A 57,671-nucleotide genomic window follows, 5' to 3' on the forward strand; every position below is an offset into this window, starting at 1 on the left:
GGCCGTATCACTGGTGACGACGCCAAAGCCGCCGACGATACCGATCCGGATGCTAAATACCGCTTCAACCGCAACATGAACTTCCGCAATGATATTGTGGAGCTGTCGGGTGTAGGTATTTTCGACCTAATTGAGAACCGCAACAACTACCTCAAGCGCCCTGACTTCGTACCCTACGTATTTGCAGGTGTATCGCTGTTCCACCACAACCCCAAGGCTCAAGATGCCAACGGCAACTTTGTAGCCCTTCAGCCCCTAGGCACCGAAGGCCAACGCGCAAATGGCGAAGGCACCTACGGCCTGTGGCAGGTATCTATCCCGTTTGGTGGCGGTGTGCGTTACAAGCTGAACAAGAGTTTTGACCTTGGCTTCGAAATCGGCTGGCGCAAAACCTTCACCGACTACCTCGATGACGTAAGCGGCAACTTTGCTCCCGACGAGCAACTGCTAACCGACCAGGCCCGTTATTTTGGCCGTGGCATCACTCGTAGCCAATCGGGCGAGTTTGCGAGCTTCACGACTCCTGGCCAGATGCGTGGCAAGAGCAATGAAGATGACTGGTACATCGTTACTGGTTTTTCGCTAAACTACATCCTCGCTCCTCGCGTTAAGAGCCCCAAATTCCGTTAATCAGTCGTTGGCTGCTCTGCCAACGCAGCCTTCACCTGATGACAAAGCAAATCCTCTTCAAAACGCTCCTTGTTTGCTCCGTGCAAGCAGGGAGTGTTTTTTTTGTTCATGACGCAGCAGCGCAAAACACCAGCGAGATAGGCCTTGGCCTAGGTGCGCTCAATTACAAAGGAGAACTGGCACCCGAGTACCGTTTCCTGAATAACAGGCCCGCTGTTTCGGCCTTTTATCGGAAAGATGTATCGGCTCCGGTAACGCTACGCGGCACCGTGACCTATGGCTTAATACGCGCCAACGATGCCGATTTAACCGGCGAAAGTGGTAACCCCCTGCCGCTGCCTACTTACCGGCAAGCAAACCTGAAAGGCTCGCTGCTTGATGTAGCAGCTACACTCGAGTACAACTTTTTCGACTTCCACAACCGCCGCGACAAGGTGCATTTCACACCTTACGTGTACACTGGTATTGCTGGCTTCCTTGGGTTCACTCGCTTATCTGGGCCGTTGCCGGGCTTCAGCGAGAATAGCAACACCCTAGGGTTAGCTATTCCAGCAGGGGTGGGCGTCAAGTTGGCTTTATCCCGGCGTTGGAACCTCGGTCTTGAAACGGGTGCCCGGCGGGCCCTCACCGATTTGCTCGATCATGTGAAAGACCAAAGCCCTACGGTAGCTAACCGATTTGATAAGGATTGGTATTACTATTCAGGGGTAAGCGTGTCGTTCACATTCTACAAAATCAACTGTCCCGATTCGTATAAGGACAATCCGGCGTTGCTTCGCTAACCCACTCAAATCCGGGCGTGTGCAACCATTTGCGTAACTTGCGGCCTCTTTTACGCAAACACTACGCATGTCGGTCCCATCAGCCATAGACCCCACTCGCATCCCCGCACACGTTGCCGTTATCATGGACGGCAACGGCCGTTGGGCCAAGAAGCGCGGAGGACTACGCATCTTCGGGCACCAAAGTGCCATTACCGCTGTTCGCGAAACAGTGGAGGCTGCTGCCGAGCTTGGTGTATCGTTTCTGACGCTCTATGCTTTCTCAACAGAAAACTGGGGGCGTCCGAAGCACGAGGTAATGGCGCTGATGCAACTGCTGGTGCACACCATCCGGCAGGAAACACCAACGTTGCTGAAAAACAACATCAAGTTGCATGCAATAGGTGATACGTCGCAGTTGCCAGCAGCATGTCAGCGCGAGTTGGCGGAGGCAATTGAGATGACCGCAGCTGGTTCGCGTACGACGCTGGTGTTAGCGCTTAGCTACAGCGGGCGTTGGGATCTGGCCCAGGCTGCCCGTAAGCTCGCCGTTGATGTGGCAGCCGGGAACGTTGTACCCGAAGCCGTGACGGAGGACCTGTTGGCAGGTTATCTTTCTACGGCTGGTATGCCCGATCCGGGGCTGCTGATCCGTACTAGTGGCGAGCAACGCATTAGCAATTTTCTGCTGTGGCAGCTGGCCTACACCGAGCTGTATATTACCGAACTGCTGTGGCCGGATTTCCGCCGCGAGCATTTCTACGAAGCTGTTCTGGCCTACCAAAGCCGCGAACGGCGCTTCGGCAAAACCAGTGAGCAACTGACCGTTTCGTAAGTTTTCCTTCGATGAATCCTTTCTTTTTGCGGCTAAGCAGCGTTATGCTAGCCGGGCTGTTGCTAGGGGTGGCCGAGCCGCTTAGCGCGCAAACGCAGCCGGGCGGCAGAGCCAATAGCCAAGAGCCGCAGCGCTACGAAATTGGTGGTATTACCGTCACGGGAGCCCGCTTCCTTGATGCCAATACCTTGGTGGGCCTTACCGGCCTTAAGGTAGGCGACCCGGTTACCATACCGGGCGAAGAGCTGGGGCGTGCTATTCGTAAGCTGTGGGACCAGGGTATCCTAGGTGACGTGCAGGTAGTTGTCGACCGTGTAGAAGGCAATCGGGTGTTCCTCAACTTTCAGTTGAAGGAACGGCCGCGCTTGTCCAAAATCTTCTTCACGGGTATCAGCAAAACCCAAGCCGATGACCTGCGCAACAAGGTTAAGATTGTGCGCGGCAAGGTGGTTACCGATGCCTTGCTCAGCAATACGCGCCAAGCCGTTCGGAAGTTTTACACCGATAAGGGCTTCATGAACGTGAAGGTCAACATCACGCAGGAGGCCGATTCTTCCTTGCCCAACAGCGTGGAGTTGGTAATCGATGTAAACAAAGGTGACAAGGTTCGCATCACTGACATTGCCTTCGTCGGAAACGAAGCTATTGCCGACGGCAAGCTGAAAGGCAAGATGAAGAAGACCAAAGAGAAGAAACCCTACAAGTTTCTTAACTCTGGTAAATTTCAAAAAGCCGAGTTTGAAGCCGATAAGGAAAAGGTTATCGAGTTCTACAACTCGCAAGGCTACCGCGATGCAATCATCACGGCCGACTCGCTGGTTACCGTTAAGGACAAGAAAGGCGAAGCCGAAAAGCTGCAGCTGCGCATCTACGTAGAGGAAGGACCGAAGTATTATTTCCGCAATATCTCCTGGAACGGAAATTACCTCTACGACGACAAAACCCTGGCCTCGGTATTAGGCATTAAAAGGGGGGATACGTACAGCAAAGAGTCGCTGGATAAGCGTCTGAACTACAACCCCACGGGGCAGGACGTGACGTCGCTTTACATGAACGACGGCTACCTGTTCTTCCAGATCGATCCGGTGGAGACCCGCGTGGAAGGTGACTCAATTGATATTGAGATGCGCCTTACGGAAGGGGTGCAGGCTCGTATCAAAGACATCAACATTGCCGGCAACACCAAAACGTCGGACCACGTAATCCGGCGCGAGCTGCGTACCCTGCCCGGCGATAAATTCAACCGCGAACTACTCATTCGTTCGCAGCGTGAACTAGCTTCCCTAGGTTATTTCGACCCTGAGAAGGTGGGCATGAACCCCGTGCCAAACCCGGCCGATGGTACTGTAGACATTAACTACACCGTGGCGGAGAAACCTTCCGATCAGATTACGCTATCTGGTGGCTGGGGCGGTTACGCTGGCTTCATTGGCACCGTTGGCTTGGTGTTCAACAACTTCTCGCTGCGCAAGGCATCTGAGCTGCGTAACTGGCGCCCGGTGCCTGGTGGCGATGGTCAGCGCTTGGCCCTGAACGTGCAGGCCAACGGCTTGCAGTACCAATCGTACTCGTTCTCGTTTACGGAGCCGTGGTTGGGTGGCCGTAAACCGAATGCGCTTTCTTTTACCCTAAACAAGAGCATTCAGCGTTTCGCCAATGGCAGCAATTTTGATGTACGTGCGGGTAGCTACATTAAAGTAAACAGCGCTTCGGTGAGCCTAGGTCGCCGTCTGCGTTGGCCCGACGACTACTTCACGCTGAGCAACAGTTTGTCGTTTAGCCAATACAAGCTGAAGGACTACCCGTACTTCCAAGGCTTTAGCACGGGCAACGCAAACAACTTCACCTTCAATACCACGCTGGCGCGCAACAGCACCGATAACCCCACCTTCACGCGTCGGGGCTCGGCATTGTCTTTGTCTCTGAACCTGACGCCGCCTTATTCGATATTTCCAGGGGCACACCCGAACGTGAACGAATGGGTGGAGTTCCACAAGTGGATGTTTGATGCCTCGTGGTTTACGCCCCTAGGTGGCAAGTTCGTACTGAACACCCGGGCACACTTCGGCTTTATCGGACGCTACAACCAGAACCGCGCAATTGGTCCGTTCGAGCGGTTCAAGCTAGGCGGCGCCGGTTTGGGCTTCGGCGGAGCAGCCAACTTCTTGGTTGGTACCGAGTTTGTGGGCTTGCGTGGCTACGACGACCCGAACGAGCAGTTTGCAATTCAGGCACCTAACTCGTCGGGTGGTGTAGCTTACAACAAATACGTGATGGAGTTGCGTTATCCGGTGTCGCTGAATCCGGCGGCCACGGTGTACGTGCTGGGCTTTGCCGAAGCAGGCAATGCCTTCGAAAATTATTCCACTTACAACCCCTATAAGCTGTACCGTTCGGCGGGCATTGGGGCGCGTATTTTCATGTCGGCATTTGGTTTGCTAGGTTTCGACTACGGCTACGGCTTCGACACCGTAACGCCGTACTCGCCTACCACCGGTAAGCAAGACCGGGGCAAATTCCACTTCATCATTGGTCAGCAAATTCGCTAAGGCACCAAACAGCCAGGGGCCGGCGTTCTGTAGTATATGAGACGACTATTGTTTGCACTGCCCCTGTTGTGGTTGGCGCTGATGCCTAGCCTTGTGCGCGCCCAAAAGTTCGGCTACATCGATTCGGAGTTCATAATGAGCAAGATGCCCGCTTATGCGCAGGCACAGCAAGAGCTGAACACCATGTCGCAGAACTGGCAAAAAGACTTGGAGGCTCAGAAGAAAGACCTCGACCGGCTGTACCGCACGTACCAAGCCGAAGAGGTGCTGCTGACCGAGCCCATGAAGAAGAAACGCCAAGATGAAATCCTGAAGAAGGAGCAAGACATCAAGGCGTACCAAAACAAGGTCTTCGGCTACGAGGGCCAGCTGTTTAAAAAACGGCAGGAGCTCACCAAGCCGGTACAAGACCAAGTATTTGAGGCGGTGGAGAAAGTGGCCAAGAAGAAGCAATTGGCCATTATCTTCGATAAGTCGGGCGACCTGACTATGCTTTATACCAATCCTGCACACGACTACACGGAATTTGTGCTCGAAGAATTGGGTTTAGCATCTGAGGAGCGCAACCAGCCCGCCGCAAAAGGCCCGGTGCGCACCGTAGAAACGCCTGCCACGCCCGGCGGAGCAGCCGACGATGCTGAGTTTGAAGACCAGCGCCCGGCCGCAAAGCCTGCGCAGCCGGCTAAGGGCAAACAGCCCGCCCGCTCGGGTGCCCGGAATAATTAACTTTGTGAATCTAACCCTCCTGACTTTTTCCTCTCAATGACCCTGACCCGCAAGTTTCGCCTCGTGTTGGCCGCCGCAGCCCTTACGCTGGCTGCCGCTCCTGCCACCCTGGCTCAGACTGCTCCGGCCACTGCGTCGGCTTCGCTGAAGATCGGCTACACCAACGTTGACTACGTGTTGAGCCAGATGCCCGAAAGCCGTCAGATCGAATCGCAGCTGAAGGATTACAGCACGCAGCTGGAAAACCAGCTCAAGACGAAGTACCAAGACTATCAGACTAAAGCCGAAGCCTACCAGAAAGGCGCGGCTACGATGTCGGACCCGGTGCGTGCTGATAAAGAAAAAGAACTCACCAACCTGCAGCAATCCATTCAGGAGTTTCAGCGCAATGCTGAGTCGTCGGTACAGCAAAAGCAGCAGCAACTGCTGAAGCCCGTGTACGACAAGCTGCAGAAAACCATCGACGTAGTAGCCGACAAGAATGGCTACACCTACGTGTTCAACTCCGATGCTGGCTTTGGCACAACTCCGATTCTGCTGCACGGCCCGAAAGATGGCGACATCTCGGATTTGGTATTGAAAGAAATGGGTGTAACGCCTGGCCAGAACAACCAAGCTGCTGCTTCGGCTAAGCCGGCCGGTACCACGCCTGCTGCACCGGCCGCTCAGCCTGCCAGCAGCAAAACCAAGGTTAAGAAGAAGTAATACTTCTGTTGCTTTGCCCGAAAGCCGGGGCCTGCTGCTAGGCCCCGGCTTTTTTATGTTGGCACTCCTTTGCGCTTACTGCCCTATGCACGAGCTAGACCCCGACCTGCTGCCCGATGACCCCTTCTTAGGTGCCGCAGCTGAAGAAGACGAGCTTTACGAACACCACCGCATTCAGGCTGATGGTCGGCAGGAGGCCATGCGGCTCGACAAGTTTCTGCTAAACCGGCTTCCCAACGTGTCGCGTACCAAGGTGCAGGCGGGCATCGAGGCGGAAGCCGTGCAGGTAAACGGTAAGCCGGCAAAATCAAGTTATAAGGTGAAGCCCGGCGACGTAATTACCGTTACGCTGCCCGAGCCACCTAGGGAAGATAAAGTCATTCCGGAGCCGATGGAACTGGACATTCGCTACGAGGATGACCAGCTGCTTATCGTGAATAAGCCCGCGGGGATGGTAGTGCACCCGGCGTACGGGAACTGGAACGGCACGCTGGTGAATGGCTTGGCTTGGCACCTACAAAACCTGCCCACTGGCCGTAACGGCGCCATTCGGCCAGGCCTCATTCACCGCATCGATAAGGATACCTCGGGGCTGCTGGTGATTGGCAAAACCGAGCTGGCCATGACGCACCTGTCGAATCAGTTCTTCTATCATACCATCGAGCGCACCTACTTGGCATTGGTGTGGGGAGTGCCCAAGGAGGCGCAAGGCACCATCAGGGGCAACATTGGGCGGCACCCCAAGGACCGGAAGTTAATGTCGGTGTTTCCGGAGGGCAGCGAGGTTGGCAAGCATGCCGTAACGCACTACCGACTGCTGCAAAGCTTTGGGCACGTCAGCTTGTTGCAGTGTAACCTCGAAACCGGGCGTACGCACCAAATTAGAGCGCACATGAAGCACATTGGGCACCCACTATTCGCCGATGCCGCCTACGGTGGCGACCGTATCCTATACGGACAGCGTACGGGTACTTACAAAACTTTTGTCGAGAACACTTTCGATGTGATGCCGCGGCAGGCGCTGCATGCTAAGTCCCTAGGTTTTGTACACCCCACCACTGGCAAACAGATGCAATTTGAAGTCGAAATGCCAACCGATTTTCAGGCAGCTTTGGAACGGTGGGATAAGTACGCCGGCCAGCCTGCATAACGAACATCCAAAAAGGCCATAAAAAAGCCCGCTACAACAACGTAGCGGGCTTTTGCTTACTCAGGGTATACCCAAGATTATTTCTTCTTTACAGGAGCTTTAGCGCCCGTCGACTTGGCAGTGGTTTTGCCTTTTCCGTTGATGTCGTTGATAGCAGCTGTTGCTTGCGCATCACCGGGGTTCAAGGCCAAAGCTTGCTGCCAGTAGGGGAGCGAGGCTTGCTTGTCGCCTTTCTGGTAGTAGTAGTAGCCGAGGTAACGATAAGCTTCGGTCAAGCCCGACTTGTTTTTCTCAGGGTCAGCTTTGGCCAGCTCGATGTACTTCTCGTAGTGCGGCTTGGCAAGGCCTTGCTTTGAGTCCGGGTCGAGGTTGGCATTGGCCTGGGCGCGCAGCATGTAGCCAGGGGCGTAAGTGGGGCGTGCCGTCACTACAATGTTCAGCAGGCTGTCGGCTTGGGTGTACTGCTTGTTCAGCGAGTACACATTGGCCAGGCGCACTTGGTCGGTAAGCTGAGCACCACCAGCCATTTTGGCTTTGTACACGCCAATGGCTTTGGCGTAGTCTTTCTTCAGCAGGTAAGCCGAAGCCAGGTCGTTTTGCAGTTCGGCAGCTTTGCTGGGGTCAGCCTTAATAGCGCGTTCGATGATGGCAATACCTTCGTCCGAACGGCCTGCCTTGGTCAGGATCTTGCCTTGGTACACGTAGTCTTCCGTCAGGATTTTATCCTGCGGAACCATCTTCATGTACTTATCCATGGCCGCCAGAGCTTGGTCGTTCTGGTTGGTGTCAAACAGCGTGTAAGCCAGCAGACGGTTCATGGTGACGTTGGTTGGGTCTTTGGCCAACACTTCCTGAATCTGCGCCAGAGCTTCGGGGTACTTCTTGTTGAGGTACAGGAAGGCGGCGTAAGTCGCTTGCGTGTTGGGCGACTTTTCCGACATGTCCGTGTACTTCTTCATCATTTCCGATGCTTGATCGTACTGGCCAGCGTAGTAATACATGTTGGCCATTTCGCGGTAAGCCGGCGCAAAGTTCGGATCGATGCTGATTACCTTCTGAAAGCTAGCCAAGGCATCTTTACCGTTGCGGGCGCGCACGTTTAGGCGGCCTTTGCGGTAATGGGCGGGCAGGTAGTTCGGATCAACGGTCAGAGCGCGGTCATAAGCAGTCATAGCTTCACCGCCGCCGTTCTCGCGCTTTTCATGCATGTCACCTAGGGCAACCAGCATCGCTGCATCATCCTTCTTGTTGACCTTCAGGGCTTGGTTGATGTACTCTATGCCCTTTTGGTTGTCCTTGATGTCCGATTCAGCGTACGCCTGACCAATGGCCGCCAAAACCTTAGCGTCCTTGTTCTTGGTCATTTTAGCAGCGGCCTCAAATTGAGCTTCAGCGTCACCTTTCTTGCCTTGTGCAAGGAAAGCCCGACCCGCAGATACTTTCGCCATCGGCGACTTGGGGTTGTTCGAGGCCAGGTTGAAGAAATAGGCAGCTGAGTCGGCTTTCTCCTGCATTTCGTACAGGCGGCCTAGCTCAAAAGCAGCTTCGAAGTTCGTGTTGGCTTGCGGCAACAGCGTACGCTTAGCTTCGCTGTAGCGCTCAAGCTGAATAGCCTTCTGGGCGCTTTGCACGTTCTGGGCAAATGCCGCAGTGCCGGCCAGCGAGAAAGCAGCGAGGAGCGTGAGCTTCCAGGGCTTATTGTTCATGAGGTGAGGGTGAGTGAAAAAGAAGGTGAGACAGTTTCGGAAGGTAAAGAGCAGGTTATTCGCGGTTGGCTTGTACAAGCCGTACCTGGCCAGTGGCAGGCATTAAACCTGATTTCAGAAAGATGAGTTGCCCTTTGTTACCGGCAACAAACGAAGCAAACCCAGTGCCAAGACCCGCCCGGGCCTCGCGGCTGATAATATAGAGCTTACGCCGTAGCGGATATTCGCCGGTTGCTAGGTAGGCTTGGTAAGGCTTTACGTAGTCGCTGGTGCGAGTAGGTTGCGAAGCTTTGCTGATAGCTGCTACGCGCACCTTTTGCAAAAAGCCCTGAGCTTGCGAGTCATCTTGGTCGCTGATCCAGTTAACACCGATTACGCCAATAGCGTTCGGATGGGTAGCAACGTAATCGATGAGCTTGGGGTTCGATTCACTGGCAAACACCTGCTTGGACAGGGCGGCTCCGCGGGTAATGGAATCTTGTACGTAGCGAGCAGTGCTGGAGCGGTTTTGGTCGAACACAACGTTGATATCGCCCAGCTTGCTGCTTTTGCTGCCCACTTGGCCCCACTTGGTAGTCGTGCCGGTAAAAATGTCGCGCAGCTGCACCATCGTCAGCAGCGAATCGGGGTTGGAGGGGTGTACGATAATGGCTACACCATCGGTAGCAATAGGCGTGGTGCGGGGCACAATCTTTAGCCGGTCGAATACCGCTTGTTCATCGGTATTAAGCGGCCGGGCCACCACAACGGCGCGCACTTTGTCGTCGAGCAAATCGCGCATTGCTTCTTGCTCGGGCTTATAGCTGGCGTCGATGCGCGCGTACTGATAAAGCTTCTGAAAGGTATCGACGTGCGACTTCAGAATAGGCTCAAAGGTATTATCAATGCTCACGCGGACATTGCCGGTGGTAGGCGTGTCGTCGACGGCTACGGAACCATCGGATTTGGTGCGGTTGCAGCTGCTGAGCAGGGTGGCACCTAGGGCCAATACCGCCCAAGCCGTACGGCTATTAGCGCTGAAGAGAATCATGGCGGTTGCGGAAGTGCTGACGAAAGGTGCGGAAGAAGCGAATCAGGCCGTAAAGAACAAACAAGCCGCCCACAATGCGGCGTGTAGTAGGAGGCAATGCAAACATGTGGGCCGGTGCTACCAACAAGAAAGTGCCCAAGCCCACATATACCGCGGCCATGAGGAGCACGAAATAGCGCATTGCCACGCGTTGGCTCTGGCCTCGGTTTACGCGGTCATCGGCATTGGTATCTAGCATATGCAAAATGTTGTCGGGAGAGGTATTTGCCTATCCTAACGCGTAAAAGTAGAACGTTTGTTCTCGCAAAGAAGATATAGTATTCCGAATGTTACCAATACAAAGCCAAAAGCCTGCCCGATATTGTTGCTCGGGCAGGCTTTTGCGACGTAAAAAGACAACTTCTTGTGCAAGCAGTACAGCGCTGCGTTAGTGAGCAATTTTGAACGTAATCGGGAGTGTGTAGCGCACCGAAACCGCACGGCCGTTTTGCTTGCCAGCTTGCCAGCGCGGCATAGTCCTGATAACGCGGGCCGCTTCTTCATCGGTGCCGTAACCCAGGCCTTTGATTACTTCAACATCCGTGATATCGCCAGCGGTATTCACCGTAAAGGCCACGAATACCTTGCCTTCTACTTGCGAACCTAAGGCTTGCGAAGGATAGCGCAGATTGCGTTGCAAGTATTTAACTAAGGCAGCTTGCCCACCTTCAAACTCGGGCATCACCTCAGCATGAAGGAAAATTTCTTCTTTGCGTGGCGTTGTGGTATTAGTGGTCGGAAGGCTGATTTCGCCCGTAGCTCCGTCGGTCGATACGCTAGCTGTGGCGCCAGTATCTCCTTTGGGGGCATCAACCGTTGTCAACAGTAGGTCATCCGAAACATCAATCTGTTGAGGGCGGGGCGGTACCAGGGCATCCTGCACTACCCGGGTAGCTACTTCCTTGAACTGGGGCGCTTTTGCGGCTGCAGGCGGAGGCGTAACCACCGGCTCCGCTGCCTTTGGCGGCAAAACTACGTCTGTTAGCGTCAGTACAGGCTCTTTATCGAGTGCAGGCGCTGTCAACTCTGCTTCGGGCCGCAGGTAGTTTACCACTAACGGAATTACGACCAGCAAGGCAAACAATGCTATGGCAATTGCCAAAGCACGACGGAGGTGTTGTGGATACACCTGACGCAGTTCAAAGGCGCCGTAGGCCTTGTTGCGTCCCTCAAACACAATCTCGTCTAGAGTGGGCGGGCGTAGCTGAAGCGGAGTCATACGGTTATTGTATTAGGTGAATGGTGGTACAGCTCTCTGGCCTGCCCAACTCCTTTTCTACTGCACAATCCCTAGGTAGCGCCTTCACTTTCCAAAACGCATGACTGTTTCGCCGCAGTATGCAGTTAGCCCAAAAAAATACAGTATGGCCAAAAGCAAAAGCCCGGTACAAGCCAATGCTTGTACCGGGCTTTTTTCTGTGTCCTTTTCAGGTCAGCAGGGTTACTTGATGGTGAAGGTAACCGGAACGGTGTACGACACGCTTACGGCGCGGCCGTTCTGCTTACCAGGGGTCCATGCAGGCATCCCTTTGATAACTCGTACTGCTTCTTCGTCGCAGCCAGCGCCGATGCCTTTCGTCACCGTTACGTTGGAAATCTCGCCGTTTTGGCCTACTACGAAATTCACGAATACTTTGCCTTCAACCTGATTGCGAAGTGCCAGGGGCGGGTACTTGATGTTCTTACCGAGGTATTGCATCAGGCCTTCCATGCCGCCAGGAGGGGTGGGCATCTGCTCTACGTAGGTGTAGACCTTCTGCTCCACTACTTCTTCTACAACCTTGTTGCCTTCGTCGCCGAGGCCGCTTAGGTCAAGGGGGTTATCGGTGTTGCCTTTTACGGTTGCCGTAGCCACCACTTTGTCTTCCAGTTCTTCCTGATCCGGAATCTCTTCTACCTTTTTCACTTCCTCGTCGCGCTTAACAACGGGCGGAGTGAATTTGATGGTCGAGAGCTTAGGCGGGGGGGGCGGCGGAGCCGTAGGTGGTGGGGGCGGAGGGGGCGGTGGCTGGTTCTCCAAGGGCGGAGCCTCCAGCACGATTTCCGTTTCCTTCTTGGGCTTCTCAATCACTTCTTCTTTCGGAGTCAGCAGGCGCGCAATCAGCGGAGCGCACACAAACAACGCGAAGAGGATTGTGGCCACTAGGAAAGCCCGCGTTACGTGCTTGTTGTACAGCCGTCGCAGTACGTACGCTCCGTAGGCTTTATTACGGCCTTCAAAGACGATGTCTTCGAAGGAAGCCCGGGCAATTTGGGCGTTATCCATCATAGGCCAGAAGATTTAATCAGATCTGTATCGTCCTTCGAAATGTCAACCAGCGCATACTTCTTCTGCTGGGTGATGTTCATTTCGTCGAGGATATCGACCATGTTTTTGTAGTTCGAGTTGTCGGCTGGCTTGATGAGTACCGTGGTGTTCGGCACGCGGCCCCGACGCTCTAGCAAGGTTTTACGAATGCCATTGCTCGAGAAGTCGGTAACCTTCAACTCGGGTTTGCTGGTAGCGTCAACAAGGCCTTCGTAGTAGTAAACCTTATTCTGCTCGCCAAGCAGTACCGTGAAAGCTTCAGACGCCTTCAGAGCGAGCGGCTCGGGGTCATTCGGCTCCGGCGGTACCGGCATCGTAATCTGCATCACGTTTGGTTTAGCAAACGTGGTGGTCAGCATGAAGAAGGTCAGCAGCAGGAAGGCCAAGTCCACCATCGGGGTCATGTCGATTTTGGTCGACATTTTCTTGGCCCGCTTCTTCCCGCCTTTTCCGCCGGAGTCGGCTTGTTGTTGTATTTCTGCCATTGAGCTTATTTGCTAGCCACCGGCTGCATTTCCAGGTCGGTGATGAGGTAGAAACGGTTCAACTTCTTTTCCTGCAGCGATTCGATAACGTCCTTCACCGTCGGCACATCCGCCTGTCCGTCGCCTTTGATGGCGATGTAAGGCGCTTGCTGGAATTGACCCACGCTAACCGAGCGAGCTGCCATCACCCATTCAATCATTTGATTGTTGAGCGAGTCGTACGGGATGCCGGGCTGCTTGTAGGCTTTGCGGTCTTCCGTACTCAAGCTTAGGTAAGCGGGCAGTTGCTGTACAGGAACACCAAAGTCAGGCAGAGCAGCAAAGCGCTGCTTTTGAGCTGGCGTGAAGGTAAGGTTGTACTTACCAGCAATCTGATCCAGCGTCTTGATCTTGATGGGCTGACCCGACATAGAAAAGAACACGCGCTTATCCTTGTCGATGGTAAGCTGGACAACGTTCTTCTCGGGCAACTGTTTTTCCGATGTGGACGAAGGGGTGTCTACCACCACGGCTACGTCTTCCGACGGCGTTGCGGTAAGCATGAAGAAGGTTACCAGCAAGAAGGCCAAGTCCACCATCGGGGTCATGTCCAGCGACGGCGACGTTCTGTGTGGTTTTACTTTAGGCATTTCTAGCTAGTTAAGAGGGTTTCAGAAACCGTAACGTACAATGCTATGCGTTTAGTTTACGCAGCACCGTGTACGCGCTCCTCACCATGCTGAGCAGCAAAGGTTTGAATAATGCTGAAACCAGCTTCGTCGATGCTGTAGGTCAGTTCGTCAATCTTGCTCGTGAAGAAGTTGTAAGCCACGATAGCAATAGCCGACGTCAAGATACCCAGAGCGGTGTTGATAAGAGCTTCCGAAATACCGTTAGCCAGACCTACTGCATCCGGAGCACCAGCGTTAGCCAGAGCGGCGAATGCGTTGATCATACCGAATACGGTACCGAGCAGACCAACTAGGGTAGCAACCGAAGCAAGGGTCGAGATGATAACCAAGTTTTTCTCGAGCATGGGCAGCTCCAGAGCAGTGGTTTCTTCGATTTCCTTCTGGATAGCCAGGATCTTCTGGTCTTTGTCCATGCCACGCTCGCGCGACATCTCTTGGTACTTCAGCAGGCCAGCCTTAACAACGTTGGCTACCGAGCCTTTTTGCTGGTCGCAAACGGCAATGGCGCCAGTGATGTCGTTCACGTTCAGCTTTTGGCGTACCGAGCGTACGAAGCCCTCAACACCTTTGGTGCCTTTGGCTTTGCTGATGGTGAGGAAACGCTCGATCGAGAAGGTAACCACGATGATCAACATCGACATCAGCACCGGCACGATGAAACCACCTTTGTACACAATGCCCAGGTAGTTGCCGGGTAGTGGGTGGTTGGCCGGGTTGTTGCCCTGGAAGTTGCCGGGGTTACCTAGAACGAACTTATAGATTGCAATAGCCACTGCCAGTGCCAGCGGAATTACGATGGCAGCGAATACAGAGCCGCCTTTCGCTTCGCCTGTCTTCGGCGCAGGTGCAGCAGGACGAGCCGGAGCCGCAGGCTTGTTCATGGCATTCTTTTGTTCCATTGTTCCGGAGAATTAGGGAAAGTTGGTTGGTGAAAAAGGTTGAACTGTGTTTGGAATGTAGATGAAACTACTGAAAGACCTAAGACAGCGGAGCCCCGCTCACCCGCACGATTTGCCTCTTGGGAAAAGAAGCCAAAAACGTGGGTCTGCTCGTGCGCGGGGCCTTCGTCCGTACTAGGTCTATCCTTGGCAAACCTAAACAAAAGGCTTTGCGTCGCCAAATTAAAAATGGGTCTAACGCGTTTAAACCGGTGTTTAACTCAAAAAAAGGCTATTTCTCGGTTTGTGTGTGAGCGTCATCCGAAGGCAAGTGCTTGGCTTCCTCCCAGTAACGGTCCATCTCAGCCAAAGTTAGCTCGGAGAGCGAACGACCAGTACGCGTTACTGCGCTTTCGAGGTATTGAAATCGATGTATGAATTTTCGATTTGTCTGTTCCAGAGCCTCTTCGGGATTAATGCCAGCAAACCGAGCGAAGTTTACGAGAGAAAACAACAAGTCGCCGAACTCTGCGGTAGCCCGGGCTTGGTCTTGCACCTCGCCGTTCTGAAACTCTGCGCCAAATTCAGCCAGCTCTTCCTGCACCTTGGCCCATACTTGCTCCTTGTGCTCCCAGTCGAAGCCAGCGCCACAGGCCTTTTCTTGTATGCGCATGGCCTTTACCAATGCCGGCAGTGATACAGGTACGCCGCCGAGTACAGATTTGTTCCCTTTCTCCCTGAGTTTCAGCTGTTCCCAGTTTCGCTTGACGTCTTCTTCGGTTTCGACTTGTACCTCGCCGTAGATGTGCGGGTGGCGGTGAATGAGCTTGTCGCACTGGGCATTGAGCACATCGGCTATGTCGAAGCGACCTTGTTCGCTGGCAATTTTGGCGTAGAAGACCAAGTGCAACATTACATCGCCAAGCTCCTTCTGAACTTCGGGTAGGTCTTCGCGCAAAATGGCATCAGCCAACTCGTATGTTTCCTCGATGGTGAGGTGGCGAAGCGTTTGCATGGTTTGCTTCCGGTCCCAGGGGCATTCGGCCCGCAGGCGGTCAAGCACATCCAGCAAACGTCCAAAAGCCGCCAGCTGTTCGGGCCGGCGAGCAGGGGTATTATAATCCATGATTGTCAAATATACGGTACCAAGGCAGAACGGGTCGAGTAGGTTAGCCGTTGTAGGCAGGCCGGGTGGTATTCCTTACTTTTGCTCGCTGAAAAAATCACATTGCTTGTGGCACTAATCAAATCCATCTCGGGCATTCGGGGCACCATTGGCGGCGCGGCGGGAGAGGCTCTCACCCCCATCGACGTGGTAAAATTCACGGCCGCTTTCGGCACGTGGGTGCTCAACCAAACCCAGAACCGCACCATCGTAGTAGGGCGCGACGCGCGCATCTCCGGCGACATGGTCAATAAACTGGTCATCGGAACCCTCCAAGGCCTTGGCATCAATGTCATCGACCTGGGGCTTTCGACCACACCTACCGTTGAAATGGCCGTGCCCGCACGCCAGGCTGGCGGCGGTATCATCCTGACGGCTTCGCACAATCCCAAGCAGTGGAACGCGCTAAAGCTGCTGAACAACAAAGGCGAATTTATTTCGGATGCCGATGGTAAGTTGGTGTTGGAACTGGCTGAGCAAGAAGCTTTCGACTTTGCGCAGGTAAACAACCTAGGACAGGTAACCACCGACGCCGAAGCGCTGCAGAAGCACATCGAAGCCATTCTGGCGCTGCCGTTGGTGGATGTAGATGCCATCCGGGCTAAGCACTTCCGAGTAGCAGTTGATGCCGTAAACTCGTCGGGCGGGTTTGCCGTGCCGATGCTGCTCGAGGCCCTAGGTGTCGCGAAAGTTGAGAAGCTTTTCTGCGAACCCACCGGCGACTTTGCCCACAATCCCGAGCCACTCCCCGAAAACCTGCGCGACATTTCGCGGGTGATTGAGAAAGGCAACTTCGACCTAGGCATTGTAGTTGACCCCGACGTTGACCGCCTCGCGCTGGTAAGCGAAGACGGCTCGATGTTCGGCGAGGAGTATACCCTGGTAGCTGTGGCCGACTACGTGCTGCAGCAGCAAGGCGGCGGCAACACCGTAAGCAACCTGAGCAGCACCCGCGCCCTGCGCGACGTAACCGAGAAACACGGCGGCTCTTACGCCGCTGCCGCCGTAGGCGAGGTGAACGTGGTAACCATGATGAAGCAAACCAACGCCGTGATTGGCGGCGAAGGCAACGGCGGCATCATTTACCCCGAGCTGCACTACGGCCGCGACGCGTTGGTAGGCATTGCGTTGTTCCTGACGCACCTCGCCAAAACGGGCAAAACCATGACTGCCCTGCGCGCTTCGTACCCGAACTACTTCATCTCGAAGAACAAGATCGAGTTGACGCCCGAAATCAACACCGACCAGGTGCTGGTGCAAATGCAGGAGCGTTACGCCAAGCAGCCCATCAACACCATCGATGGCGTGAAGATCGAGTTCGACAAGGAGTGGGTGCACCTGCGCAAATCCAACACCGAGCCGATCATCCGCATTTATGCCGAGTCGGAGTCGAACGCCACGGCCGACCACCTAGCCAACAAAATCATCGGCGACATCAAAGAGATTATCTCGGCGAAAGGCTAAGGGCGATTAACAACACACGCGGCTCCCGTTTTGCGTATTCGACACCTAGAAGACCTAGGAGCGAACGGCGCGAAACGGGAGCCGCTGCGTTCGACCATTCGCAAACCGTTATTTTTGCAGTCCACCCCTCCAACGCGCTAGCGCATGACGCCGATCCACACCCAGCCTTCGGTTTATTTCGACAACGCCGCTACCACCCCGCTCGACCCAGAGGTGCTCGATGCCATGCTGCCCTTTATGCGGGAGCATTTCGGCAATCCCAGCTCCATTCATGGGCACGGCCGCAAGGTGCGCGCCGCCTTGGAGAATGCCCGCAAAACCATTGCGCACCTGATTAACGCCGCGCCGGCCGAAATCAGCTTTACTTCGGGCGGAACCGAAGCCGACAACTGCGCCGCGTTCGGCTCTATTCGTACGTTTGGGCTGAAGCACGCCATTACCTCCAGGCTGGAGCACCACGCCGTGCTGCACACGCTGCAGGCGCTGGAAAAAGGCGGCGAAATCGAGCTTAGCTATGTGCGCTTCGACGAGCGCGGCCGCCTCGACCTAGGGCACCTCGATGAGTTGCTCGGCTCGCACACCCGCTCGTTTGTGAGCCTGATGCACGGCAACAACGAAATCGGCAACCTCAACGACATTCAGGCCATCGGCGAGCTGTGCAAGCAGCACGGTGCCGTCTTTCATACCGATACGGTGCAGACGATGGGCCACTACCGCCACGATGTCCGCCAGTTGGGTACTCACTTTCTGGTAGGTTCGGCGCACAAGTTTCATGGGCCGAAGGGTGCGGGCTTCCTGTACACCAACTCCGAGGTGCAAGTGCAGCCGCTCATCCACGGCGGTTCGCAGGAGCGCAACCAGCGCGCCGGCACCGAAAACGTGTACGGGGTAGTTGGCCTGGCCAAGGCGCTGGAAATTGCCTACCGCCACATGGAGCAGCATCACCAGCACATTCAGGGGCTGAAGGACCGCTTTATTGCCAAGCTGCGCGCCGAAATTGAAGATGTACAGTTCAACGGCATGTCGGCCGAGGCTGACCAAAGCCTCTACACCGTGCTTAGCGTCAGCCTGCCGCCCTCCGACCTCAACGAGATGTTGCTCTTCAACCTCGATATCAACCACGTATCGGCGTCGGGCGGCTCGGCTTGTACCAGCGGCTCCAACATCGGTTCGCACGTGCTCACGGCGCTCGGCTGCGACCCGGCCCGCGGCGCCGTGCGCTTCTCAATGAGCAAGTACAACACCGCTGATGAGGTAGATTACGCCGTAGAGCAACTCGCCAAAATGTACCGCCGAGTACCGGCGTAACGCGGTAAGCACGCCCATAAGAAAAGCGGCGCCCTAGGTCTTGGTAGCATAGCGCACTGCCAAGACCTAGGGCGCCGCTCGTTTGCACTAGGACTTACCTGGCTATTGCGGGCACCGATTGCACGGGTAGCGGCATGAGCTGTTGCCAGAGGGCATAGTAAGCCCCTCCCGAACTCAGTAACTCGTCGTGGGTGCCTTGTTCCAGCAGTTCGCCGGCGCCAAGCACCACAATTTTGTCGGCGTGCATCACGGTGCTGAGGCGGTGAGCAATCAGCAGTACTGTTTTGCCCGCGTCGCGGAACTGCTGTAAGGTGCGCTGTACGTACTGCTCCGAAATGGTGTCGAGGGCCGAGGTGGCTTCGTCCAGAATCAGGATTTCGGGGTTGCGGTACAAGGCACGGGCAATAGCCAACCGCTGCTTCTGGCCACCCGACAAGCCGGCACCCCGTTCGCCCAGCATGGTGCCAAAGCCGTAGGGCAGCTTTTCGATAAATTCCAAAATGCCCAGTTGCTGGCAAATCGCAATAATGCGGTGCAAATCGGGCTCGGTTTCGCCCACGGCAATGTTTTCGACGATGCTGCCGCTGAACAAATCAATTTGCTGCGGCACCACGCTTACCACGCGGCGCAGGCTTTCGGGCTGCAAATGCCGGATATCGAGCCCGCCTATGATGATACTGCCGCCGTTGAGCGGATACAAGCCCTGTAGCAACGACAGCAGCGTGGTTTTGCCCGAGCCGCTTTCGCCCACAATGCCCGTAATGGCACCCTTTGGAATGTGCAACGACAAGCTGCGGAACACGGTTCCGCGCGTGTTGTAAGCAAAGGCTACCTCGCGCAGCTGAATGTCGCCGGTGAGTTTGGGCGTGAGTTCGGCCTTGTTCTCGTGCGATTCGCGCTCTAGGTCGATAATTTCGAAAAGACGGTCGGCAGCAATCAGAGCATCCTGCACGGTGCGGTTGGCGCCGATGAGGCTGGTAGCTGGTCCCGTGAAGTACCCGATTACGGCGTAGAACGACAGCAGCTCGCCGGGCGTCAGCTCGTGGTCGAGCACGTAGTACGAGCCCACCCACAGCAGCCCAATGCGGAACAGCTGCGATACAAACTCAGCGGCCGAGCCGCCTACAATGCCGTGCTTGCCCGAAAAATACACCGTGCGCAGCAGGGCAATAAAGCGATTCTCGGTTCGCTCGCTGGCAAAGCCCTCCATACCAAAGCGCTTGATGGTGCCCATGGCCGTAATCGACTCCACCAGCTGCGACTCCAACTCGGCGCTTTGCTCCATCAGCTGGCGCTGGTAACGGCGGTTCAGGCGGTTTTGCAGCCAGTAAATGCCACCGTACAGCGGCAAGATGCCCAGCATCAGCACGGCCAGCTTCCAATCATAGGTGAACATCAGCCCGAACGAGAACACCACGATGAAGATGTTCACCAGCAGACCTAGGGCCGTGTCGTTCACGAAGGCCCGGATCTTCACCGCATCGTTCACGCGCGAAATGATTTCGCCCACCCGCATCGTATCGAAGAAGGTTTGCGGCAACTTCAGCAGGTGGTTGTAGTACCCCAGAATCAGCCGGGCGTCAATCTGCTGCCCGGTTTGCAGGGCCAACAGGCTTTTCATGCCGCCGATAAACGTCTGGAACAGCAGCAACAGCAGCATGCCCACGCTCAGCAGGTTCAGCAGGTTGCGGTTGCCATCCACTAGCACATGGTCGACGATTTTCTGCACGTACACCGACATGGATAAGCCCAGCACTGTGTACACTGCTGCTCCAAACAGCGCCTGCACCATCACGGAGCGGTGCGGCCGAATCAGCTGCCAAAACCGACCTAGGACAGATACCTTATGGTCGCCGGGCTGAAAGGAGGTATCCGGCGCCAGCAACAGCAATACGCCCGTCCATTGCTCCTGAAATTTGGCCAGCGCCACGCGGTGCAACTGCCCGTCGGCGGGGTCCATGTACACCACGTGCTTTTTCGTGACGCGGTACACTACCACGTAGTGGTGCAGTTGGTTGGCCAGCACCACGTGCGCCACGGCTGGCAGCGGTATTTTGGTTAGGCTCTCGAGGGTGCCTTTTACGCCTTTGGCCTGAAACCCTAGGTGGTTGGCAGCCTTAATCATGCCCACCAGGTTGGTGCCGCGCTGGTCGGTAGTGGCGTACTGCCGAATACGTGCTACCGGCAGCAGCAGTTTATAGTGCGCGGCCACGGAGGCCAGGCACGCCGCCCCGCAATCCGTAATGTCGCGCTGCCGAATTTTAACAGCCTTACGCATAAAATGAGTTGGGGCCACTGCTGAAGAGGATACCCCGCAAGCCTACTAGGTGGTGAATGGGCAAAGGCAGGTGCTGCACCTAGGCCGCACCATTTTGAGTTGGGTTAAACCAGTTATCGGCTTTGTCGAAGAGCAACTGCCACAGCGTGCGTCGGGCCAGCAAAAAGCGCCCGCGCACCGTCATGCCCTTGCGCAGCGAGCCGCGGTAGCCGTTTTGCAGCTCCAGGTATGGGCGCTGCAGGCGGCAGCGCACCTTAAATACCGGTTGCTGTTCGTTCACAAGCACAAAGTCGCGGGCAACGTCGGTTACTTGGCCTTCCACCAATCCCCACTGGTTGTAGTCGAAGGCGTCAACCTGAAAGCGCACCGGCATGCCCACGTGCATATAGCCTATGTCTTTGGGCGACACGTAGCACTCGGCCAGCAGCGCACCATCGGGCGAAATCTGGCCCAGTAGCTCGCCAGCCTGCACGTAGCTGCCCGCGTATTTGCCGGCTATCTGCTGCACGGTGCCATTTACCGGCGCAGTTAGGGCAAACAAGCGCTGCTCTTGCTGTAGTTTCTGGCGCTGGCCGCGTAGCTCGGCCAAATCGGCGCGGTGCGTGTTCAGGTCGGCTTGCCATTGGCTGCGTTGCGTAGCTGCCTGCACGCGTATTTCATCGAGCAGTTTGCGGTAAGCAAAAGCCTTTTCCTCGAGCTCGATGCGGGCAATTACCCGCCCCGCGTACAGGCGGCGGTTGGTGGCCAGCTCACGGGCACTTTTGCTTAACTGATTGCGCAGCAACTGCTGTTGGTAGCTGAATTGCGCCGCTTGCTGCCCGTAAAGCTGCGTACGCAGCCCGCCCGCGGGCGCAGCCATGCCACGCACCAGCACTTCCAGGTCTTGTACAAACGCTTCCTTTTCGGTCTGCTGGCGCTGGTTCAGGTCGAGATGGGCCTGCATGGCCGCCGATTGCAGAACCAGCAGCGTATCGCCCTTGCGCACGGCTTGGTTTTCGCGCACGTACTGGCGCGTAATCGTGCCGGCAACCAACGGGCGTATTTCCGTTTTCTCGGCTAAGGGGCGCAGCGTACCGCTTGCCTGCGTCGATACATTAAGGCTGACCAGTGGCAAGGCCACTGCCGCACCCAGCAGCGCCACCAACGAGCACAGGTATATGGCCCGGTTGGTGCGGCTGAACTGGTGCAGGTATTCCATAGCAAAATCCGACCTGTGTTCCGAATTGCTCATGCTAAGTCGCTATTGCTGAAAAAAGATTATGCTTCCGCAACGGAAACCATCGCGGAAGCATAATTACGCGCATTGCAATTGTTTTACGCAAGTGTGTGCCATGGTGCAACTAGTTGCGCCTGAATACCTGCATAAGATTGCAATGTTTATTTAGATGAAAGCTATGTATTAATGTGTTATATAATAAATAGTCTCACCTACGGCTTTGCCAAAACGATAAATGAAATAAGCGGCTACCAGAAACAACAGCGGTTGAAAACGTTTGTCGTGCAATGCCGTTTCTGCGAACTCACAAATTGCTTCTTTCAGAGCCATACCTATTTACTTTCTATTCGTTGCGTGGTAAATGAATTCACCTACGGCTTTGCCAGCTTCGTAGATGGCTACGCCAGCAGCAGCAGCAGCACCAATGGCCAGGAAGGGCGCCAGAAAGGCACCACCTTCGGTTTCCAGGATTTCTTCTTCCGACAGTTCAACCGTGCTGAAGTCGGCGGCGGTGAGTAGTTGCAGGCTCATCTGATGTATCAGCTTGAAGGTGACCTAAATTACTTAGCGGCATCCTGGTAGCCGCTGTACACGCCAGCAGCAAAAATGCCAGTGGCAGCAAGGCCAGCAGCAGCCCAGCCAGCAGCCTTAGCGGTAATTACATAGCCGCCAATTACGAGCGGGAACAGGCCGCCGTCTACCATTTCGAGCTCCTGGATGCTCATTTCGGCTACGTTGCAGTTGTTCAGGTCGAGATTCTTGTTCATCTGAATAAAAGTTCGAAAGGGTTTGTGGAGGCCTCACCTAGGAGAGGTGAGACGTGGTGAGTAGAACTAACACATTGGTCGCGACCCGAAGCGGTTGTCCTGCTGCAAATAAGCACCCCTTTATCTGCTGTCATCAATAGTAGTTTCGTATCAATTTTAGTACTTGTTACCATTAAAATCTTTAATGACTAGCTTGATGTATATACATGGTTTGGTTGATTGGTAAAGATAGCCGTAAACAATCAGGATAAGTTGAAAAAATTGTGTTGAGTTATGGTGTGCTTACATAATTGTTTACTTTCAGTGATTTTGTGCAAAAATTGCATATTTGATATTATTTTCATGTTCAATAAATGAGCATGTAACCAATGCCGTTAATGAGCGCGTGGAGTGCAAATCCCCATGCAAATCCCCTGTGTAATCTGATATTAGCAATAAAAAGTCCCATTGCTATTTGAGGTAGAATATATATCAAGTATATAGGCACTAATTGATATTGTATATTTCGAATGTTAGTTACGTGGATAATGCCAAACAACAAAGTGTATGCATAAAACCATCTTCTAAAGTGGTGCGTACCTATTTTTAGTAATGATATGTTGTTTATGAATATAGCTAAACATGTAAACGTGACGAAAGCTATAAGTAAAGGAATTGTGTCGTTTCCTTTGCTAAAATGGAATATTGACCCACCTGAGATAATATAAGTAAATATGGTTGTTGAAGTCGCAAATGCATATTTATTCAAGTTAAGCGGTAGTCTGAAAATAATTTCTTCTATAAAAGGCGTTGCTAGTACAATGATTATAAAGTTAAACTGATTAAAATCATTGCCGGTTTGTAAAATGCTATTACGTATTTGTGTGCTAATAGATTGTATTCCTAGAGTATTTACCAAAAATTTATCAAGAATATTTATAATGATTGATAATATAAATACAGCAATAGTGCAAAATAAATATGAAGATAGGGTGTATTTAATATTTGATTTACAGGTGTGCGACTGTTTTGTTAGATAATAAGGTTGGGAGATAAATTTTAAGAAATAGTCAAAATCAAAGTTCGACGTATTGCTGACGGTGGGAGTGCCGGGTGCGCTGCTCCTTGGTTTAGCCTCGCTTAAGCTAGTGTCATGAGTTGTTTGTGGCATAGGCTGATTGCTGATTGCTAGGACTTTTACAGCAACAAAGTCAGCAAGAGGGCTATCTTGCCCTCTTGCTGACTTAAGACTATTATCGGCTAAAGCAACTATGTTGAAGGAGATGTTACGTCCACTACAGTGAAGAATATTTGCGCTTCAGTAGCATAACATTCGCAGTTGTTGATAACGATAAGCAGCCAATTAGTGTGTGGCAACCCAGGCGCACACGCCTACAAAGGCGGCTACTTTGCCTACTGCATCAATGGCAAGGCCTATTTGATACCCAACCTGATAGGCAGTTCCTTCGTGGCCGCCATCAACCAGCATTAGTTCATTACAGCTCAGGGCCACAAGGCCTTGCTCTTCAATATTGAAGTTCATATGATTTCGCTGAAAAAAATGATGAATAGCTTAGTGAGTCAGGCCTGCCCACAGGCCGATGAAAAAATCACCAATGGCATGGATGTCAACTTGAGACTCGCCGCGATGATACATTACATTAACAGTGTCGCCACCGTCGATAGAGATGAGCTCTTCGTTAGTGAGCAAATCAAGTGATTTTATTTCCGAAAAGTTGTTCATGATATTGTGATGAAAGGTCTAACTAAACAGGTCCTAAGTCGCGACAAATAGTGCTGTTTGCTGCACAAAGTATTGGGTAATTTATAGCACTATCAATGGTATTAATCTATCAAAATGCATGTGACTACATTATTGCCGACTAAACGCAAAAGTTAACAATGCATTGCGGCCACGTAAACCCAACTTTTCGCGCATGCGGGCACAGTGATTATTAACAGTAGTTGGGCTTATAAATAGCTCTTCGGCAACCTGTTGCTGAGTATAGCCTTTGGCCAACAAGCGTAAAACTTCTAGCTCGCGTGTGCTGAGTACTTCCGGACCCGATTGTGACTGAGCTTCAAGTTTGCTGGCGCTAGTGCGCTGAGGTTGCTGCAACTGCTGATGCAATTGCGCACCACTGCGCACGAGGTGGCGCAGCGTGGGCAGTTGTTCGCGAACTAACGTGGGCTCACCCGTGGAGGTGTGCTTGCTTAATAAGCCAATCAGGTGTTGGTCGGTGTGTTGGCTAAGCGCATGGCAGGTCTCCAGCAGGTGTTGCAGGCTGACGACCTCCGGTGAGGGTTGGTGGTAAACGGTGGACATGGAGCATATGTGTGGTGAAACGCATATGCAATAGGTGTGGTGTGTGGCGGCGTTGTGTCAGCAAATTAGATAAACTTTTATCGGTACTGTCAAACCCGGTAGTAGTTTTTGAATGCTCGAAAGCGCTGGCTGATGAAGTGAAAGCGTAGTAGGTTGTGTCAATATTTTCTATCAATAACGCAACACCGACACGGCCAAAGTTGAACTAAAGCCGGTGATAGTTCGGCAGGGTGTTCTTAGAAGTGAGCAGCTCAAAATGCTGAATCCGAAGTCCTCTGCTGCCAAACAGAGCTGATAGCGTGAGCGGCCAATTCGTAGCATCTTAGATAGGTAGCACCGTAAAGCTTTAGCAGGCGCATTTAGGTTCTCGTAAGAGCATAGCGAAGTACCTATTTTCCGGCGCCGAACGTATGGCTAGCCCAGAGACACTCTTACACCGACAGCAACAATGGCTGAAATCAATATCCAACGCAAAAAGAAAGCTGCTAGCCCGTGGTTGCTTATTCTGCTGGCCTTGCTGCTGGTAGGCCTATGTATTTGGTACCTAGTGAGCCGCGACCCCGGCCCCGAGCAAACCGCACCGCCCACTGCCCCAGCGCCCGAATCGACCGTAACGCCCGGTGCGCCCACGCACGACTCGGCCGCGGCCAGCGCCGTAGCCCCTACCGGCGACCCTTCGGTAGGAGCACTAGCCAGCGAAGGCGAGACCGAGGTAGAAGACGAAGCCGTTGAGCCTGCCGACTTTTATGCTTTTGTAGCCGATGATCCTGCCTCGAACAACTACGCCCGGCGGGGCCTCACGTTGCTCAGTGGTGTGCTCGTAGATATGGCCGACCGCACCGATTTGCGCGACCAAGCCGTTGCCGAAAAGCGCAACGATCTTACCAGTGCCACCAACCGCGTAAGCAGCGGCGGCTCCTTGCGGCCGGGCTTTGTAGCCGCCGCCGAGCTGATGCAGGAAATGCAGCGCCGCGGTTACGCTACCGTGGAGCGCGAGGCCAGTACCTTGGTAGAGCGGGCCAATCAGCTAAGCGGGCGCACCGCCACGCCGGCCGAGCAGCAGGCCATGCAAGAGTTCTTTCAGCAAGCAGCCAACTTGCTGCGGGTGCTGGAAAAGCCTGCCCAAACCTAGAGCTACTGCCTACAACCCACACCTTCCTCCGAAACTTATGGAAACCTCGCCCATACCCAGCGCCGATGGCATGCACCTGGTGCGCTTGCGCGACCTACGCGATTTTGAAGTAGCCGACGGCAGTCCCGACGTGCGGGGCTGGGCCGTACGCGGCGCCGATGGCAAGAAGTTTGGCGACGTGTACGAGCTGATTGTGGAGCCCGAAGCCATGAAAGTGCGCTACCTTGACATCGAACTGGATGCTTCGCTTAAAATCAACACGCACGAGCGCCACATACTGTTGCCCATTGGCGCCGCCGCCCTCGACGACGACGGCGACAACGTGTTTGTGCCCGCACTTACGAGCGAGTCGGTACTGAACTACCCGCCGTACGTCGAAATCAGCATCAGCCGCGAGTACGAAGAAGCCATGTTGCGCGCTCTGCAGCTACCGGTGCCCGCCCGCGACAACGCTTCGCCCTTCTACGAGCAGCCTACTTACAGCGAAGATTACTTTTACCGGCAGCGGCGCCCCGCCGAGTTGTCCAGCTCGTTTCGTAGGCGGGAGGTAGATCCGGGTCCTGGGCCTATTGCCTGAAGCCTAGGTCAGATTTAAAACCAAGCGCCCCGGCATCTGCAGTACGCCTGCAGTACCGGGGCGCTTGGTTTAGAACGAAGGCGTAATCAAGCTCAGCAGCTCGGGCAGCACCTTGCGCAATGCCCACAGGCTCCAAACGATAACCATCAGCCCAACACCTAGGAACATAAAGCGAACTGAAATACGACCAGTGAGCCGTGCCGCAAAGGGCGACGCCGCCACGCCACCCACAATCAGCCCAAGCACTACTTGCCAGTGCGACACGCCGATGGTGGCAAAGAAAGTGAGGGCGCTGGCGAAGGTGACGAAAAACTCGGTAATGCTGACGGAGCCAATAACGTACTGCGGCGTACGGCCCTGCGCAATGAGGGTGCTGGTAACCAGCGGGCCCCAACCACCGCCACCAAATGAATCGAGAAAGCCACCCACGCCAGCAAGCAGGCCAACGCGCTTCACGCGCTTTTTGCGGTTATCTGGCTTGCGGAAAGCGCGGCTGATGAGGCGTATGCCGAGCAGCAGCAGGTACGTAGCCAAGAATGGCTTTACCCAACTGCCGTACTGCTCGCCGAAGTACGAAAGCAGCAAAGCGCCGCTTACGGCGCCGATAATACCCGGTATAAGCAGGGCTTTGAACAAGCGGCGGTTCACGTTGCCAAAGCGGTAGTGGTGGTAGCCCGAAGCTCCGCTGGCAAACATTTCGGCCGTGTGAATGCTGGCGCTGACGGCCGCCGGATTCAGGCCAATCGACATCAGGCTGATGGCGGTAACCACGCCGTAGCCCATGCCCAGCAAGCCATCTACCAGTTGGGCGGCGAAGCCGATGGCTACGAAGGTGTAAAACGTTTCGGCATTGCTGACCACCTGCCACACCTGCGGCCAGGTGTAGTACAACGACAAGATGTTCACTGTCAGCAGCAGTCCAAACGCCACCAGCGAAGCCGTGGCAATGTGGCGCCAGCGCCGGGCAGCTGGTGTTTCGTAGGCCGGGTCGCCGGTGAGCTCGGCCGTAACGGCATTCAGCGACTTCACCTTTTCGGCAAAGTCGCCCTCCAGGCGGCTGCGGATGATGCCCATGCGCTGCAGCACGTCGTGCAGTTCGTCAGGGAGTACCTCGGTGAGTACCTCGCGCAGGCGCTTGGCTACCGTAGGCGACTTGCCGTTGGTGCTGATGGCAATTTTCAGGTCGCCTTTCTGCACGATGCTCCCTAGGTAGAAGTCGCACTCGTCGGGCGTATCGGCCACGTTGGCAAGTAGGCCGTGCCCTGCGGCTTCTTGCTTGATCTGGCTATTAAGGGCGCGGTCGTTGGTGGCGATGAGCACCAGGTCGTGTCCGATGAGGTCGGTGAGCTGGTAGGCGCGCTCGTGCACCTGCACTTTGGGGTGCTGGGCCGCCAAGGTGCGGATTTCGGGCAGAATGGTTTCGCCCACCACCGTAACGGCCGTGGCCGGGCTATTGCGTAGCATGGCCGTCAGCTTTTCCAGGCCTACGGCGCCGCCGCCCACCAGCAGCACGCGCAGCTGTTCCAGCTTTAGGAATACCGGAAACAGGTTGTTGGTTTTTGAGGATGTGGCCGAAGCCTCAGCCGGCGGACCAGAGTCGGTCAGGTGCAGGGCGGCAGAAAGAGCGGATGAGTTCATACGAGCTCAGGCGTGGAAGTTTTGGCCGTGGGTAGTAGCGGCTACGTAGCCCTGGCGGATTACGAAGTCGCCGAAGCGTTCGGAGGGCAGGCGGTGCTGGGCGTAGGCCTCGAGCAAGGGAGTAAGCTCTTGCACGATGCCGTCTTCATCCAACATCTCGCGGTAAAGCTTGTTCAGGCGCTGGCCGCCGTGGTCGGCACCCAGGTACAGGTTGTAGCGCCCCACGGCCCGGCCTACCAAGCCAATCTCGCCTAGGTAGGGGCGGGCGCAGCCGTTGGGGCAGCCAGTCATGCGGATGAGGATGCCTTCGTTGGCCAAGCCATTGGCCCGGATAACAGCATCCACGCGGTCAAGGAGTTGCGGAAGATAGCGTTCAGCTTCTGCAAATGCTAGCGAGCAGGTGTTCAGGGCTACGCAAGCCAAGCTACCTAGGCGCAGGGCGGTGCGTTGCTGCGCAGGGCCGAGCACGCCGTGCTGCATCAGCACGGCTTCAATGCGGGCGCGGTGCTCGGGTGCAATGTTGGCAATAACCACGTTTTGGTTGCCGGTCAGCCGAAACTCGCCGGTGTGGAATGCAGCTATTTCGCGCATGGCGGTTTTCAGCTGCACGCTTTCGGTGTTCTGCACCCGGCCGCCTTCTACATACAGCGTAAGGTGGTACTTACCATCAGCACTCTGGGTCCAGCCGAAGGCGTCGCTCGACGTTTCGAAGCGGAAGGGGCGAGCCTCGGCCAGCTCGTAACCTAGGCGCTGGTGCAGCTCGGCGCGGAATGCCTCTAGGCCTACTTTGTCGAGGGTGTACTTCAGGCGCGAGAACTTGCGGTTCTGGCGGTTGCCCCAATCGCGCTGAATGGTCACTACCTGCTCGCACACGTCCACCACCTTGTCGGTAGGCACAAAGCCGATGAGGTCGGCGAGGCGCGGGTAAGTGTCGGGCATGCCGAACGTCATGCCCATACCGCCGCCCACGGCCACGTTGAAGCCCACCAGTTCGCCGTTCTGCTCGATGCCAACCAGGCCAATGTCGTTGGCGAAAACGTCGGTGTCGTTGTAGGGCGGCAGGGCTAGGGCAATCTTGAACTTACGCGGCAGGTAGGTTTTGCCGTAGATGGGCTCCTCGTCCTGCGTGGGTTCGGTACTCAGGTGCTGCTCGCCGTTTAGCCACAACTCCCAGTAGGCGGTGGTGCGCGGCGTAAGGTGGGCGCTGATCTGCCGACTCACCTCGTACACCTGCGCGTGCAAGCGCGACTCGGCCGGGTTCACGCCGCACATCACGTTGCGGTTCACGTCGCCGCAGCCGGCAATGCTGTCCATCAGCACCTCGTTGAAGCCCCGAATGGTGTCAGTTAGGTTGCGCTTCAGCACCCCGTGCAGCTGAAAGGTCTGGCGCGTGGTCAGCTTCAGGGTGCCGTTGGCGTAGGTATCGGCCAGCTCGTCCATGCGCAGCCACTGCTCAGGGGTAGCCACGCCGCCCGGCACCCGCACCCGAATCATGAACGAGTAGAGCGGCTCCAGCTTCTGGCGCTTTCGCTCGCTGTCCAGGTCGCGGTCGGTTTGCTGGTACGAGCCGTGGAACTTAATCAGGTGGGTATCGTCGGGGTAGAGCGCGCCCGTAATGGGGTTCTGCACGCTCTCGCGCAGGGTGCCCCGCAGGTAGTTGCTGGCATCCTTTACGTGCTCTACTTCGGAAAGCTGCTGGGTATCGGCCATGGAGTTATTGCGGTGGTTGAGCCGGGCTAGGCGGCGCTTGGGTCGCCGGTGCCACGGGGACTGGAGCGTGCGCCGCGTGAGGGCGCAAGTCGAAGTTGTGGAAGTAGAAAACCCGGATGGTGTGCTGGTCGCGGTAGGTGCTGCCCGCGGGTAGCTGCTGAAACAGGTGCATGTAGCCGGCGTGCAGTTGAGCGTGCTTATTGAGCTGGTACACCACGCCGGCGAAAGCCCGGTTTTGGTCGAAGTAATTGTAGCGCACCTGCTTGCCGAAATTCACCATCAGCTCGTTGTTCAGCAGCAGTTGCAAGCCGCCGGGCTCGAAGCCGCGCCGGGTAAGCGGCAGGAAAAGCGCCGCGTTGTAGCGCGTCCGGAAGTTGAAATCGTAATCAGAGCCAAGCTCGGAGCTGCTTTGCAGCTGGCGGCGGTAGCGCTCTTCTAGTCGCACCCACTGCATCAGGCGGGCCTTCGGAAACTTGGTAAACCACTGCACCTGCTGCCAGGGCCGATGCTCGGGCTGGCCCACGGTGCGTGCCCCATCGGGAAAGTGGTGCACGTAGGCGTAGCCGGCGGTCAGGCGCACGTCGTCGGTGAGGTAGTAGGTTAGGCCCAGGCGCGCTACCGTCTGAAACTTCGATTGCACAAAGTGGTCGTGCAGGCGCAACTGCAGGTCGGTCCAGGAGCCCCAGCGTTGCGAAAACCGCGTTTGGTTGAATACACCCAGCCAGGTTTGCTGCTCGCGCACGTACTGCTTCTGGGCCTGCAGCCTAGGTGCCGCGAGCAACAGCAGGCTAAGGGAGGTGAGTAGTAGTCGTTTCATCTAGACAATAGTTAGGCTCGACTAGCGCTACAGACTAGCACTAGTTCCCCTCCTCAGATGAGGAGGGGTTAGGGGTGGTTGAAAGGCTAGAGCTACGAGCTAGGCTAAACGTCGTTCAAACGTAAAGTCAACCACCCCTAACCCCTCCTCATCTGAGGAGGGGAACTATTGCTAGTCTGTAGCGCTAGCTTTAGTTAGCGGATAACCGTGGCGTCGAACGTCAGCGACAGGTAGTACAGCGCCCCGATGGTGGGGCCCGCGGCGTACTGGATGTAGCGGTTGTTCAAAATGTTGGTGCCGCCGAGCTTCACGGTGGCCTTCAGGTTCGGAATGCGGGCATTCACCTGCGCATCCACGGTGTGGTAGGCCGGGATTTGGCCGTTGGCCAGCTGGCTTTCCCAGTAGAAGGAATCTTGCCAGCGCCACACCACGTTGAAGCCCACGTTGCGCACTACCTCGCGGTTGCCGAACGCGACATTGGTTACCCACTCCGGCGTGTTGAAGCCCGTGATGAAGATGTCTTTCTCGGCATTAGCCCGAATGGCGTTGTAGTTGGCGTTGGCCGAAAGCGTGTACTTGCCCACGAAGTTGTAGGTGAGGCCCAGCGCCGAGCCGTAGCTGCGGTAGCGGTTGCGGGCGTTGGTGTACACGCGGTAGCGGTCTTGGTTGGCGCGGGTGAGCATGTCCAGCACCGCCGCATCCGTAGTTACCGGGCCCGATTTCGGCACGGCCACCTCTACCTGACCTAGGAAACCCTTGTACACGTTGTAGTACGCGTCGAGATCGAGTGCCAGCTTGTTGTCGAGCAGCACGCTTTTGTAGCCCACCTCCACGGCATCGATGTGCTCGGGCTGCATGGTGGGCAGGTTAGCTACCTGCAGCACGTCGCGATTTTTTAGGGCGGCGGCGTTGCGGCTCATGCCCGCGGCTACGTCGCTGTTCACGGCGGCCGTAAAGTTGTCGAGCGAGGTGAGTGTATAGGAATTTTCAAGGTAGCCGAGGCCCTGGTTTACGCGGGGCAGGCCGCCCACGCGCCGCACGTTACCGTTATTCACAAACGAAAATGCCTCGAACACAGCCGGGAAGCGCCAGCCGTTCTGGTACGAGGCGCGCACGTTGTGGTGCTCACCTAGGGTGTACACGGCTGCCACGCGCGGGTTTAGCTTAGGGCTGAATTCCGGGTTGTAGTCGAGGCGCAACGAGCCCACCAGCTTCAGGCGGTCGTTGAACAGCAGCTTCGTGGCCTGCCCAAAGGCGCCGTACTTGCGGTAGTACTGGTTGTTGCCGCCCGGTGTAGTGCGCTCCTGCAGCGGCTTCGAGAAATCGACGAAGTTGTTGCCGTCGGGGATTACCTCGTACACGCGGGCGTCGCCGCCCAGCACCAAATCAACCCACTGCACGCGCTGGCCTACGTTCCACTGCGCATCGGCGTGGTAGGTGCGGCTGCGTTGCCACAGGGCTGCTCCGCCGGTGGCCGGCGCACCCGGCACGTTCACGGCAATGTCCCAGTTGTTGATGCCTGTAATGGTGTTTTTCAGCTGCTCGAAGGCGGCGGTGCCCGGCTCGGCGCGGCCCGCATCGGCCACGGCGCGGGCACGCTGCATGGCGGTGGCTAGGTCGGTGCCGTTGTTTACCTGGGTTTGCAGCTCGTTGCGGAAGCGCGTGCCCCACGCCGCGTTCGAGCCGTTGTTCAGGTCGAGGTTGGTGGCCAGCGGGTTCAGGTTGTACGAGTCGCCGGTGTTCTCAATGAGCGTGTAAGCCCGGGCGTAGAAGGAAGGGCCGCGCAGCTCCAGTTTGTGGTTCTGCACGGTCACGTTCTTCAGCTGAATCTTGTTGCCGCGCTGAAAAATGCCGTCCATCAGCCCGAAGCGGTAGCCGTAGCTGGCCTCCAGCTTGTCGGTGAGCTTGTAGTGCAGGCTGCCGTCGGCCTTCAGGTTGCGCACCGTGGGGTTGATGAGGTCGCGCTCGTAGTAGCCGGTGCGGCGCACGTTGAAGGTTTCGGTGCGGCCGTTCAGCGTAATCGGCACCGACACGTTGGCGCTGCGGTCGTCGCCGTAGCGGTTCCAGAGGTCGGCGGCGGGGTTGTTAGGGCCCGAAAGCTCCGGGAAGCGCGGGTTGGCCGAGTTCAGGTTCTGCGGATTCTGGTCAATCTGGGTATCCGACAGCCAGTCGGTGCCCTGCATGTAGGAGCCATTCACCTTGTAGGCCCAGCGCTGGTTCGGGCCGAACACCTGTGCCCAGCGCACCGCCGATTCGGTGAGCAGGCTAGGGGAATAGTCGCGGCCATCTACGTGGTTCACGCCCAGCTTCTGGTACACGCTCAGGCCCTGGTACGTGAAGGGGCTTTTGGTGGTGAGGTTGGCCATGCCGTTGATGGCATTCATGCCGTACAGCGCCGAGGCCGCGCCGGGCGTAATTTCCACCGAGGCCACGTCCAGTTCCGTCGGGCCAATGGCGTTACCTAGGGGCACGCCTAGGGTGGCCGCCTGCATATCTACCCCGTCCACCAGCTGCATAAAGCGGAAGTTGTTTGGGATGTTGAAGCCGCGGGTGTTCGGCACTTTGAACGTGAGGCTGGATGTAGTCATCTGCACGCCCTTCACGTTCTCCAAGGCATCGTAGAAGCTAGGTGCCGGCGTTTCCTTGATGGCCCGAATGTCGAGCTTCTCAATGGCTACCGGCGACTTCAGCCGGCTTTCCTCCACGCGCGAAGCCGATATCACCACTTCGTTGGTGAGCAGCGCCTTCGACTCAAGCCCGATTGAAATCGGCGTGGCCGCATTCACTATTTCAACCTCCTTAGCCTCGTAGCCCAGCATGTTGAACACGAGGGTAAACGGAAACTTCAGCTTGGCCTTGAGCGCAAACTGCCCGTTGGCATCGGTGAGCGTGCCCGTGGTGCCGCCTTTGATGCTGACACTCACGCCAGGCAGCGGCTGCTGCGTGCTGGTTTCGAGAACGGAGCCTTTGATAGCAATGATTTCGTCCTGAGCCGTGGCCGTGCTGGCACTAGCCAGCAGTACGGCCACAGGTAGCCAGGATGACGCGTAAGTCTTCTTCATAGGATGTGGATTTTGGCTGCGGAGAGACGTAGGGGCCTAGGTGCCGGCTAGGCGAGCGGCTGCCAGCACCTAGGCGCATAAGCGCGAGGCCGGGTTAGTACACGTCCTCGAGGTAGCGGCGCTGCTTTTTGAGGTTGCGCACGTAGGCCTCGGCTTCTTCGAGGGTAGCGCCGCCTTCCATTTGCACCACGCTCACCAGTGCTTTGTGCACGGTAGCGGCCAGGCGCTGCTTATCGCCGCACACGTAGAAGTGGGCACCGTTTTCAAGCCAGTCGTAGACGTCGCGGGCGTATTCCAGGAGTCGGTTGTGCACGTAGATCTTTTCTTTTTGGTCGCGCGAAAACGCGACGTTGAGCTTGGACAGGGTACCGCGTTTGAGGTGCTGTTGCCACTCGGTTTGGTACAGGAAATCGGTAGTGAAATGCGGATTGCCGAACACCAGCCAGTTGCGGCCGTCGGCCCCTAGCTCGGCGCGCTCCTCCACAAAGGCCCGGAACGGCGCCACGCCCGTGCCCGCACCCACCATGATGATATCGGTGCTCGGGTTTAGGGGCAGTTTGAAGTACTCGTTACGCTCCACAAACACCCGCACGTCGTCGCCGATGCCGATGCGGTCGGCCAGGTAGCAGGAGCAGGCGCCCTGCTTTTGGCGGCCGTAAGCCTCGTAGCGCACGGCGCCCACCGTGAGATGCACCTCGTCGGGATGGGCCAGCAAGCTCGAGGAAATGGAGTAGGCGCGGGCCGGCAGCGGGCGCAGCGTATCCACCAGCTGCTGAGCCGATAGCTCCACCGGGTAGTCGACCAGCAAATCGGCGGCGTCGCGGCCGTAGAGGTAGGATTGCAGGCGGTCGGTGGCGGTGGTCAGCTCGTGCAACGCCGCTTTGGGCTGGTGCTGGGCGTAGCGCTCCAGCACGTCGCGCGAGAGGGTAGACAGCTCCAGCCGCTCGGTAAGCGCCGTAGCCAGCGGCAGCGTTTCGCCTTTCAGCTGCACCGGCGCAGTGGCCTCGAGCTGCGTAGCGCGCAGCACTTCCTCCACCAGCGCCGCCGAGTTCGTGGGCACCACCGACAGCGCATCGCCGGGTTCGTACTGCAAGCCCGAGTCGGCCAACGACAGCTCCAGGTGGTACGTCTCCTTCTCAGAGCCGCGGCCGTTCAGTTGAATTTTCTCCAGCACCGAAGCCGTAAGCGGGAATTGCCGCGAGTACTCTATCACGGCCGGAGCCAGCGCTTCGGCCTTCACGCTGGCCGCGGCCGGAGCCGCGGCGCCACCTAGGGCAGGTAGCACGCTGGCAATCCACTGTGCGGCCTCGGCGTGGTACTCCACGTCGCAGTCTACCCGCGGCACCATGCATTGGGCACCTAGGGCGGCCAGCCGCTCGTCGAACTCCTTGCCCGTTTGGCAAAATTGTAGGTAGCTCCTATCACCTAGGGCCAGCACGGCGTAGCGCAGCTCAGGCAGCTTGGATGCCCGGGCACTGGTCAAAAACTGGTGCAGCTCCTCGGCGGCCACGGGTGGCTCGCCTTCGCCCTGGGTGCTTACTACAACCAGCACCACCTGCTCGCCTTTCAGCTCGCGCGGCTGGTAGTCGTTCATGTCGCGGGCGGTGGCGCTGAGGCCGCGCTGCTTGGCGGCTTCCACCGCTTGCAGCGCTACCCTCTTGCTGTTGCCGGTTTGCGAGCCGTAGAGCACCGTGATGCGCGGCCCTGCCGCGGGCGCAGCTTCGGCCGGAGCGGCAGCGGGCGCCGGGGCGAGCTGCGAACCGCCGTTGGTGGCGGCGTAGCGGCCGTAGAAGTAGCCGCTTAGCCACAGCAGCTGCTGCTCCGAGAGGTTGCCAGCTAGTTGCTGAAGCGTGGTATCATCGAAGCCGATGGGCAAACGCTGGTCGGTGCTGGGCGTCGACATGGCTGTGGGTGTTGAGGTAGTGGAAAAGAGAAAGACCTAGGCCACCGCCGCGTACAGCGGGGCCAGTTCGGGGACCAAGTCGGCAGCTTGCGGCGCCGAGGCCAGGTTTACCACGTCGCCGATGACGATGACGGCCGGCGCGCCAATGCTTGCTGCCGCTACCCGGGCCGGCAGCTCCGCTACCGTAGTGCTAATCATGCGAGCCGTGGGTAGCGTGCCATCCTGAATGACCGCGGCCGGACGGTGCGCCCCGCCGAAGCGGCAGAACACATCGGCAATGGCCTGCACCTGACTTAGGCCCATCAGGATGACAGCCGTGGTGCGCGGAGCCCGCGCCGCTTCGTAGATTTCCTCCGACAGCTCGCCCGTAGCGGTAGTGGCCGTAATCACCCGAAACGACTCGCTCAGGCCGCGGTGCGTTACCGGAATGCCCACGCTGCCCGCCGCCGCTACCGCGCTGCTGATGCCCGGCACGTAGTCAGTTTGCAGGCCGTGGCGCTGAGCGTACAGCATCTCCTCGCGGCCCCGGCCAAACACGAACGGGTCGCCACCTTTCAGCCGCACCACGTGGCCGTGCACCCGGGCGTAGAGCACAATCAGGTCGTTTATCTCCTGCTGCAAGTAGCCGCGCAGGCCTTTGCGCTTGCCCACGTACACCTTCTTGGCATCGGGGCGGGCGTGGGAGAGCAGCTCGGCGTTGCTGAGGGCGTCGTATAGCACGACATCGGCCTCGGCCAAAATCCGGGCACCCTTGAGCGTAATCAGCTCTGGGTCGCCGGGGCCGGCACCTACTACGGTCAGGCGTGGAATAACGAAAGCGGGCATGGCGAGAGAATTTTTCTACCGTCATGCTGAGCTTGTCGAAGCTTCTCTACTGATAGCAATCTTTTATCTAGAGAACCGGGAGAGATGCTTCGACAAGCTCAGCATGACGTGCTGATGGCTGGTTAAGCGTAAGCGAGTTCGGTGGCTTCGATTAGGCCTGCGGCCAGGGTAGCGCCGGTTTGCTCGTCGAGCAGGATGAAGGCGCCGGTGGTGCGGTTCTGGCCGTAAGCGTCGGCGGCGAGCGGATTGGCCGTTTTCAGCCGCACGCGCACGATGTCGTTCAGCTTGGCTTCGTCGGCATCTTCCTGGGCGAAGCTTTGGATGTTGGTTTTGCTCAGGATGGCCTGCACCACGGCTTTGGTTTTGGCGGCGTGGTGTTGCACCAGCAGCTTGCGGCCGGCGCGCAGCGGGCGGTCTTCCATCCAGCACAGCGTGGCTTCCAGTTCGCGGGTAGGCTCAAGGGCTTGGTCGGCGGGCACAATGGTGTCGCCGCGGCTTACGTCCACGTCGTCGGCGAGGCGCAGCACCACGCCCTGTGGGGCTACGGCTACCTCTACCTCTACCTCTTGCTGGTTGATTTCAATGGCTTCGAGCGTCGTTTCGATGCCGGCGGGCAGCACTACCACTTGCTGGCCACGGCGGTATACTCCGCTCTGGATGCGACCGGCGTAGCCGCGGTAGTCGGGTAGATCTGCGCTCTGCGGCCGGATAACGTACTGCACCTGAAAGCGAGAGGCTTCGTGCGTAGTGTCGGGTGCTACTGAAACGGTTTCGAGGTACTCCAGCAAGTTTGGGCCTTTGTACCAGGGCAGGTTGGCCGAAGGGCGCACCACGTTGTCGCCGTGCAGGGCGCTGATGGGAATATTAGCTATCTGCTTGATGCCCAGCTGCGCCGCCACGGCTGCGTAGTCGGCCACGATGTCGCGGAACACGGCCTCGGAGTAGCCCACCAGGTCAATCTTGTTCACGGCCAGCACAAAGCGCTTAATGCCCAGCAAGGCTGATACGATGGTGTGGCGGCGCGTTTGCTCTACAACGCCCTGGCGGGCGTCTACCAGCACAATGGCCAAATCGGCGTTCGAGGCGCCAGTCACCATGTTGCGGGTGTACTGCACGTGGCCGGGCGTATCGGTGATGATGAACTTGCGGCGCGGCGTGGTAAAGTACTTGTGTGCCACGTCGATGGTAATGCCTTGTTCGCGCTCGGCGCGAAGGCCATCGGTGAGCAGGGCCAGATCGACGGTACCCGCCGCGGAGGTGCGGTTTTGCTCTTCCAGCGCCGCCAGCACGTCCAGCGACACGGCGTCGCTATCGTAAAGCAAGCGACCAATCAGGGTGCTTTTGCCGTCGTCGACGCTGCCGCATGTGATAAAACGGAGAAGGTCCATTGGGTGAGTTAGTGAGGTGGTGAAATGGTGAGTTTGAGGTTCGGGGAGGTGATGAATGGAGCTGGCTAAGACTTTGCGCCTGGAAGGCCGACACTCACTAGTTCACCATCTCACCATTTCACAGCTTTAGAAATAGCCGTTGCGCTTGCGGTCCTCCATGCCGGTTTCCGAAATCCGGTCGTCGAGGCGGGTAGCGCCCCGTTCGCTCACTTTGGCCTGCAGAATGTCTTCGATAATGGCCTCCAGCGTGGCGGCGTCGCTTTCCACAGCGGCGGTGCAGGTAGCATCGCCCACGGTGCGAAAGCGCACTTGGCGGGTGGTCAGCTCATCGGAGGCATCCAGGGAGAGGTGCTCGGTTACGGCCAGTAGCTGGCCCGAGGGCAGCACCACGCAGCGGCGCTCGTGGGCGAAGTAGATGCTGGGCAGCTGGATGTTTTCGCGCTGGATGTAGTTCCACACGTCCAACTCCGTCCAGTTCGAGATGGGAAATACGCGCACGTTTTCGCCCGGCTGAATCTGACCGTTGTATATGTTCCAAAGCTCGGGACGCTGGCGGCGCGGGTCCCACTGCCCGAACTCGTCGCGCACCGAGAAGATGCGCTCCTTGGCCCGGGCCTTTTCTTCGTCGCGGCGGGCGCCGCCGATGCAGGCATCAAAGCCAAACTCCTCGATGGTATCCAGCAGCGTGTAGGTCTGCAGGGCATTTCGGCTCGGGAACTTGCCGCCCGGCTCGCGCAAACCGCGCTGCTGAATGGTGTCCTCCACGCGGCGTACAATCAGCTGCTCACCTAGGCGCTCTGCCAGCGAGTCGCGAAAGGCGAGTACCTCCGGGAAGTTGTGGCCCGTATCGATGTGCACCAGCGGGAACGGAAACTTGCCGGGGCGGAAGGCTTTTTCGGCGAGGCGCACCAGCGCTATGGAGTCTTTGCCGCCCGAGAACAGCAGCGCGGGGCGCTGAAACTGCCCGGCCACTTCGCGCAGGATGTGGATGGCTTCGGCTTCGAGCCGATCGAGGTAGTCTAAACGAGGGAGCGTTGGCATAAGGCAAAGAGGTGCCTGTTCGGCCTGTGCAGCCGAATTTTTAGGGGACAGGAAGTGCGGGAATGCGGTGTGGCGGGGCGAGGTTAAGCAGTGACCGAGGCTTCGGCCGGGGTGGCGGTGGCGTGCAGGCCGCACTCCTTCGCCGACTGATCTTCCCACCACCAGCGTCCGGCCCGGAAGTCTTCGCCGGGCTTCACGGCCCGGGTGCACGGCGCGCAGCCAATGCTCACAAAACCTTGCAGGTGCAGCGGGTTATGCGGAATGCTGTACTCGCGGATAAAAGCCCAGGTCTGCTCCCAGGTCCAGTCGAGCAGCGGGTTCACCTTCAGCAGCTGGTAGGTAGCATCGAACTCGGCCACCTGCATGCCGGTGCGGTTGGCCGATTGCTCGGCCCGAATGCCCGTAACCCAGGCTTCTTTGCCGGCCAGCGCGCGGCTTAGCGGCTCCACTTTGCGCACGTGGCAGCAGGCCTTGCGGGCATCTACGCTTTCGTAGAACCCGTTCGGGCCCTGGCGCTCTACCAAGGCAGCTACCTGCTCGTGGTTAGGGTAGTAGGCCCGGATGGTTTTGCCGTACTTGAGCACGGTTTTGCTCCAGGTAGAATACGTTTCCTGAAAATTACGACCCGTATCAAGGGTAAATACCTCAATGGGTAAATAGTGCGCGAAAATTAGGTGTGTGATTACCTGATCTTCTAATCCGAAAGAAGTAGAAAAAGCGGCTTTTCCAGGAAATTCAGTTGCAATTAGGCGCAGTGTATCCAAAGCGTCAGCACCAATTAGTTGCTGACGAATTTGCGCCACCTGAGCATCGATTAAAGTCGACATGCGCAGCAGGACTACGAGCTGTTTGCCGCGGGGCAAAGCAGATCTGATAAGACAAGAAAAAGGGGACTGGAGGGGTAGGCGGCGAGCTGAGCTCAAGCGGCCAAGCCATACGAACCTAGGGCATGCTCCTGCGGTAGGAGCCTAGGCGTTGGCAATCCAGCAAGCGGGTAGGGGAGGGTGTGAAAGCCTCAACAACACGCGCGGCGCATCGGCATGCAACAACAGCACAGGCTGTTGGAGCCGAAAAGACTCGGCTGCGGGGCAGCGGAGGTAGCGCGGGGTGTAGCGGTGAGGTTCACGGCGGTAAGTTGTTTTTATATGCTCAGGAATTGGCACCGTTCGAGACTTTCCCGATGGTTGCCGGCGCTTCACGGAGCCTGTCTCTCCACGCCTCTGTATAAAAACAATCCTTGGAAGAATTGATGGAGCAAAGGTAGCAACACAAATTTTGGAATTGCAAATTTTTTGTCGAGCTGCAATTTAAAGCTGCGTATGCGTGCTTTGCTAATGGGGCTTAAACCCCTATTGTGATAAAAAGGTTAGGGCCGAGCTCGAATTAATTATTCGAGCTCGGCCCTAAATAGCTATTGCAGATAAATGCGCCGGCTAATTCCGGTGAATCATATCAACCACAGCATTTACCCACAGCGGGTGGGTATTGCAGCTTGGTACCAATTGCCAGTGGTTGCCGCCGGCTTCCTCAAACATCTCCTTGAACTCTTCGCCTACCTCGATGGTCGTTTCGAGGCAGTCGGCCACGAAGGCAGGGCTAAAGGCCAGTACGTTCTTGATGCCCTTGGCCGGCATTTCCTTCAGCACCTCGTCGGTGTAAGGCTGCAGCCACGGGTCGCGCAGGCGGCTTTGTAGGCGGCTCTGGAAGGCTACCGTGTACTGATCGTCGCGGAGGCCCATGGCCTCGGCCAACAGGCGCGAGGTGACGAAGCACTGCGCGCGGTAGCAGTAGCGGTTGTTCTTATTGTAGTGGTTGCAGCACGAGCCCAGCTTGCAGTAGTTTTTGTGACTGCCTTTAAGCACGTGGCGCTCCGGAATGCCGTGGTAGCTGAACACCACGTGGTCGTAGTCGTGCTTCTCCATCTCCGCCTTACCTAGGGCCGCGAAGGTGGCAATAAAGCCAGGGTCGTCGGCAAAGGTGCTGATGAAGTTCACGGTGGGTATCACCCACCATTTGCCCACAATCTCCATCACCTTTTCCTGCACCGAGCCCGTGCTGGCCGAAGCGTATTGCGGAAACAGCGGCAGCACGATGATGCGCTCCACGGCGGCTTCGCGTAGCTCTTCCAGCGCCGATTCGATGCTGGGGTTCTGGTAGCGCATGCCAAAAGCCACGAGGTAGTCCTTGCCGAGCTTTTCCTGCACCAGCTTCTTCAGGTCGAGGCCGTGGTAGAGCAGGGGCGAGCCGCGCTCGGCGTCCCAAAGCTCCTGGTACACCTTGGCCGATTTGGGCGCACGCAGCGGCACTACGAGTCCGCGGAACAGCGGGTACCGAATGGCGGCAGGCATGTCAATTACGCGCGCATCGGTGAGGAACTCGTTGAGGTAACGGCGAACATCGGGCGTTTTGGGAGAGTCGGGCGTGCCGAGGTTGACCAGCAAAACGCCAATGCGACCTTTGGTTGAGGCCGGGGCCTTGGAGGTGGCAGGAGCGGAAACGGGAGCGGTTGAATTCATACCGAACAAAAGCGTACCAATGGCATACAAAGGTACGGGCCTCAAAGTTTACAAAGCAGGGCAACAAGCTGGGCGCTTGGCTGATTTACGTCAGGTTTTTGCCTAGGACTGTTGGGTTGCTGCCATCTTGTTCGCCTACCAGCCCTGTGAGTGGCTACCCCTGCCCGGCAACGGTGCGCAGTGGGTTTTGTCATGAGCGCATCCGGCGGGTAAGTGAAAGCCGTAAGCGCCTATTATACAGGCTATGCAGCTTGAGCGCGCATAAAGCCGTACCTTTGTGCCCCTTAACCGATTACCTCCTGTGACTACCGACCCCAAACCGCACCGTGCTGGCTTCGTTAGCATTATCGGCAAGCCCAACGTGGGCAAGTCGACGTTGATGAACGTGCTGGTGGGCGAGCGGCTTAGCATTATCACCAGCAAGGCCCAAACCACGCGCCACCGCATTTTGGGGATTCTCAACGGCCCCGACTTTCAGCTGGTATACTCCGATACGCCCGGCATTATTCAGCCCAAGTACGAGCTGCAGAACGCCATGATGTCGTTTGTGTACTCGTCGCTGGAAGATGCCGACGTTATCCTGTTCGTGACGGACATTTACGAGAAGCACGACGAGGAGCCCGTGGTGGAGCGCCTGCGCCGCTCGGAGGTGCCGGTGCTGCTGCTGATCAATAAAATCGACCAGGCCACGCAGGAAGAGGTAGAGGCCAAAATGGCTTATTGGCGCGAGCAAATGCCCAACGCCGCCGAAATCATCCCCATTTCAGCCCTCAACGCCTTCAACACCGAGCAGGTATTCAACCACATTCTCGACCGCCTGCCCGAGCACGAGGCCTTCTACCCCAAGGACGAGCTAACCGACAAGCCCGAGCGCTTTTTTGCCGCCGAGATGGTGCGCGAAAAGATCTTCAAGCTCTACAAGAAAGAGGTGCCGTATAGCACCGAAGTAGTTATTGAGGAATTCAAGGAAGACGACCAGATCATCCGCATCCGCGGCATCATCTACACCGAGCGGGCTTCGCAGAAGGGCATCATCATCGGGCAGGGTGGCGCGGCCCTGAAGAAGGTTGGTACTTGGGCTCGCGAGGAAATGGAGAAGTTTTTTCAGAAAAAAGTGTTCCTCGAGCTGCACGTCAAAGTCAACGAAAACTGGCGCACCGATCCGAAGATGCTCAACCGCTTCGGGTACAAGCCAGAATAGAACAATACTAGAGCTAGTTCCCCTCCTCAGAAGAGGAGGGGCTAGGGGTGGTTGAACAGCTAGAATTAGAAGCTAGTAGCAGTTCAGGACCTAGGTCAACCACCTCCCCAACCCCTCCTCAGCTGAAGAGGGGAGCTAATTCAAAATTTAGCTCTAGTCGTAAAAGCAACCCGACCTCACATCAACTTAACTACCCCGGGCACTGGCGGAATTGGTCGGACCGACGGCTGGGGTTAGCACAATGAGAAATACCATTGCTATTGTGGGCCGCCCAAACGTGGGCAAGTCCACGCTGTTCAACCGCTTGGTCGGTGAACGTAAGGCCATCATGGACAACCAGTCGGGCGTAACGCGCGACCGGCACTACGGCTACGGCGAGTGGACGGGCAAATACTTCACTGTTATCGACACGGGCGGCTACGTGGTTGGCTCCGACGACGTATTCGAGGAAAGTATACGCAAGCAGGTAAAGCTGGCCATTGACGAGGCAGACGTGGTCTTGTTCTTGGTGGACGTGGACGCCGGCCTGCACCCCTTAGATGAGGAGTTTGCTAACGTGCTGCGCCGCTATGAAGACAAGAAGCCCATTTACCTGGTAGCTAATAAGGCCGATTCGACGCAGCGTTACCAAGCCGCGGGCGAGTTCTACGCCCTAGGTATTGGCACCGGCGACATCTTTCCCATCAGCTCGCAGTCGGGCGGTGGCACCGGCGAGTTGCTTGATGCCGTTATCAGTCACTTTGAGGAAGAAGGCGTGGAAAATCCCGACGAGGGCATTCCGCGCATTTCGGTGATGGGCCGCCCCAATGTGGGCAAGTCGTCGTTCGTAAATGTGCTTCTAGGTGAGGAGCGCAGCATTGTAACGGACATTGCCGGCACCACCCGCGACGCTATCCACACGCGCTACAACGCCTTTGGCAACGAGTTCATCCTGATCGACACGGCCGGTTTGCGCCGCAAAGCCCGCGTGGATGAGGACATCGAGTTCTACTCCAACCTCCGTTCGCTGCGCGCTATGGAAGAGTCGGATGTGGTGATTGTGATGCTCGACGCTACCCGCGGCATTGAGGCGCAAGATGTAAACATCATTGGCTTGGCCGACCGCAACCGCAAGGGCATTGTGATTTTGGTGAACAAGTGGGACCTGATCGAGAACAAGGAAACCAACACGGCCAAGGAGTTTCAGGATCAGATCTACGAGCGCATCAAGCCTATCAGCTACCCGCCCATCGTTTTCACCAGCGCCGTAACCAAGCAGCGCGTGCACAAGGCCATCGAAACGGCCATGCAGGTGTATGAAAACAAGCGTAAGAAGGTGCCTACCTCGGAGCTGAACGAAGTGATGCTGCGCGAGATTGAAGCGTACCCGCCGCCCACGACCAAGGGCAAAATGGTGCGCATCAAATACGTAACGCAGCTGCCCACGCACAACCCGGTGTTTGCGTTTTTCTGCAACCTGCCGCAGTACGTGAAGGAGTCATACACCCGCTACCTCGAAAACCGCCTGCGCGAGCATTTCGACTTCACGGGCGTACCGATTGGCATTGTCTACCGCAAAAAATAATCTGTCGTAGCAGCATCGGGCGGGCCTTTTCCTGGGTCCGCCCGATTTTTTTTCGACGCTAGAGGTTACCTCTGTGAGGGTGGGGTATAAAGGAGCAGAATTTGCCGCCGCCACGCGGTAGTTCGCTTAATCAGACTTTCCAAAACCACCACTTTTCACTTCACACTTACCATGAAAAAGGTTCTGTTCCTGGCTCTGGCTGCTGCTTCGTTCACCTTCGCTTCGTGCGAAAGCAAAACCGAGCAGGCTGCTGAGCAAACTGCTGAGAACGTAGAAGCTGGCGCTGACGCTACTGCCGAAAAAATGGAAGAAGCTGCTGACTCGACCCGCGAAGCTGGCGAGGCTCAGGCTGAAGCTATCGAAGAAGCTCCTGCTGCTGAAGGCGCTACCACGGCTCCGGCCGCTGGCACCACCACGACCCAGCAGTAATTTCTGCTGTGCCCTGCCTACGGGCAGGCACAAACAACAAGAGCGCTCCGGCAACGGAGCGCTCTTGTTGTATTAGGGCAGTTCGGTTACCTAGGGCTATGCGCCCAAGCGGCGGCTCAGTAGATTTTCTACCACGCTCATCAACTTTTTGGGCGGGTAGGTGCGCCACGGTAGCTCGTCGAGCTGGCCGCCAAAGTTGACGTAGGAGTCAATATTGTATTGGCGCATTTCGCGCGCTACGTGCTCTTGAAAATTGATGGCCGCAATCCAACCGTCTTCCACGTCCTCAAACCACTCTTCATAATAAGAGTCGTCGGAACCGTGGAAGTTGAATACGTTTTCGCCGATGAGGATGAAGCGGTGAATGCCTTCGTGCACCATTGGGTCGATGATGTGGCGCTTCAGCTGCATGATGTCGTTCTCGATGGCATCGTTCCACTCGCCGATAAACTCGATAATGGCCACGCCCTGCTCGTAATCAACGAATAGAATTTTCAGGAACAGCGTATCCGACTCCATGCCATCCCACTGCGGATGAATGAAGTAGCCATAGATGGTATTAACGTAACTGTCGAGGCTGTTTTCGGCCCCGAACAGCGGCGACCTAGGATCTTCCGAGGCCGAGTATTGCTCCATCCAGGCGTAATGGGGTTCGATGGTATGCATGAGGCTGATATTGCAGAGTTGGAGGGCAGCGGCAAGCCCGTTCTAAGGCTAGAAACGTCCGGACCGGTTTAGTGTTCCCGCCTCAACCTCGAAAAGTCCCTAAAACAGCAGAGCACGCCCATACGAGCGTGCTCAACAATAAACAAGGACGAAAGACGCCTAGTGTCCGCTGTGTGCCGCCAACGCGGCCCGCACCGAACCGTGCAGCTGCAGTAGCTCGGCGGCGTGGCTTTGGTCGATGCCAAGCTCGTCCATTAGCATACGTTCGCCGCGGTCGACGAGCTTGGCGTTGGTCAGTTGCATGTCTACCATCTTGTTGCCTTTCACCCGACCTAGGCGAATCATGGTGGCGGTGGTAAGCATGTTGAGCACCAACTTCTGGGCGGTGCCGGCCTTCATGCGCGTGCTGCCGGTCACAAACTCGGGTCCGGTAACTACCTCCACCGGAAAATCGGCCACCGAAGCCACCCGCGAACCAGCATTGCACACAACGCAGCCCGTGGTAAGGCCGTGTTGGCGGGCGCGCTCCAAACCACCAATTACGTAAGGCGTACGGCCCGAGGCAGCAATGCCTACCACAATGTCGTTGGCCGTGATGTTGTGTTCCTCTAAGTCGCGCCAAGCTTGCTCAAAGTCATCTTCGGCGTTTTCCACGGCTTTGCGAATGGCCGTGTCGCCGCCGGCAATCAGGCCCACTACCAAGCCGTGCGGCACGCCAAACGTAGGCGGGCACTCCGAGGCATCCAGAATACCTAGGCGGCCGCTGGTGCCTGCTCCGATGTAAAACAGTCGCCCGCCAGCTTGCAGGCTCCGTACGGTAGCCTCTACCAGTTGCTCAATCTGCGGCAAAGCTTTTTCAACTGCCTGCGGTACCGTGTAGTCGAGCTGGTTGATATTGGCCAGCAATTGGGCGGTGGGCAGCGTTTCGAGGTGGTCGAACTGCGAGGCGCTTTCGGTAGTACTCACGGGTGAGAAGGGTAAAGGTGGGATTGAGAACGAGTGCAAAGGAACACAAGCGCCAGCTACTGCTGCCCCTTGGTTGCGCGTGCTGCCTACCTAGGGTTTGGGCAGAGTGGGCTTCAACCGTCCTACTACGTAAAATTTGTCGAGCACATTTACGGTGTGCGGGGCATCTTGGTCAAGCTCGGCAGTTAAATCTTGCCCGGCCCAGTGCTCGTAGTGGTGGCCGCGGCTCCAAAGCCGCGAGCGGGTGACGTCGTAAATCAGCCCTTGATAGGCAAACCAGATTTCGTCGCGGTCTTGTCCGTTGCGCAAAGCCAGCTGGTGCACCGAGTACTCGGGTAGCTCCGAAATGGGCGTGCCATCGGCCGTGGCGGGGATGTGCGGAATGCCAGACTCCTCGGCCATTCTCAATTTGTTCTTCGCTTATAAATGCCTACCCCAGCAATGCTTGGGTTAAAATCCAGCGGTTGGGTAAGTCGCCTTGCGCCGCGCGCAGGTAGTCTTGGTAGCTGCACGGCACAATGCGGCGCACCGAGCTGTCGGCCAAGCTTTCTACCTCCATCCACCACTTTTCGGTGCGCTTGGCTTTGTAGAACACCAGCTTGGCGGGGTTGCCGGGCAAGCCCACGGCGTAGCGGATAAAGCGGCGGCTGGTAAAATCGGTTTCGTTGCGGCGGTGGTAGTAGCCTTCCACAAAGTACCACAGCATGGTGGCTGCTGTAGCAGCACCTAGGCCCAGCAGGTCGTGGTCGGGGCGGTAACCGTAGAGGCCAATGCTGGTGAGCTGGTCGTTGTGGCCGGCGTACCAGCACAACTGCGCCGCTTCCTCGGCCGTGAGGCCAAACGGCGACGCCGGTAAGTAGCCCGGAAACTCCGGCCAGCGCAGCGCGGTAAGGTCAAAGCTAACCAAATCGGCCTGGCGCAGCAGCGGCTCGGCCTGGCGCACATCGGCCCTGATTTCACCTAGGCGTAAGGTTTCAAAGTGTAGCTTCTCGAGGGCGGCCAGTACCGAGGTGGGTACCAAATACTGCTGATGCCCCAACTGCCCGAAGTTGAACAGGAAGTTGGGCTCGTGCATCAGAATGCGGCGCAGGTGCGTGTCCTCGGCGTGGGCACCGGCTTCCTCCACCATGTCCACGCGGGCATCCACGCAGGAGAGGCTCACAGGGCGGTCGAGGGTTTCGTAGGCCAAGAACTGGCCAATGTCCAGGTCGTGCGAGCCGCCGAGCAAAATGGGCACCGTGTTGTGCTCGAGCAGGGCCGCCACAATCTCGCGCAGGCGCAGGTAGGTATCCTCCAACGTAAGGCCGTTGCGCAGGTTGCCCAGGTCGACGAGGCGGCAGGGGCCCGTGCCGCGCTGCAGTTGGTAAAAACGTTGGCGCACGGCATCGGGCGCCGAGGCAGCCGGCTGGCCGGCCGCGCTGCCGCGCCACTCGTTCAGGCCGATAATGGCTAGGTCGGCGGAGCGCCAATCGGGGAAAGTGTCAACGAAACGGGCCGCGTGTGCGCCCAGCGTGGTGCTGCCCCATACGGACGCTTCGTCGGCGAGCGGGTCGAAAAACAGGGCCAGATTCATAGCAAGAGGGCAGCCGCGCCAGCGCGCACAAGGCCGCTGGTGTCAAAGCTACTGAAAAACCTTGCCTGAAGCATTCAGATTAAGGCCTCTTAATAGGCTTTAAGCCAAAAAATGTATTTATTTCAGGTAGAATTCCCTCCCGACCTTTAACTCCTTATGGACGTTCGCCGCACCTTTGATATCCTGCCCCATCAGCTAAAAAACTTTCCGAAAGCTGATTGCCTCGCAGCCAAGCGCGACGGCAAGTGGCAGCCGTTCAGCACGCAACAAGTTCTCGACAACGCCGAGCTGGTAAGCTTTGGCTTGCGAAAACTCGGTATCGGGAAAGACGACAAAGTCGCCATCATCTCGATGAACCGCCCCGAGTGGCTGATGACCGACTTCGGTATTTCGCAACTTGGTGCCGTAACCGTGCCTATGTACCCCACCATTACGGTGGAGGACTACGCCTATATTTTTGCCGATGCCGGCGTGAAGGCCGTAGTGGTATCAAACCAAGAACTCTACGATAAGGTAAAGCAGGCCACTGCCGGGCTCGACATCTCCGACGACTGCATCTTCACCCTCGACCGGGTGCCCGGCGCCCGCCACTTCGACGACCTGCTGGCCATGGGCAAAGGCGGCGACAAAGCCGAGCTGGAGCGCATGAAAGCCGCCGTGCAGCCCGACGACCTGCTCACGCTCATCTACACTTCGGGCACCACGGGCAAACCCAAGGGTGTAATGCTCTCGCACGACAACATCCTGAGCAACTGCCGCAACTCGCAGGCCTCGGTGCCGGTAACCAAGGACGATAAAGCTTTGAGCTTTTTGCCGCTCTGCCACATTTTCGAGCGCATGGTTACCTACCTCTATATGATCAACGGCGTGAGTATTTACTACGCCGAGAGCATGGAAACCATTGCCGACAACCTGCGCGAAGTAAAGCCCAACATCTTTACCACGGTGCCGCGCCTGCTCGAAAAGGTGTACGACAAGATTGTGGCCAAAGGCTACGATTTGACGGGAGTGAAGAAGAACCTGTTCTTCTGGGCGCTTAACCTGGGCTTGGATTTCGACACGCAGGAAGACAAAGGCTTCTTCTACAATACGCAGTTGAAGCTGGCGCGCAAGCTTATCTTCTCGAAGTGGCAGGAGGCCCTAGGTGGCAACATCCGCTGCATCGTATCGGGCGGCGGGGCACTGCAGCCGCGCTTGGCGCGGGTGTTCTGGGCAGCTGGCATCCGGGTAATGGAGGGCTACGGCCTCACCGAAACTTCGCCGGTAATTGCTGTGAACGGCTTCGAGCCCGAAAACAATAAAATTGGTTGCGTAGGCCCGCTTATTGATAACACTGAAGTACGAATTGCGCCCGACGGGGAGATCTTGACCAAGTCGGCCTCGGTGATGAAGGGCTACTACAACCGGCCGGATTTGACGGCGGAGGTGATTGACCAGGAAGGCTGGTTCCACACGGGCGACATCGGCGAGTTTGTGAACGGGCGCTTCCTCAAAATCACCGACCGCAAGAAGGAAATGTTCAAGACCTCGGGCGGCAAGTACGTGGCCCCGCAGGTCATCGAAAACAAGCTCAAGGAATCCCCGCTCATCGAGCAGGCCATGGTCGTCGGCGACGGGCAGAAGTTCCCGGCCGTACTGCTGGTGCCCTCGTTTGACGAGCTAAAGAAGTGGTGCCAGCGCCACAACGTGGACTGCAGCGGCTCGAACGAGGACATGATCCGCAACGAGAAGGTGTGTGCCATGTACCACGAGCTCGTGGGCAAGTACAACCAAGGATTTGCGCAGTGGGAGCAGGTGAAGAAGGAAGTGCTGCTGCCCGCCCAATGGACGGTAGAAAGCGGCGAACTGACGCCCACCATGAAGGTGAAGCGGAAGATCATCAGCAACAACTACAAGGATATAATCGACAGCCTCTACCAAGTGGAGGCGGTGCGGTAAACTAGCAACGGGCAGGCTGCAAAGCCTGCCCGTTTTTCATGCATGTAGTTTAATATTCTAGCTCAATTTCGTTACAGCAAATACTATCAATGTATTCACTATCATGTTTCAACCTATGGTTAACTCATACCGTCATCTGTTGGTCATATCCAACCCCGATACGGGTAAACGGGAATACCTGGGCTTAGGCAGGCAGTCGTCGCAAGAGTTAACGGCCGTCGTACCCTAGGTAACCAGCATGTAACGATTTGGAAGAAGGAGTGTGAGCCGCAGATCGCGCCCTTTTTTGTTGACGAAACTTCGCTGTTGGTACTGCCAACAGTGCCTACTTTTACGGTTACAATTTCACCGTACACTATTGTTTAGTTACATGTCGAAGTCTTACTGGTCGCCCGTGGCTTTATTGATGGGTGGCGCCTTACTAATCACGGGTTGCGGCAAAAGCAAGCGCGAAGACCCCGCCCCGCCCGTAGCCGTTACCACAACCACTATCTCGGGCTCGGTGCAAGTCGAAGACGAGATGCTGCAGCCGCTAAGCAAGGCGGGCGTAGCGGTGCGGCTGGAGGGTACTACAATTAGTGCCGTTACTGATGCCAATGGAGCTTACAGACTTACTAACGTTCCGGTGGGCCAGCATGTATTGAACCTTAGCCGCGTCGGTCTGGGTACCATGCGTTACGAAGCCAATATCGACGACTTAACGCCGCGCAACATTGCCCCCGTGCTGCTGAGCGAGCAAAGCTCGACACGCATTACGGACCTGAAAAGCGTGGGAAAAAGCTCAACTTCCCTGCCCGGCGAAGTAGCCGCTTTTGAGTGTACCGTGAGCTATAACGCGCAGCTATACCCGGCGCCCACGCAGTACGCCATTGCCGTTTACGTGGGTAAAACCGCTGATGTCAGCAACACCAGCTACCTCCAATCAACGCAGCTCAGCCAAGACCAGAATATTACCTCGCCGCCTACACCTGGCACGGGGCGTTTTAAGTTGGCATTCTACAAGAACGAACTTCAACAAATGGGGTTTGCCCCCGGCGACAGGGTGTATGTAGCCGTGTATGGCCTGAACAAAGGCGCCACCAACGGAGGCGTTGGGCGCGAGGCCACTTACTTTGTGCCATACTCGCGTAATCCTACTACCGGGCAAATTCAGCGTGTGGTTGCCAACGTCAGCCCTAATGCTGCACGGGTAAACTTTGTACTGCCCTAGGTAGAGCAAGCAATAACAACTTTGGGCAGGCTAACTTCCGGCAAGCGGAACGTAGCCTGCCCAAACTTTTTTATCCAAAACTAGTATGCTTGCATAACAAAAATATTTGTACGTTTACCCAGGCTCAGGTGCTTGCCGGGCTACGCTTACATGAAACCCGAGGAAACCGTAGACTACAATATCAAGGTGGCGTGGCACGCCATTTCGCGCATGTATAATGTGCAGGCGGCCAAACACGACATCACCACGAGCATCGGCTTCGTGCTCCTGAACATCGATCAGGATCAAGGCACACCGGCCACCAAGATTGCTCCGCTGCTGGGCCTCGAAACCCGCTCGCTCACGCGCATTCTGCGCTCCATGGAGGAGAAGGGCCTCATCTACAAACAGGCCGACCAGCAGGACAAACGCTCGGTACGCATCTTCCTTACCGAAGAAGGCCTGCGCAAGAAAGAGGTGTCGCGCCAGACGGTGCGGCAGTTCAACCTGAAGATCCGCGAGAAAGTACCGGCCGAGCAGCTGGAGGTGTTCTTCCGCGTGGTGGGCCAGATCAACGGCCTGATCGACAGCAAAAGCATTTTCGAGGGCTTTAAGGTAAAGCCCCTCAAAACGGATAAAAAAGCTTAACCGCGGCGCCCAGGTGGCAGCGGATCGTGCTCAACCATTCACTCATTCACGCATTCCCTGAAAGAATGAATCGTACCATTAAGAAAGTAGCCGTGCTGGGCTCCGGTGTGATGGGCTCGCGCATTGCGGCTCACTTCGCCAACATCGGCGTGCAAGTGCTGCTGCTCGACATTGCGCCCCGCGAGCTGACGCCCGACGAGGAGAAGAAAGGCCTAACGCTCGACTCGCCGCTGGTGCGCAACCGCATCGTGAACAGCTCGCTGGAGGCTGCCGTGAAGGCTAACCCCTCGCCGCTGTACCGCAAAGCCGACGTGAGCCGCATCAAAACCGGCAACTTCGATGACAACCTCAAGGAAATTGCCACCTGCGACTGGACGATTGAGGTAGTAGTTGAGCGCCTCGACATCAAGAAGAGTCTGTTCGACCGCGTGGAGCAGTTCCGCAAGCCCGGCACGCTCATCACCTCGAACACCTCGGGCATTCCGATTCACTTGATGACGGAAGGTCGCTCCGACGACTTCAAGCGGCACTTCTGCGGTACGCACTTCTTCAACCCGCCGCGCTACCTGAAGCTGCTCGAAATTATCCCGACGCCGGACACTGATCCGACCATCGTGGATTTCTTGATGCACTACGGCGACCTGTACCTCGGTAAGACGACCGTACTGGCCAAAGACACCCCGGCGTTCATCGCCAACCGCGTGGGTGTATTCGCCATTATGGACGTGCTGCAGGTAATGCAGAAGCTCGGCCTGACGGTAGAAGAGGTGGATAAGCTGACCGGCCCGGTTATCGGCCACGCCAAGTCGGCTACCTTCCGCACCTCCGACGTGGTAGGCTTGGATACGCTCATCAACGTAGCCAACGGCCTGGCCCAAAACCTGCCCAACGACGAAGCAAAAGACGCGTTCCAGCTGCCCGACTTCCTGCGGAAGATGGGCGAGAACAAGTGGCTGGGCGACAAAACCGGCCAGGGCTTCTACAAGAAGGTAAAAGGCGAAGGCGGCAAGTCGGAAATTCAGGCCCTCGACCTAAGCACGCTGGAGTACAAGCCCAGCGCCAAGGTGAAGTTTGCCACCCTGGAAACCACCAAGGCCATTGATAAGCTAGCCGACCGCTTTAAGGTGCTGGCTGCGGGCAAAGACAAAGCCGGCGAGTTCTACCGCCAGTCGTTTGCTGGGCGGTTCGCCTACGTGTCGAACCGCATTCCGGAAATCACCGACGCCCTGTACAAAATCGACGACGCCCTGCGCGCCGGCTTCGGCTGGGAAATGGGCCCCTTCGAAACCTGGGATGCCCTAGGTGTGCAGGCCGGTGCAGAGCTGGTGAAGGCCAACGGCAAGCAGCTCGCCCCATGGGTAGAGGACATGCTAGCCGCCGGCAACACTACGTTCTACAAAGTAGAAGGCGGCGTGAAGCAGTACTACGATGCCGAAACGAAGGGCTACAAAGCCATTCCGGGCGTCGAGAACTTCATCATCCTCGACAACCTGCGTGCTTCGGGCAAGGTGCTGTGGAAGAACTCCGGTGCTTCAGTAATTGACCTCGGCGACGGCATCCTGAACGTGGAGTTCCACTCCAAGATGAACACCCTCGGCACCGACGTGATTCAGGGCTTGCTGAAAGGCGTGGAACTGGCCGAAAAGAACTTTCGCGGCCTTGTAGTAGGCAACGATGCGCCCAATTTCTCGGCGGGTGCCAACCTGGGCCTGGTGTACATGTACGCCCTGGAGCAGGACTACGACGAGATTAACATGATGATTGCCCAGTTTCAGCAGGCCATGATGCGGATGCGCTACAGCAGCATTCCGGTAGTGGGCGTGCCGCACGGCCTCACGCTGGGCGGCGGTTGCGAGCTGAACCTGCACTGCGACCGGGTAATTGCATCGGCCGAAACCTACATGGGCTTGGTGGAATTTGGCGTAGGCCTGATTCCGGCCGGCGGTGGCACCAAAGAAATGGTGCTGCGCACGGCGGCTAAGTACGAAGAGGGCGAGCCAGAACTGAACCTGCTGCGCAACACCTTCGTGACCATCTCGATGGCCAAGGTATCTACCTCGGCTCAAGAGGCATTCGACCTAGGCTTCCTGCGCCGCGGCGACGAGGTAGTGGTGAACAGCAACCGCGCCATCATGGAGGCCAAGCAGGCTGCCATCGATCTGGCCGATGCGGGCTACACCATGCCCACGCAGAAAACCAACATCAAGGTGCACGGCAAAAACGCCCTAGGTATGTTCCTCACCGGGGTATACGCCATGAAGGAGGGCAACTACATTTCGGCCCACGATCAGAAGATTGCCGAGAAACTGGCCTACGTAATGTGTGGCGGCGACCTGAGCGCCCACACCGAAGTAAGCGAGCAGTACCTGCTGGATTTGGAGCGCGAAGCTTTCCTAAGCCTCACCGGCGAGCGGAAGACTTTGGAAAGAATTCAGTCGATTCTCACGACGGGCAAGCCGCTGCGCAACTAACGCTTAAGAACTAGTTCTCCTCCTTAGATGAGGTGGGGCTAGGGGTGGTTGAAGAATTAGATCTAAAAACTAGCTCTAGTTGTTCTTCAATCAGAGGTCAACCACCCCTAACCCCTCCTCATCTGAGGAGGAGAACTAGAACTAGCATTAGTCTAACCTCTACCTTCTTTCAAGACTTTATCAACATGGAAGCATATATCGTAGCTGGTTACCGCACGGCCGTGGGCAAAGCCCCCCGCGGTGGTTTCCGCTTCACCCGCCCCGACGACTTGGCCGCCGAGGTAATCAAGCACCTGATGGCCTCGGTACCGGCCCTCGACCCAACCCGCGTCGACGACGTGCTGGTGGGCAACGCCGTGCCCGAAGCCGAGCAAGGCCTACAAATGGGCCGTTTGATTTCGCTGCTGGCCCTACCGATCAACGTACCTGGCCTCATCGTGAACCGCTACTGCGGCTCGGGCGTGGAAACCATTGCCATGGCCGTGGGCAAAATCAAGGCCGGCATGGCCGACTGCATTATTGCGGGCGGTACCGAAAGCATGAGCTTGGTGCCCACCGTGGGCTGGAAGACCGTGCCGAACTACAACCTCGCCCAAAAGCACCCCGACTACTACCTCGGCATGGGCCTCACGGCCGAAGCTGTGGCGCAGGACTATAAAATATCGCGCGAAGATCAGGACGAGTTCAGCTACAACTCGCACCAGAAAGCCATTCGCGCCATTAAGGAAGGCCGCTTCAAGGACCAGATTGTACCAGTTACGGTAGAAGAAACCTACCTCGACCAAGCCACCGGCAAAAAGAAGAAGCGCACCTACGTAGTAGATATCGATGAAGGCCCCCGCGCCGACACCTCGGTAGAAGCCCTAGGGCGTTTGCGGCCGGTGTTTGCTCAGAACGGCACCGTAACCGCCGGCAACTCCTCGCAGACTTCCGACGGTGCGGCTTTCGTCATCGTAATGTCAGAGCGCATGGTGAAGGAATTGAACCTGGAGCCGGTAGCTCGCCTCATCAACTACGCTGCCGAAGGCGTTGACCCGCGCATCATGGGTATGGGCCCGATCAAGGCCGTGCCGAAGGCACTGAAGCAAGCCGGCATGAAGCTCGACGATATCGACCTCATCGAGCTGAACGAGGCTTTCGCTTCGCAGTCGATTGCGGTAGTGCGCGAGCTGGGCATCAACCCCGATAAGCTGAACGTGAACGGCGGCGCCATTGCCCTAGGTCACCCGCTGGGCTGCTCGGGCGCCAAGCTCTCGATTCAGCTGTTCGACGAGCTGCGTCGCACCGGCAAGAAGTACGGCATGGTAACCGCCTGCGTAGGTGGCGGCCAGGGCGTAGCCGGTATCTATGAGCTGCTGAAGTAGTAAGAAATAACGTCCTGCTGAGCTTGCCGAAGCATGACGTTCAAAAGCAAGCATAAAAACTCGCTGAGTTTCAGAACTGAAGCATACGCGTGCCTGTTCTTAATATGAGGTAACAAACAGAAAACCCGGTCTTTCCGGGTTTTCTTTACCCAAAGTAGTCGGCACGCATAACATTTTTTATTACCTTTCGGTACAAGCACTAGCTGGCCCTTGTCGGCTCGAAATAGTCGGCAAGCCTAACAGTTTAGACACCTCCTCAACATTCCCACGGCCATGGAAGTAACCCAGCAAACCACCAAGGGCGGCGAGTTCATCATCAAGGAAACCGACGCTCAATCCGTTTTTACGCCTGCTGACTTCTCGGAGGAGCAGCGCATGATGTACCAGACCTGTTTGGACTTCGTGGTAAACGAAGTGCACCCGCTGCTCGACCGCCTCGACAACCACGAGGAAGGCCTGATGGCAGACCTGATGCGCAAGGCTGGCGAACTGGGCTTGTTTGGCGTAAGCATTCCAGCGGAGTACGGCGGCTACGACATGGACTTCAACACCTCGCTGCTCGTTACCGAGGGCGTAGGCGGTGGCCACTCGTTCCCGGTTGCTTTTGCGGCCCACACCGGTATCGGCATGCTGCCCATCCTGTACTTCGGTACCGAGGAGCAAAAGGCCAAATACATTCCGGACCTGACCAGCGGCGCCAAGTTCGCTGCTTACTGCCTCACCGAGCCAGGCTCGGGCTCCGACGCCCTAGGTGCTAAAACCAAGGCCGTGCTGACGGAGGATGGCAACGGCTACGTGCTGAACGGCCAGAAGATGTGGATTACCAACGCCGGCTTCGCCGACGTGTTCATCGTCTTCGCCCAGGTGGATGGCGACAAGTTCACCGGCTTCATTGTGGAGCGCGGCACGCCCGGCCTCAGCTTCGGCAACGAAGAGCACAAGATGGGCATCAAAGGCTCGTCAACCCGTCAGGTGTTCCTTTCCGACTGCGTCGTGCCTAAGGAGAACATCTTGGGCGAAATCGGCAAAGGCCACCTCATCGCCTTCAACATCCTGAACATCGGCCGCATTAAGCTGGCCGCGGCTTGCCTAGGTGCTGCTAAGCGCGTGGCTGGCCTGAGCGTGAAGTACGCCAACGAGCGTCAGCAGTTTAAGCTGCCGATTGCCAAGTTCGGCGCCATCCGCCAGAAGATTGCCCAGCAAGCCATCCGCATCTATGCTGTGGAGTCGGCTATTTACCGTGCGGGCATGGACATCTACCGCAAAGAGCAGGAGCTGCAGGCGCAAGGCCAAGGCCACAACGAAGCCCTGCTGGGCGCCGCCCGCGAGTTTGCCGTGGAGTGCGCCATCCTGAAAGTAGAAGGCTCGGAAGTACTCGACTACGTAGTGGACGAGGGCGTGCAGATCTACGGTGGCTACGGCTTCTCGGCCGACTACCCCATGGACCGCGCTTACCGCGACTCGCGCATCAACCGCCTGTTCGAAGGAACTAACGAAATCAACCGCATGCTTTCGGTTGACATGATTCTGAAGAAGGCCATGAAAGGCGAGCTTGACCTGATGGGCCCGGCTATGGCTGTACAGCAAGAGCTGATGGCTATTCCGGACTTCGGCGGCGAAGAAGAAACCGGCTTGTTCAGCAAGGAATACAAAACCATCAAGAACCTGAAGAAGGCCATTCTGATGGTAGCTGGCACGGCTGTGCAGAAGTATATGAACTCGCTCGCCAAAGAGCAGGAAGTACTGATGAATATCGCCGATATGGCCATTAAGGTGTACACTGCCGAAAGCACGCTACTGCGCGTTGAGAAAGAAGTGAGCCTGAAAGGCGAAGACGCTCTAGGTCCGCAGATCGACATTGCCCGCGTGTACCTGGCCGACACCGTAGACTTAGTGAACAAGTCGGGCAAAGACGCCATTGCCGCCATGGCCGAAGGCGACGAGCAGCGCCTGCTGGCCCTAGGTCTAAAGCGCTTCACCAAAGCCGAGCTGTTCAACACCAAGGAGGCTCGTCGCCGCATTGCTGCGCCGCTGATCGAGGCCAACGACTACGTGTACTAAGCACGCAAGCATCCCT

General features: G+C 56.9%; 50 protein-coding genes and 1 riboswitch (1 of these 51 cut by a window edge). Of the genes, 20 read left to right on the forward strand and 30 right to left on the reverse strand.

The window, feature by feature from the left end; translation table 11 throughout:
• The 7 genes from ASU33_RS16660 to ASU33_RS16690 all read left to right on the forward strand — a co-directional run.
• Positions 1-630, forward strand: the 3' portion of a protein-coding gene (locus ASU33_RS16660) for a DUF6089 family protein (protein ID WP_059071964.1). The gene continues 261 nt to the left of window position 1, outside the view; only the last 630 of its 891 coding nucleotides appear in the window; the start codon falls outside the window, past its left edge; the stop codon is at positions 628-630.
• 38 nt (positions 631-668) lie between these two features.
• Entirely contained in the window at positions 669-1,412 is a 744-nt protein-coding gene (gene porG / locus ASU33_RS16665) for a type IX secretion system protein PorG (protein WP_059071965.1), read from the forward strand.
• A 67-nt stretch (positions 1,413-1,479) separates the two neighbouring features.
• Positions 1,480-2,226, forward strand: coding sequence for an undecaprenyl pyrophosphate synthase (gene uppS / locus ASU33_RS16670; RefSeq protein WP_059071966.1), 747 nt, complete (start codon positions 1,480-1,482; stop codon positions 2,224-2,226).
• 11 nt (positions 2,227-2,237) lie between these two features.
• Complete coding sequence (gene bamA / locus ASU33_RS16675) at positions 2,238-4,775, forward strand: outer membrane protein assembly factor BamA (protein WP_059071967.1); 2,538 nt, start codon at positions 2,238-2,240, stop codon at positions 4,773-4,775.
• Positions 4,776-4,811: 36 nt separating this feature from the next.
• On the forward strand, positions 4,812-5,501 hold the full coding sequence (locus ASU33_RS16680; protein ID WP_059071968.1) for an OmpH/Skp family outer membrane protein: 690 nt from the start codon (positions 4,812-4,814) through the stop codon (positions 5,499-5,501).
• Positions 5,502-5,537: 36 nt separating this feature from the next.
• Complete coding sequence (locus ASU33_RS16685; RefSeq protein WP_059071969.1) at positions 5,538-6,206, forward strand: OmpH/Skp family outer membrane protein; 669 nt, start codon at positions 5,538-5,540, stop codon at positions 6,204-6,206.
• A gap of 85 nt (positions 6,207-6,291) precedes the next feature.
• On the forward strand, positions 6,292-7,356 hold the full coding sequence (locus ASU33_RS16690) for an RluA family pseudouridine synthase (protein WP_059072763.1): 1,065 nt from the start codon (positions 6,292-6,294) through the stop codon (positions 7,354-7,356).
• Between the two features lie 77 nt (positions 7,357-7,433).
• Here the strand turns inward: ASU33_RS16690 and ASU33_RS16695 are convergent, their stop codons facing one another.
• The 9 genes from ASU33_RS16695 to mazG all read right to left on the reverse strand — a co-directional run bounded on the left by ASU33_RS16695 (position 7,434) and on the right by mazG (position 15,599).
• Positions 7,434-9,062 (reverse strand): tetratricopeptide repeat protein, encoded by a 1,629-nt coding sequence (locus tag ASU33_RS16695; RefSeq protein WP_059071970.1) that lies wholly within the window; start codon positions 9,060-9,062, stop codon positions 7,434-7,436.
• A 55-nt stretch (positions 9,063-9,117) separates the two neighbouring features.
• Positions 9,118-10,092, reverse strand: coding sequence for a PstS family phosphate ABC transporter substrate-binding protein (locus ASU33_RS16700; RefSeq protein WP_059071971.1), 975 nt, complete (start codon positions 10,090-10,092; stop codon positions 9,118-9,120).
• A complete protein-coding gene (locus tag ASU33_RS16705) occupies positions 10,073-10,330 on the reverse strand; it encodes a hypothetical protein (RefSeq protein WP_059071972.1) in 258 nt (85 codons plus the stop codon). Before ASU33_RS16705 ends, ASU33_RS16700 begins: the two co-directional genes overlap by 20 nt.
• 189 nt (positions 10,331-10,519) lie before the next feature.
• Positions 10,520-11,350, reverse strand: a complete 831-nt coding sequence (locus ASU33_RS16710; protein ID WP_059071973.1) for an energy transducer TonB — start codon at positions 11,348-11,350, stop codon at positions 10,520-10,522.
• A gap of 222 nt (positions 11,351-11,572) precedes the next feature.
• A complete protein-coding gene (locus ASU33_RS16715; protein WP_286130621.1) occupies positions 11,573-12,400 on the reverse strand; it encodes an energy transducer TonB in 828 nt (275 codons plus the stop codon).
• Positions 12,397-12,924: an ExbD/TolR family protein gene (locus tag ASU33_RS16720; protein ID WP_059071975.1), complete on the reverse strand. Its 528-nt coding sequence runs from the start codon at positions 12,922-12,924 to the stop codon at positions 12,397-12,399. The genes ASU33_RS16715 and ASU33_RS16720 overlap by 4 nt, the downstream gene beginning before the upstream one ends.
• A gap of 5 nt (positions 12,925-12,929) precedes the next feature.
• Positions 12,930-13,553 (reverse strand): ExbD/TolR family protein, encoded by a 624-nt coding sequence (locus ASU33_RS16725; RefSeq protein ID WP_059071976.1) that lies wholly within the window; start codon positions 13,551-13,553, stop codon positions 12,930-12,932.
• Between the two features lie 56 nt (positions 13,554-13,609).
• Positions 13,610-14,476, reverse strand: coding sequence for a MotA/TolQ/ExbB proton channel family protein (locus ASU33_RS16730; RefSeq protein WP_434060540.1), 867 nt, complete (start codon positions 14,474-14,476; stop codon positions 13,610-13,612).
• Between the two features lie 289 nt (positions 14,477-14,765).
• The gene (mazG, locus tag ASU33_RS16735) at positions 14,766-15,599 is read right to left on the reverse strand and encodes a nucleoside triphosphate pyrophosphohydrolase (RefSeq protein ID WP_059071977.1); all 834 of its coding nucleotides are present in this window, start codon (positions 15,597-15,599) and stop codon (positions 14,766-14,768) included.
• A gap of 108 nt (positions 15,600-15,707) precedes the next feature.
• On the opposite strand from mazG, the gene glmM reads away from it, so the two are divergent.
• Both glmM and ASU33_RS16745 read left to right on the forward strand, forming a co-directional pair.
• The gene (gene glmM / locus ASU33_RS16740; RefSeq protein WP_059072765.1) at positions 15,708-17,102 is read left to right on the forward strand and encodes a phosphoglucosamine mutase; all 1,395 of its coding nucleotides are present in this window, start codon (positions 15,708-15,710) and stop codon (positions 17,100-17,102) included.
• A 144-nt stretch (positions 17,103-17,246) separates the two neighbouring features.
• A complete protein-coding gene (locus ASU33_RS16745) occupies positions 17,247-18,410 on the forward strand; it encodes a cysteine desulfurase family protein (RefSeq protein ID WP_059071978.1) in 1,164 nt (387 codons plus the stop codon).
• A 94-nt stretch (positions 18,411-18,504) separates the two neighbouring features.
• Here ASU33_RS16745 and ASU33_RS16750 read toward each other — a convergent pair whose 3' ends face one another.
• The 7 genes from ASU33_RS16750 to ASU33_RS16775 all read right to left on the reverse strand — a co-directional run bounded on the left by ASU33_RS16750 (position 18,505) and on the right by ASU33_RS16775 (position 24,976).
• A complete protein-coding gene (locus tag ASU33_RS16750) occupies positions 18,505-20,688 on the reverse strand; it encodes a peptidase domain-containing ABC transporter (RefSeq protein WP_059071979.1) in 2,184 nt (727 codons plus the stop codon).
• Positions 20,689-20,767: 79 nt separating this feature from the next.
• Positions 20,768-21,886 carry an HlyD family secretion protein gene (locus ASU33_RS16755; RefSeq protein WP_160328224.1) on the reverse strand — a complete coding sequence of 373 codons (1,119 nt, stop codon included), beginning with the start codon at positions 21,884-21,886 and terminating at the stop codon, positions 20,768-20,770.
• 354 nt (positions 21,887-22,240) lie between these two features.
• Entirely contained in the window at positions 22,241-22,435 is a 195-nt protein-coding gene (locus ASU33_RS16760; RefSeq protein ID WP_059071981.1) for a hypothetical protein, read from the reverse strand.
• Between the two features lie 29 nt (positions 22,436-22,464).
• Complete coding sequence (locus ASU33_RS16765; RefSeq protein ID WP_059071982.1) at positions 22,465-22,671, reverse strand: class IIb bacteriocin, lactobin A/cerein 7B family; 207 nt, start codon at positions 22,669-22,671, stop codon at positions 22,465-22,467.
• Positions 22,672-24,013: 1,342 nt separating this feature from the next.
• Positions 24,014-24,193 (reverse strand): hypothetical protein, encoded by a 180-nt coding sequence (locus ASU33_RS16770; RefSeq protein ID WP_059071983.1) that lies wholly within the window; start codon positions 24,191-24,193, stop codon positions 24,014-24,016.
• A gap of 30 nt (positions 24,194-24,223) precedes the next feature.
• Positions 24,224-24,394 (reverse strand): hypothetical protein, encoded by a 171-nt coding sequence (locus ASU33_RS21510; protein WP_160328225.1) that lies wholly within the window; start codon positions 24,392-24,394, stop codon positions 24,224-24,226.
• A gap of 129 nt (positions 24,395-24,523) precedes the next feature.
• Positions 24,524-24,976, reverse strand: a complete 453-nt coding sequence (locus tag ASU33_RS16775) for a helix-turn-helix transcriptional regulator (protein ID WP_059071984.1) — start codon at positions 24,974-24,976, stop codon at positions 24,524-24,526.
• 448 nt (positions 24,977-25,424) lie between these two features.
• On the opposite strand from ASU33_RS16775, the gene ASU33_RS16780 reads away from it, so the two are divergent.
• Both ASU33_RS16780 and ASU33_RS16785 read left to right on the forward strand, forming a co-directional pair.
• A complete protein-coding gene (locus ASU33_RS16780) occupies positions 25,425-26,108 on the forward strand; it encodes a hypothetical protein (protein WP_059071985.1) in 684 nt (227 codons plus the stop codon).
• A gap of 37 nt (positions 26,109-26,145) precedes the next feature.
• Positions 26,146-26,685, forward strand: coding sequence for a PRC-barrel domain-containing protein (locus tag ASU33_RS16785; RefSeq protein WP_059071986.1), 540 nt, complete (start codon positions 26,146-26,148; stop codon positions 26,683-26,685).
• Positions 26,686-26,754: 69 nt separating this feature from the next.
• Here ASU33_RS16785 and ASU33_RS21950 read toward each other — a convergent pair whose 3' ends face one another.
• The 10 genes from ASU33_RS21950 to hemH all read right to left on the reverse strand — a co-directional run bounded on the left by ASU33_RS21950 (position 26,755) and on the right by hemH (position 41,585).
• Positions 26,755-28,323, reverse strand: a complete 1,569-nt coding sequence (locus ASU33_RS21950; protein WP_078063204.1) for a TSUP family transporter — start codon at positions 28,321-28,323, stop codon at positions 26,755-26,757.
• A gap of 6 nt (positions 28,324-28,329) precedes the next feature.
• Positions 28,330-30,033 carry an NADPH-dependent assimilatory sulfite reductase hemoprotein subunit gene (locus tag ASU33_RS16795; protein WP_059071987.1) on the reverse strand — a complete coding sequence of 568 codons (1,704 nt, stop codon included), beginning with the start codon at positions 30,031-30,033 and terminating at the stop codon, positions 28,330-28,332.
• 4 nt (positions 30,034-30,037) lie between these two features.
• Entirely contained in the window at positions 30,038-30,850 is an 813-nt protein-coding gene (locus ASU33_RS16800; RefSeq protein WP_078063205.1) for a DUF2490 domain-containing protein, read from the reverse strand.
• A gap of 194 nt (positions 30,851-31,044) precedes the next feature.
• Positions 31,045-33,912 carry a TonB-dependent receptor gene (locus ASU33_RS16805; RefSeq protein WP_059071989.1) on the reverse strand — a complete coding sequence of 956 codons (2,868 nt, stop codon included), beginning with the start codon at positions 33,910-33,912 and terminating at the stop codon, positions 31,045-31,047.
• A 94-nt stretch (positions 33,913-34,006) separates the two neighbouring features.
• Positions 34,007-35,815, reverse strand: a complete 1,809-nt coding sequence (locus ASU33_RS16810; protein ID WP_059071990.1) for an assimilatory sulfite reductase (NADPH) flavoprotein subunit — start codon at positions 35,813-35,815, stop codon at positions 34,007-34,009.
• Between the two features lie 36 nt (positions 35,816-35,851).
• Positions 35,852-36,640, reverse strand: coding sequence for a uroporphyrinogen-III C-methyltransferase (cobA, locus tag ASU33_RS16815; protein WP_059071991.1), 789 nt, complete (start codon positions 36,638-36,640; stop codon positions 35,852-35,854).
• Positions 36,641-36,762: 122 nt separating this feature from the next.
• Complete coding sequence (locus ASU33_RS16820) at positions 36,763-38,028, reverse strand: sulfate adenylyltransferase subunit 1 (protein WP_059071992.1); 1,266 nt, start codon at positions 38,026-38,028, stop codon at positions 36,763-36,765.
• Between the two features lie 126 nt (positions 38,029-38,154).
• Positions 38,155-39,069 (reverse strand): sulfate adenylyltransferase subunit CysD, encoded by a 915-nt coding sequence (gene cysD / locus ASU33_RS16825; RefSeq protein ID WP_059071993.1) that lies wholly within the window; start codon positions 39,067-39,069, stop codon positions 38,155-38,157.
• A gap of 83 nt (positions 39,070-39,152) precedes the next feature.
• The gene (locus ASU33_RS16830; protein ID WP_059072767.1) at positions 39,153-39,896 is read right to left on the reverse strand and encodes a phosphoadenylyl-sulfate reductase; all 744 of its coding nucleotides are present in this window, start codon (positions 39,894-39,896) and stop codon (positions 39,153-39,155) included.
• Positions 39,897-40,207: 311 nt separating this feature from the next.
• Positions 40,208-40,300: riboswitch (SAM riboswitch) on the reverse strand.
• 202 nt (positions 40,301-40,502) lie between these two features.
• Positions 40,503-41,585: a ferrochelatase gene (hemH, locus tag ASU33_RS16835; protein WP_059072768.1), complete on the reverse strand. Its 1,083-nt coding sequence runs from the start codon at positions 41,583-41,585 to the stop codon at positions 40,503-40,505.
• A 301-nt stretch (positions 41,586-41,886) separates the two neighbouring features.
• On the opposite strand from hemH, the gene era reads away from it, so the two are divergent.
• The 3 genes from era (at position 41,887) to ASU33_RS16850 (ending at position 44,779) form a co-directional block, all read left to right on the forward strand.
• A complete protein-coding gene (era, locus tag ASU33_RS16840) occupies positions 41,887-42,786 on the forward strand; it encodes a GTPase Era (protein ID WP_059071994.1) in 900 nt (299 codons plus the stop codon).
• 241 nt (positions 42,787-43,027) lie between these two features.
• Positions 43,028-44,350: a ribosome biogenesis GTPase Der gene (gene der / locus ASU33_RS16845; RefSeq protein ID WP_059071995.1), complete on the forward strand. Its 1,323-nt coding sequence runs from the start codon at positions 43,028-43,030 to the stop codon at positions 44,348-44,350.
• A gap of 171 nt (positions 44,351-44,521) precedes the next feature.
• Positions 44,522-44,779: a hypothetical protein gene (locus tag ASU33_RS16850; RefSeq protein ID WP_059071996.1), complete on the forward strand. Its 258-nt coding sequence runs from the start codon at positions 44,522-44,524 to the stop codon at positions 44,777-44,779.
• A gap of 96 nt (positions 44,780-44,875) precedes the next feature.
• On the opposite strand, the gene ASU33_RS16855 is transcribed toward ASU33_RS16850, so the two are convergent.
• The 4 genes from ASU33_RS16855 to ASU33_RS16870 all read right to left on the reverse strand — a co-directional run bounded on the left by ASU33_RS16855 (position 44,876) and on the right by ASU33_RS16870 (position 47,984).
• Positions 44,876-45,445 (reverse strand): hypothetical protein, encoded by a 570-nt coding sequence (locus ASU33_RS16855; RefSeq protein ID WP_059071997.1) that lies wholly within the window; start codon positions 45,443-45,445, stop codon positions 44,876-44,878.
• A 159-nt stretch (positions 45,446-45,604) separates the two neighbouring features.
• Positions 45,605-46,411, reverse strand: coding sequence for an N-acetylmuramic acid 6-phosphate etherase (gene murQ / locus ASU33_RS16860; RefSeq protein WP_059071998.1), 807 nt, complete (start codon positions 46,409-46,411; stop codon positions 45,605-45,607).
• Between the two features lie 90 nt (positions 46,412-46,501).
• Entirely contained in the window at positions 46,502-46,813 is a 312-nt protein-coding gene (locus tag ASU33_RS16865) for a cytochrome b5 domain-containing protein (protein WP_078063206.1), read from the reverse strand.
• A 28-nt stretch (positions 46,814-46,841) separates the two neighbouring features.
• Positions 46,842-47,984: a formimidoylglutamase gene (locus ASU33_RS16870; RefSeq protein ID WP_059071999.1), complete on the reverse strand. Its 1,143-nt coding sequence runs from the start codon at positions 47,982-47,984 to the stop codon at positions 46,842-46,844.
• A 156-nt stretch (positions 47,985-48,140) separates the two neighbouring features.
• Here ASU33_RS16870 and ASU33_RS16875 point away from each other — a divergent pair, with 156 nt between their 5' ends.
• The 6 genes from ASU33_RS16875 to ASU33_RS16900 all read left to right on the forward strand — a co-directional run bounded on the left by ASU33_RS16875 (position 48,141) and on the right by ASU33_RS16900 (position 57,655).
• Positions 48,141-49,922 carry an AMP-dependent synthetase/ligase gene (locus ASU33_RS16875; protein ID WP_059072000.1) on the forward strand — a complete coding sequence of 594 codons (1,782 nt, stop codon included), beginning with the start codon at positions 48,141-48,143 and terminating at the stop codon, positions 49,920-49,922.
• A gap of 370 nt (positions 49,923-50,292) precedes the next feature.
• Positions 50,293-51,132, forward strand: coding sequence for a carboxypeptidase-like regulatory domain-containing protein (locus ASU33_RS16880; protein WP_078063207.1), 840 nt, complete (start codon positions 50,293-50,295; stop codon positions 51,130-51,132).
• A gap of 150 nt (positions 51,133-51,282) precedes the next feature.
• The gene (locus ASU33_RS16885) at positions 51,283-51,759 is read left to right on the forward strand and encodes a MarR family winged helix-turn-helix transcriptional regulator (RefSeq protein WP_059072770.1); all 477 of its coding nucleotides are present in this window, start codon (positions 51,283-51,285) and stop codon (positions 51,757-51,759) included.
• A 65-nt stretch (positions 51,760-51,824) separates the two neighbouring features.
• Complete coding sequence (locus ASU33_RS16890; protein ID WP_059072002.1) at positions 51,825-54,230, forward strand: 3-hydroxyacyl-CoA dehydrogenase/enoyl-CoA hydratase family protein; 2,406 nt, start codon at positions 51,825-51,827, stop codon at positions 54,228-54,230.
• Between the two features lie 185 nt (positions 54,231-54,415).
• Complete coding sequence (locus tag ASU33_RS16895; RefSeq protein ID WP_059072003.1) at positions 54,416-55,594, forward strand: acetyl-CoA C-acyltransferase; 1,179 nt, start codon at positions 54,416-54,418, stop codon at positions 55,592-55,594.
• Positions 55,595-55,867: 273 nt separating this feature from the next.
• Positions 55,868-57,655 (forward strand): acyl-CoA dehydrogenase FadE, encoded by a 1,788-nt coding sequence (locus ASU33_RS16900; RefSeq protein WP_059072004.1) that lies wholly within the window; start codon positions 55,868-55,870, stop codon positions 57,653-57,655.
• Positions 57,656-57,671: the final 16 nt, after the last annotated feature.

The sequence above is a fragment of the Solirubrum puertoriconensis genome, assembly GCF_001483135.1.
Taxonomy (GTDB): Bacteria; Bacteroidota; Bacteroidia; order Cytophagales; family Hymenobacteraceae; genus Solirubrum; species Solirubrum puertoriconensis.

Excerpts from the sequence above, each read along its gene's own strand:
- porG (WP_059071965.1), top strand. The coding sequence starts at position 669 with ATGACAAAGCAAATCCTCTTCAAAACGCTCCTTGTTTGCTCCGTGCAA.
- uppS (WP_059071966.1), top strand. The coding sequence starts at position 1,480 with ATGTCGGTCCCATCAGCCATAGACCCCACTCGCATCCCCGCACACGTT.
- bamA (WP_059071967.1), top strand. The coding sequence starts at position 2,238 with ATGAATCCTTTCTTTTTGCGGCTAAGCAGCGTTATGCTAGCCGGGCTG.
- ASU33_RS16680 (WP_059071968.1), top strand. The coding sequence starts at position 4,812 with ATGAGACGACTATTGTTTGCACTGCCCCTGTTGTGGTTGGCGCTGATG.
- ASU33_RS16685 (WP_059071969.1), top strand. The coding sequence starts at position 5,538 with ATGACCCTGACCCGCAAGTTTCGCCTCGTGTTGGCCGCCGCAGCCCTT.
- ASU33_RS16690 (WP_059072763.1), top strand. The coding sequence starts at position 6,292 with ATGCACGAGCTAGACCCCGACCTGCTGCCCGATGACCCCTTCTTAGGT.
- ASU33_RS16695 (WP_059071970.1), bottom strand. The coding sequence starts at position 9,062 with ATGAACAATAAGCCCTGGAAGCTCACGCTCCTCGCTGCTTTCTCGCTG.
- ASU33_RS16700 (WP_059071971.1), bottom strand. The coding sequence starts at position 10,092 with ATGATTCTCTTCAGCGCTAATAGCCGTACGGCTTGGGCGGTATTGGCC.
- ASU33_RS16705 (WP_059071972.1), bottom strand. The coding sequence starts at position 10,330 with ATGCTAGATACCAATGCCGATGACCGCGTAAACCGAGGCCAGAGCCAA.
- ASU33_RS16710 (WP_059071973.1), bottom strand. The coding sequence starts at position 11,350 with ATGACTCCGCTTCAGCTACGCCCGCCCACTCTAGACGAGATTGTGTTT.
- ASU33_RS16715 (WP_286130621.1), bottom strand. The coding sequence starts at position 12,400 with ATGATGGATAACGCCCAAATTGCCCGGGCTTCCTTCGAAGACATCGTC.
- ASU33_RS16720 (WP_059071975.1), bottom strand. The coding sequence starts at position 12,924 with ATGGCAGAAATACAACAACAAGCCGACTCCGGCGGAAAAGGCGGGAAG.
- ASU33_RS16725 (WP_059071976.1), bottom strand. The coding sequence starts at position 13,553 with ATGCCTAAAGTAAAACCACACAGAACGTCGCCGTCGCTGGACATGACC.
- ASU33_RS16730 (WP_434060540.1), bottom strand. The coding sequence starts at position 14,476 with ATGAACAAGCCTGCGGCTCCGGCTCGTCCTGCTGCACCTGCGCCGAAG.
- mazG (WP_059071977.1), bottom strand. The coding sequence starts at position 15,599 with ATGGATTATAATACCCCTGCTCGCCGGCCCGAACAGCTGGCGGCTTTT.
- ASU33_RS16745 (WP_059071978.1), top strand. The coding sequence starts at position 17,247 with ATGACGCCGATCCACACCCAGCCTTCGGTTTATTTCGACAACGCCGCT.
- ASU33_RS16750 (WP_059071979.1), bottom strand. The coding sequence starts at position 20,688 with ATGCGTAAGGCTGTTAAAATTCGGCAGCGCGACATTACGGATTGCGGG.
- ASU33_RS16755 (WP_160328224.1), bottom strand. The coding sequence starts at position 21,886 with ATGGAATACCTGCACCAGTTCAGCCGCACCAACCGGGCCATATACCTG.
- ASU33_RS16760 (WP_059071981.1), bottom strand. The coding sequence starts at position 22,435 with ATGAGCCTGCAACTACTCACCGCCGCCGACTTCAGCACGGTTGAACTG.
- ASU33_RS16765 (WP_059071982.1), bottom strand. The coding sequence starts at position 22,671 with ATGAACAAGAATCTCGACCTGAACAACTGCAACGTAGCCGAAATGAGC.
- ASU33_RS16770 (WP_059071983.1), bottom strand. The coding sequence starts at position 24,193 with ATGAACTTCAATATTGAAGAGCAAGGCCTTGTGGCCCTGAGCTGTAAT.
- ASU33_RS21510 (WP_160328225.1), bottom strand. The coding sequence starts at position 24,394 with ATGAACAACTTTTCGGAAATAAAATCACTTGATTTGCTCACTAACGAA.
- ASU33_RS16775 (WP_059071984.1), bottom strand. The coding sequence starts at position 24,976 with ATGTCCACCGTTTACCACCAACCCTCACCGGAGGTCGTCAGCCTGCAA.
- ASU33_RS16780 (WP_059071985.1), top strand. The coding sequence starts at position 25,425 with ATGGCTGAAATCAATATCCAACGCAAAAAGAAAGCTGCTAGCCCGTGG.
- ASU33_RS16785 (WP_059071986.1), top strand. The coding sequence starts at position 26,146 with ATGGAAACCTCGCCCATACCCAGCGCCGATGGCATGCACCTGGTGCGC.
- ASU33_RS21950 (WP_078063204.1), bottom strand. The coding sequence starts at position 28,323 with ATGAACTCATCCGCTCTTTCTGCCGCCCTGCACCTGACCGACTCTGGT.
- ASU33_RS16795 (WP_059071987.1), bottom strand. The coding sequence starts at position 30,033 with ATGGCCGATACCCAGCAGCTTTCCGAAGTAGAGCACGTAAAGGATGCC.
- ASU33_RS16800 (WP_078063205.1), bottom strand. The coding sequence starts at position 30,850 with ATGAAACGACTACTACTCACCTCCCTTAGCCTGCTGTTGCTCGCGGCA.
- ASU33_RS16805 (WP_059071989.1), bottom strand. The coding sequence starts at position 33,912 with ATGAAGAAGACTTACGCGTCATCCTGGCTACCTGTGGCCGTACTGCTG.
- ASU33_RS16810 (WP_059071990.1), bottom strand. The coding sequence starts at position 35,815 with ATGTCGACGCCCAGCACCGACCAGCGTTTGCCCATCGGCTTCGATGAT.
- cobA (WP_059071991.1), bottom strand. The coding sequence starts at position 36,640 with ATGCCCGCTTTCGTTATTCCACGCCTGACCGTAGTAGGTGCCGGCCCC.
- ASU33_RS16820 (WP_059071992.1), bottom strand. The coding sequence starts at position 38,028 with ATGGACCTTCTCCGTTTTATCACATGCGGCAGCGTCGACGACGGCAAA.
- cysD (WP_059071993.1), bottom strand. The coding sequence starts at position 39,069 with ATGCCAACGCTCCCTCGTTTAGACTACCTCGATCGGCTCGAAGCCGAA.
- ASU33_RS16830 (WP_059072767.1), bottom strand. The coding sequence starts at position 39,896 with ATGTCGACTTTAATCGATGCTCAGGTGGCGCAAATTCGTCAGCAACTA.
- hemH (WP_059072768.1), bottom strand. The coding sequence starts at position 41,585 with ATGAATTCAACCGCTCCCGTTTCCGCTCCTGCCACCTCCAAGGCCCCG.
- der (WP_059071995.1), top strand. The coding sequence starts at position 43,028 with ATGAGAAATACCATTGCTATTGTGGGCCGCCCAAACGTGGGCAAGTCC.
- ASU33_RS16850 (WP_059071996.1), top strand. The coding sequence starts at position 44,522 with ATGAAAAAGGTTCTGTTCCTGGCTCTGGCTGCTGCTTCGTTCACCTTC.
- ASU33_RS16855 (WP_059071997.1), bottom strand. The coding sequence starts at position 45,445 with ATGCATACCATCGAACCCCATTACGCCTGGATGGAGCAATACTCGGCC.
- ASU33_RS16865 (WP_078063206.1), bottom strand. The coding sequence starts at position 46,813 with ATGGCCGAGGAGTCTGGCATTCCGCACATCCCCGCCACGGCCGATGGC.
- ASU33_RS16870 (WP_059071999.1), bottom strand. The coding sequence starts at position 47,984 with ATGAATCTGGCCCTGTTTTTCGACCCGCTCGCCGACGAAGCGTCCGTA.
- ASU33_RS16875 (WP_059072000.1), top strand. The coding sequence starts at position 48,141 with ATGGACGTTCGCCGCACCTTTGATATCCTGCCCCATCAGCTAAAAAAC.
- ASU33_RS16880 (WP_078063207.1), top strand. The coding sequence starts at position 50,293 with ATGTCGAAGTCTTACTGGTCGCCCGTGGCTTTATTGATGGGTGGCGCC.
- ASU33_RS16885 (WP_059072770.1), top strand. The coding sequence starts at position 51,283 with ATGAAACCCGAGGAAACCGTAGACTACAATATCAAGGTGGCGTGGCAC.
- ASU33_RS16890 (WP_059072002.1), top strand. The coding sequence starts at position 51,825 with ATGAATCGTACCATTAAGAAAGTAGCCGTGCTGGGCTCCGGTGTGATG.
- ASU33_RS16895 (WP_059072003.1), top strand. The coding sequence starts at position 54,416 with ATGGAAGCATATATCGTAGCTGGTTACCGCACGGCCGTGGGCAAAGCC.
- ASU33_RS16900 (WP_059072004.1), top strand. The coding sequence starts at position 55,868 with ATGGAAGTAACCCAGCAAACCACCAAGGGCGGCGAGTTCATCATCAAG.